The following is a 57,671-nucleotide window of genomic DNA, read 5'->3' as shown; positions in this document are numbered from 1 at the left end:
GTGTCGGCCCCCGAGGTGTCGCGGTCCGCGCGCGGCTGTGGACGCCCGGCCACGGTGTCGGCGCCGGTGGCTACGCTGGAGGGATGCCGCCGTCTTCCCCTGACCCGTACGAGGACGTGCCGTACCCCGACGAACCGTACGACGACCTGCCGCCCGACGAGCTCGACTGGGTCCCACCTGCCGACGGCTGGGAGCCTCCGCTCGACTGGGGTCAGGGACCGATGACGCCGGCTGCGACAGCCGGACGAATCCAGGCATCCGGAGCGGCGCCGTCGAAGTATCCGACGGCGATCGAGGCGCTGCGCACCGTCTTCGGGTACGACGCGTTCCGGGGCGATCAGGCTGCGATCGTCGAGCACGTCGTCGGCGGAGGCGATGCCGTCGTGCTCATGCCCACCGGCGGCGGGAAGTCGATCACCTACCAGGTGCCGGCGCTCGTGCGCGAGGGCACGGGGCTCGTGATCAGCCCGCTCATCGCGCTGATGCACGACCAGGTCGACGCGCTCCGCGCGAACGGCGTACGTGCGGCGTACCTCAACTCGACCCAGGCGCCCGACGAGCGCCGTGAGGTCGAGCGCGCGTACATCGCCGGCGAGCTCGACCTGATCTACGTCGCCCCCGAGCGGCTGTCATCGGCGCAGACCACGCAGCTGCTGCAGCGCGGGACGCTCAGCGTGATCGCCATCGACGAGGCGCACTGCGTGTCGCAGTGGGGTCATGACTTCCGGCCCGACTACCTCGCGCTCGGCGACCTCGCCGAGCGGTTCCCCGGAGTGCCGCGCATGGCTCTCACCGCCACGGCGACCCGCGCGACGCATCAGGAGCTCACCGAGCGCCTCGGGCTGGGGCGCGCCGAGCACTTCGTCGCGAGCTTCGATCGCCCGAACATCCAGTACCGCATCGTGCCGAAGGTCGAGGTGCGGCGGCAGCTCGTCGAGTTCATCAGGTCTCAGCCCGAGGGCGCCGCGGGCATCGTCTACGCCCTGAGTCGCAAGTCGGTCGAGCAGACGGCCGAGCATCTGGCATCCAAGGGATTCGACGCGCTGCCGTACCACGCCGGCCTTCCCGCCGAGGTGCGCGCGGCGAACCAGGCCCGGTTCCTGCGGGAAGACGGTGTGGTCATGGTCGCCACGATCGCCTTCGGCATGGGGATCGACAAGCCCGACGTGCGCTTCGTCGCGCACATAGACCTGCCGAAGTCCGTCGAGGGCTACTACCAGGAGACCGGCCGAGCCGGACGCGATGGCGAGCCGTCGGTCGCATGGATGGCGTACGGGCTGGGTGACGTCGTGCAGCAGCGCCGGCTCATCGACCAGAGTCCCGGCGATCGCACGTTCAAGATGCGGATGGGGCAGCACCTCGACGCCATGCTCGCGCTGTGCGAGACGGTCGCGTGCCGACGGCAGAACCTGCTGCGGTACTTCGGTCAGGACAGCGAGGCATGCGGCAACTGCGACACCTGCCTCGAGACGCCCGACACCTTCGACGGGCTCGTTCCCGCGCAGAAGCTGCTGTCGACGATCGTGCGCCTGAAGCGCGAGCGCAACCAGGCGTTCGGCGCCGGGCATCTGATCGACATCCTGCGGGGCGCGTCGAACGACCGCATCCGCAAGATGCGCCACGAGCAGATGGCGACGTACGGGATCGGAGCCGACCTGTCCGACCAGGACTGGCGCAGCGTCGTGCGGCAGCTGCTGGCGAGGGGCATCCTCGTCGCGCAGGGCGAGTACGGCACGCTCGCGCCGGGGGATGCCGCGGCCGGTGTGCTGCGCGGTGAGACCCCCGTGCCGCTGCGCAAGGACACCATCGGACGTGTCGGCGGTTCTGCCCGTGCGCGCAAGGCCCCGGCATCCGCCTCGCTGGATGCCGGCGACCGCGACCTCTTCGAGGCGCTGCGCGCCTGGCGGGCGGCGACCGCTCGCGAGCAGGGCGTGCCCGCGTACATCGTGTTCGGCGATGCGACGCTGCGGGCGCTGGCCGAGCAGCGCCCGACGACGGTGACCGGCCTCGGCGGCATCAGCGGGATCGGGGAGAAAAAGCGGGATGCGTACGGCACCGCCGTGCTCGAGGTGATCGCGGCGCACTGAGTCCGCCACCCCGGCGCGTCGCACCCGCACTCACCTGGCCGCGCGAACCCGCGCGGACGCCGCGCTCCCTCTGGCGCACGCGACGCGCCGGTGCACCCGCCTCGCGCATCTCCGGACGCCTCACGCGCCTCGCAACTCGAACTGCCAACCGAACCGGGGCACACCGGGGCGCACCCGATCCGGCCCGCCGATCCTCAGCCGGCGAACTCCTCCGCGTGTACCTGCACCGTCGTCGCACCCCGCAGCAGCTTCGACACCGGACAGCGCGCGTGCGCACGCGCCAGCAGATCCGCCGTCTCGTCCAGGGTCAGCCCCTCCGCCGACAGATACGTGTCGACGTGGAACTCATACCCGGGGCCATCGGAGGCGTCGTGCAGCTCGACCTCGATCCGCACCGCCGTGCGGCGCTCGCGCTTCACCAACGCCTGCGCCGTCGCGTTCAGGCACGTCGACCACGCCAGCGCCAGCAGCTGCTCCGGGTTCGAAGCATCCGGATCGGGATCCGAAGTCAGCGGCGACGCCACCGGCACCTCCATGCCGCCTGTCACGCGAGCCGTGCCCGTCCCGCCGTCGCCGTTGATCGCTTCCGTCCGGTACCTGAGGGTCATAGGGCAACTATAATTTGGATCACGTACAGAAAAGGCCGCTCGGCCTGCTCGGGCCCGACAGCCGGCCCGCCACCCACTCGAAAGACGCGATGGCCACCGACCTGCCTGCGATCGTGGAGTTCCGCCACGTCAGCAAACGCTTCCGACCCGACGCCGATGAACGTCCGGCGCTCGACGACGTGACGCTCAGCATCCGGACGGGCGAGATCTTCGGCGTGATCGGCGAGAGCGGCGCCGGCAAGTCGACCCTGCTCGAGCTGATCAACGGCCTCACCGGCCCGACCGAAGGCGACGTGCTCGTCCACGGCGCCCGGGTCTCCCGCCTCGACCGAGCCGCCCTGCGCGCCCTGCGCCGCGACATCGGCGTCGTCTTCCAGGGAGTCCACCTGCTCAGCAACAGCACCGTGCGCGACAACGTGCGCCTGCCGCTGCGTCTGGCGCAGCGCAACGGCACGCGCAGCGGCAAGCGCGGCGAGAAGAGCATGACGGCGGCGCAGCAGCGGGATGCCGTCGACGAGATCCTCTCGTTCGTCGGCCTGTCGCACCGCGCCGACCACTTCCCGGCCCAGCTCTCCGGCGGCGAGCGGCAGCGGGTGGGACTCGCCCGCGCCCTCGTCTCGAAGCCGCCGCTGCTGCTGTGCGACGAGCCCACCTCGTCGCTCGACGCCTCGACCACCGCCGACGTGCTGCGGGTGCTCGCCGACGCCCGCGACCAGCTCGGCACCACCATCGTGGTCATCACGCACGACCTCGACGTCGTCAAGGCGATCTGCGACCGCGCGGCGCTGCTCGAGAAGGGCCGCCTGCGCGAGCTCTTCGAGATCGACGCCGCAGGCCCCCGATCGCTGCCGAGCTACTACGAACAGGTCAAGCGGGAGCTGACGGCATGACGTGGCTCACCGACCTGCTCGCCGAATACGGCGCCGACATCGCCGAGTCGATGGCCGAGACCGGATACATGGTGCTCGTCTCGCTGCTCGCCGCCGTGCTCGTCGGCCTGCCGCTGGGCACCGTGGTGTACCTCACCGAACGCGGCGGCATCGCGGAGAATCGCGCCGTCAACACCATCGCCAACCTGTACATCAACATCGTCCGCTCGTTCCCGTTCCTGCTGCTCGTGGTGTTCCTCATCCCGTTCACCAGAGCCGTCATCGGCACGAGCTTCGGCACCCAGGCGGCGACCCTCCCGCTCTGCTTCGTCGCCGTCGCGATCTACGCCCGCCTCACCGAGCAGATCCTCCGTGAGATCCCCGCCGGCATCTCGAAGGTCGCCGTCGCGTCGGGCGCGACGGTGCCGCAGGCGGTGTTCCGGATGCTGCTTCCCGAGGCGCGCTCGGGCCTCGTCTACGCCCTGACCTCGGCCGCGATCAGCCTGCTGTCGTACTCCACCGTGCTGGGCGTGGTGGGCGGTGGCGGCATCGGCGACTTCGCCATGCGCTACGGCTACCAGGTCTACAACGACAACCTCATGTACCTCACGATCGTCATCATCATCGTCTGCGTGCTCGCCATCCAGGCCATCGGTCACCGCACCTCGGTGCGGCTGGACCACCGCTGAGCCTCACCCCGAACCCCCATCGAAACGGAAGACACCCATGAAGAAGTCACGCCTCGCGTTCGCCGCAGCCGGTCTCGGTCTCGCGCTCCTCGTCACCGCCTGTGCGCCTGCGGCGGACGAGAAGCCGGATGCCGGTGCCGGAGAGCCCACCGTGCTCAAGGTAGCCGCCGTACAGGCGCCGATGACCGACGTCGTGAAGGCCGCAGGAGAGGCCATCGAGGACGGCTACGAGGTCGAGCTCGTGGAGGTCGCGGACTACATCACCGCGAACACGATCCTGAACAGCGGCGACGTGTACGCGAACTTCTCGCAGCACATCCCCTACATGCAGACGTTCAACGAGGGCAACGACGCAGAGCTGGTCGGCGTGCAGCCGGTGTACAACTTCGTCATCGCGTTCTACTCCAAGACGCTCGACGACATCGCAGACCTGCCCGAGGGCGGCACCGTCGCCATCCCCGACGACCCGTCCAACACCGGCCGAGCGCTGAAGCTGCTCGCCGCGAACGACGTCATCACCCTCGACCCGGCGGTCGACCCGTACGCGGCGACCGTGAAGGACATCACCGAGAACCCGAAGAACCTCGAGTTCGTGCAGGTGCCCATCTCGTCGCTGAACGCCGCGTACGAAGAGGCCGACCTGGTTTTCCAGTGGCCCTCGCACATCAAGGCGCTCGGCCTCAACCCCGACGACGACGGCCTGATCACCGAACTCGACGACCGTTTCGCGCTGAATCTCGTCGTGCAGCAGAAGGATGCCGATTCCGCGGCGACCGAAGCGCTCGAGAAGGCGTTCACGAGCGACGAGGTGCGCACGGTCATCGAAGGCAACGGCACCATCAAGACCGCCTGGTGATTCGTGACGCTGCGTGACGGCCCGTGACGTCACGCAGCGTCATCCGGTTCTAGCGTTGACCCTCATGAGCCTCGACCAGAAGACCGCGACGACGGTGATCCGCACCCGGCGCGACGTGCACGCCCTGCTCGCCGAGAAGGGGTCGCAGGGTGCGAAGACGAAGGCGATCATCGTGCTCGCGCTGGGCGGCATCTTCATGGACGCCTACGACTTCTCCTCCCTCGCCTTCGGCATCACCGCGGTCAAGGAGGAGTTCGGGCTCGACCCGCTCATGACGGGATTCGTGAACGCCGCGATCATGGTCGGATCCGTGGTCGGCGCGATCTTCGGCGGCATGCTCGTCGACCGCTTCGGCCGGTACAAGCTGTTCATGGCCGACATGGCGTTCTTCGTCGTCGCGGCGATCGGCTGCGCGCTTGCGCCGAACGAGTGGGTGCTCATCTTCTTCCGCTTCCTGATGGGAATCGGCGTGGGCCTCGACCTGCCGGTGGCCATGGCGTTCCTCGCGGAGTTCTCGAAGCTGCGCGGCTCGGGCAGCCGCTCGCAGCGCGTCAACGCCTGGTCGCCGGCCTGGTACATCGCGACCGGCTTCGGCTACTTGCTCGTGCTGGCCGTGTTCCTCGTGCTGCCCGTCGCGCAGCACGACATCCTGTGGCGCGTGGTCGTCGGCTTCGGTGCCGTGCCGGCCATCATCGTGCTGCTCGTGCGGCGCAAGTACATGGCCGAGTCGCCGCAGTGGCTCGCCGACCAGGGAGACCTGCGTGGCGCGGTCGACGTGATGCGCTCGCACCACGGGCTCGACGTCGAACTGGCTCCGGATGCCGAGGACTCGCGCACCGCGGTCAGGGCGCGCACCGGTCATTGGCGGCAGTACGGCGAGCTGTTCGCCGCCCGCTACCGGCTCCGCACGATCGCGGCGCTGTGCGTCTCGGTGTTCTCGACCTTCGGCTACAACGCGGTCGCCTACGGCACGCCGCTGATCATCGCCCTGCTCTTCCAGCAGGGACCGCTGGTGACGATCCTCTCGGCCCTCGTCATCAACCTGGGCTTCGGCGCTGCCGGTGGCCTGCTCGGTGTCGGCCTGGTCAACCGTGTGGGTGCGCGGCGGATGACCATCATCGGCTTCGCCATCCAGGCCGCCTCGCTGCTCACCCTCGCGATCGTGGGGATCCCGACCGGAGCGCTCGTGATCATCTCGATCGCGATGCTCGCCGCCTTCGTCTTCGCCCAGGCCGGCGGCCCCGGGGCGAACCTGATGAGTTACGCGACCCTGTCGTACCCCACGCGTCTGCGCGGTGTCGGGGTCGGCTTCAACGAGGCGGTGAAGCGCGTGTTCTCGATCGTCTCGCTGGTGTTCTTCCCCGTGCTCGCCACGTCGCTGTCGACCGGGGTCTTCTGGATCGTCGCGCTCGCGCCGCTCGCGGGTCTCATCTCGCTGCTCATCATCCGGTGGGACCCGACCGGCAAGGATGTCGACGCCGAGGATCAGCTCTCCTGACCCCGCCCGAACCGCTTCTCGCTCCGGTATGAGTTTGTGCCGCCTGCATGCCGGTGTAGGCGGCACAAACTCATACCGGAGCGAATGGCGGGGGTGGTGGCGTTAGGGGCGGCTCGGGGATGCGGTGGGAGGGCGGGAGCGGCGGGGTGAAGTAGGTGGGGGATGCTGTGGGGTGGCGACAACGGGGCGCGACGCCTCCGCGGGACCGGATTGGAGGTGTTCCACACTCGGGTTCGCCATGAGTTGTCGCGGATCTACCATCGAGAGATCTCTGCTCCTTTCTGAGAGGAACCGCCATGGTCGACGCAGCCATCCGTCCCACCCCTGCCGCTGACGCCCCCACCGCGGCGCCGGCGCCCCACACGATCGACGTCGATCGAGTGAACGAGCTTCTTCTCGGCACCTGGGCCGAGACCCGCCGCGAGGCCCGCGAGATGATCAAGGACCCGGCCTTCTGGCGCGACGACAGCCTCGCCAAAGACGCGCACCGCGAGCGGGTGCTCTCGCAGCTGCACCTGCTCGTCGAGAACCGTGCCGTGCACCGCGCCTTTCCGAAGCGCTTCGGCGGCGAAGAGAACAACGGCGCCAACATCGCCGGATTCGAAGAGCTCGTCGCGGCCGACCCGAGCCTGCAGATCAAGTCGGGCGTGCAGTGGGGACTGTTCGGCTCGGCGATCCTGCAGCTCGGCACCGAGCAGCACCACGAGAAGTGGCTGCCCGGGGTGATGGACCTGTCGATCCCCGGCGCCTTCGCGATGACCGAGATCGGTCACGGCTCCGACGTCGCCGCGGTGGGCACCACCGCCACGTACGACCCCGAGACCGAGGAGTTCGTGATCAACACGCCGTTCCGCGCGGCGACCAAGGAGTACCTCGGCAACGCAGCCCTGCACGGCATCGCGGCGACGGTGTTCGCGCAGCTGATCACCAACGGCGTCAACCACGGCGTGCACTGCTTCTACGTGCCGCTGCGCGGAGACGACGGCAACGACCTGCCCGGCATCGGCCGCGAGGACGACGGGCTCAAGGGCGGGCTGAACGGCATCGACAACGGCCGCCTCAGCTTCGACCACGTGCGCATCCCGCGCACCAACCTCCTCAACCGCTACGGCGACGTCGCCGCGGACGGCACCTACTCGAGCGAGATCAGCAGCCCAGGCCGCCGCTTCTTCACCATGCTCGGCACGCTGGTGCAGGGGCGCGTCTCGCTCGACGGCGCAGCGTCGTGGGCATCCGCCCTCGGTCTGCACATCGCGATCACGTACGCCACCCAGCGCCGCCAGTTCGACGGCGCGAACGGCGAAGAGACCGTGCTGCTCGACTACGGCAAGCACCAGCGCCGGCTGCTGCCGCGCCTCGCCACCACGTACGCACAGATCTTCGCGCACGACGAGTTCCTGCAGAAGTTCGACGGCGTCTTCTCGGGCCGCACCGACACCCCCGAAGACCGCGAAGACCTCGAGACCCTGGCCGCCGCGCTCAAGCCGCTGTCGACCTGGCACGCGCTCGACACCCTGCAGGAGGCACGCGAGGCCTGCGGCGGCGCCGGGTTCATGTTCGAGAACCGTCTGGTCGGCCTGCGCGCCGACCTCGACATCTACGTCACCTTCGAAGGCGACAACAACATCCTGCTGCAGCTGGTCGGCAAGCGCCTGCTCACCGACTTCGCGAAGCAGTTCAAGGGCGCGGATGCCAGGAAGCTCGCCCGCTACGCCGTCGGTCAGACGGCCGGCAAGGTGTTCCACGGTGCGGGGCTGCGCGCCCTCGGCCAGGCCGTCGCCGACTTCGGCCAGGTCGCCCGCTCGGTCGAACTCGGCCTGCGCGAAGAGCAGCAGCACGAGCTGCTCACCGAGCGCGTGCAGCAGATGGTCGCCGACATCGCCGGGCGCCTGCGCGCCGCGGGCAAGGACAAGGTGCTCGGCGAGAAGCTGTTCAACGAGAACCAGGCCGAGCTGATCGAGGCCGCCCGTGCCCACGGCGAGCTGCTGCAGTGGGAGGCGTTCACCGACGCCATCCGCAGGATCGACGACGCCGGCACCCGGCAGGTGCTCACCTGGCTGCGCGACCTGTTCGGCCTGTCGCTGATCGAGAAGCACCTCGCCTGGCACATGATCAACGGCCGCTTGTCGACGCAGCGCGCCGCCGCGGTGTCGAGCTACATCGACCGCCTCTGCGCGCGCCTGCGTCCGCACGCCCTCGAGCTCGTGCAGGCCTTCGGTTACGAGCCCGAGCACGTGCGCGCCCAGATCGCGAGCGGCGTCGAGCAGCAGCGCCAGGACGAGGCCCGTGCGTACTACGCCGCGCTCGAGGCGTCCGGCGAGGCGCCCGTGTCGGAAAAGGCGCTCAAGCAGCGCACACGCTGAGCGTCGGCGCCCTCCTCCGCTGTCGAGGCCCCCTCTCCGTCACGCGACGGCGACGGGGCTTCGCCGGGCACGGGCACCGCGCAGGGGCGCCGACACAGGGTGTCTGACCCCGCCGGTATCGTGGCGCCATGGCATCCCTGCTCACCGCGGCCGACGGCCGCGACCGCTGCGCGTGGGTCGGTGACGACGCCGAGTACCGCCGCTACCACGACGAGGAGTGGGGCCGCCCGCTGCACGGCGACCGCGCGCTGTTCGAGAAGATGGCGCTGGAGGGCTTCCAGGCGGGGCTCAGCTGGATCACGATCCTGCGCAAGCGCCCGCGCTTCCGCGAGGTGTTCGCCGGGTTCGACCCCGCGCAGGTGGCGGCGTTCGGCGCCGACGACGTCGAACGGCTGATGACGGATGCCGGGATCATCCGCAACCGGGCGAAGATCGAGGCCACGATCACGAACGCCGCCCTCGTGCGCGACATGGCCGACGGGGAGCTGGATGCCCTGATGTGGTCGTTCGCGCCACAGGCATCCGGTCTCCGACCCCGCGACCTCGGAGAGGTGCCCGCGGTGACCGCGGAGTCGACGGCGCTCAGCACGGCGCTGCGCGCACGCGGCTTCCGCTTCGTGGGACCGACGACCATGTACGCCCTCATGCAGTCGGCGGGCATGGTCGACGATCATGTGGCGGGATGCTGGCGGGCGGCGTGATCATGGCCCGGACGCAGCCCCCGCCGTAGGCCGGGCGCGAGACGCGGCGGGGCTGCGCCCGGCCGATATACTCCTCGTCAGGGGGAACTTCCCGCGCGCGCAGACGACGCGCCCCGTGTGTTCAGTCGCCCCGGGACATCGTGAGGAGGACTCGTGGCGAAGCGCATGACGTCGCCGCCTCCCACGCTGGCCGGCTACAGCTACGTGCGACCGCTGGGTTCGGGCGGGTTCGCCGATGTCTTCCTCTACGAGCAGGACATGCCCCGTCGCGTCGCCGCGGTGAAGGTGCTGCTGGCCGACGCCGTGAACCCCGACGTGCTGCGTGCATTCAACGCCGAAGCCGACATCTCGGCGCGGCTCAGCGCGCACCCGTCGATCGTCACGATCTACCAGGCGTCGATCTCGGCCGACGGCCGGCCGTACTTCGCGATGGAGTACTGCCCCGACACGATGAGCGCCCGCTACCGGAAGGCGCCTCTGCCGCTCGCCGAGGTGCTCGACACCGGGGTGCGCATCGCGGGCGCGCTCGAGACCGTGCACCGCGCCGGATTGCTGCATCGCGACATCAAGCCGTCGAACGTGCTGATCAACTCGCTCGGCTCCCCGGTGCTGGCCGACTTCGGCATCGCGGCGGCGGTGGTGGATGCCGGTGAGAGCGACGTCTTCGCGATGTCGGTGCCGTGGAGTTCGCCCGAGGTGCTGCAGGAGCGCGTGACCGGATCGGTGCCCAGCGAGGTGTGGAGCCTCGCAGCGACCCTGTACACCCTGCTCGCGGGGCGCAGCCCGTTCGAGCGCCCCGACCGGGACGCGAACTCCCGCGATCAGCTGCGCCAGCGCATCATCCGCGCGCGCTACACGCCGATCCCCGTCGCGGGCATGCCGCCGATCATCGATCAGCTGCTCGCGACGGCCATGCACCGCGACCCGGCGCAGCGCTTCCCGTCGATGGCGGCGTTCGCCGACCGCCTGCGCTGGGCCCAGTACGAGCTCGGCATCGCCCCGACGGCTTTCGAGGCGGCATCGGCGGAGTGGGCTGCCGCGGCCCCCGTCAGCTTCGCGGATGCCGGTCACCGCGGCCCCGTGATCACCACCGTCGCTCCGGATTCCCGTCGGGCCGCTCGCGCAGAGAAGCAGCGCACGAGCCTCCGTGACCGCGACGACCTTCCTGCACCGTCCCGTGCGCACTCGCCGTGGGCGGCCGGGGTCATCGGTGCGCTGGTCGGCGCAGCCGCGATCACCGCGATCGGCGTCGTGGTCCTCAACCTGACCGGTGTCATCTGATGGCACTCGGCAAGGAGGGCCAGGCGCCCGCGCCCGCCCGCTCCCGGAGGCGCCTCATCGCGGGCATCGCCGGCGCTGTCGCCGTTCTGGTCGTCATCGTGCTCGCCGTCACCGCGCAGGGCTACCCGGCGCAGGAGGTGCCCCGGCTGGAGTCGTCGGTGTGGGTGCTGCGCGAAGCGGGCCAGTACGCGCGGGTCAACACCGAGCTCGCCGAGATCGACACCGTCCGGTCGGCGGACTCACCCGAGGCGGTGTGGCAGAGCGGGCAGTCGGCGGTGCTGTTCAGCCAGGGCAGCCGGCAGCGCTGGGACATCGACCCGGCGAGTCCCACGGATCTGCTCGCGGATGCCGCGGAGGACGGCGCTCCCTCGGCATCCGTCCCCACGCCGGCCGGCACGCGTCAGATCGTGTCAGCCGGATCCTTCGTCGCGTACCGCACCGACACCGGGCAGGTGGCGGTGTCGTCCCTCGAGCCCGGAGCCGCCACGGCCCTCGTCGACCCGTTCGCGGAGGCGGAGGTCGAGGAGGGTGAGGAGCGCCCGACGTATGTCGCCGACGCGATCGGCCTCTCGCCCGCAGGGCTGCTCGCGCTGTACTCGTCCGACGAGGGCGCCGTGCGCCTCTTCGACGTCGAGGAGCACCGTTTCGTCGGCGACGGCTCGACGCTCGCCGCGGCTCCAGACGGTGATGCCGACCTGGCCCTGACCGTCATCGGCGAGCGCTGGGCGCTGTTGCAGCGCGGTGAGGGCAGGCTCTGGGTCGCCGGCCGCGACGACGCCGTCGATCTCGATGTCGCCGACGACGCCGTTCTGCAGGGCGGCGCGGCCCGCGGGGACGACGTGCTGATCGCGGACTCGGACGGGCTCGTGTCGGTGGCGCTGCGCAGCGGCGAGGCCGAGCGCATCGCCGACGCCGCCGGGGTGCCCGCCGCGCCCGTCGTGGTCGGCTCGGCGCGATACGCGGGATGGGTGGACACCGGTTCGGCGACGCTGTGGTCATCCGACGGCGACGTCACCGCGCTGACCGTGCCGGACGAGGTGCTCGACTCGGTCGACATCCAGCCCGTCTTCCGCGCCAACGGCGACCGGGCGGTGCTCACCGAACTCGCGACCGGGCTCATCTGGACGGCCCCGGACGGGCGCCCGGTGCCGCTGGAGCAGTGGGATGTCGACGACGAGACGAAGGAGCAGGAAGGCCGGGTCGTCGTCGAGGACGTCGCCGAGCAGCTGCCTCCGATCGCCGTGGACGACGCCTTCGGTGTCAGGGCTGGTGAGCAGGTCGTGCTGCCCGTGCTGCTCAACGACCACGATCCGAACCGCAAGGACGTGCTCACGATCGACGCGTCGTCCGTCGAGGGCGGATTGACCGATCCCGCCTTCGGGCAGCTGTCGCTGGTGGGCAACGCGCAGTCGCTGGCTGTCGACGTGCGGGCGACGTCGGGCCAGACCACGTTCAGCTACACGGTGACCGACGGTGCATCCGTCTCGCAGCCGGCCACCGTGACGCTCACCGTGGTCGCAGACGACGCGAATTCGGCGCCGGTCTGGTGCGGTGTCGACGCGTGCCGGCAGGACTGGCCGTCTCCCGAGCTGCTGCCCGGCGGCAGCACGATCGTGCCGGTGCTGGCCGGATGGGTCGACCCCGAGGGCGACCCCCTGGTGCTCAGCGACGCGTACGAGGTCGACAGCGCGGCGCCGGTCATGGTCGTGCCGACCGCGGATGGGCGCGTCGCGATCCGCCACACCGATCCCAACGCGGCGGATGCCGTGATCCCCGTGACGGTCATCGTGGCCGACGCCCGCGGAGCGGCCACCGAGAAGACGCTCGAGGTGCGCGTGAACGGCAGCCCGGCGATGCGGGCCGCGCCGGTGGCGATCACGGCGCGCATCGGCGAGCCGCAGAGCGTGCGCATCGGCGATCATCTCACCGGCGGATCCGGATCGTACCGCCTCGTCGACGCCGTGCAGACCGCCGCGACCGCCGAGGGGATGACGGTGGTGCCGAACACGGCATCCGGCGTGGTCGAGGTGACGGTGCCGGAGGCCGGCGAGTACGTCGTCACCTACACCGCGCAGGACACGATGACCCAGGCCGAGCAGTCCGCGGTCATCCGGATCACCGCTGTCGACGGTGCCGCCCCGCTGACGATGGCGCCGTTGACCGCGTTCGTCCGCGCGGGGGAGGACACGACGGTCGATGTGCTGCGTGCCGTGCGGAACACGAACGGACGCGTGCTGATCCTCGCCGGCGCGATGAGCTCGACCCCGCAGCTGACGGCGAACGTCGTCGGCAACGAGCGGCTCCGCGTCAGCGGCACCACCTCCGACGGAGAGCCGGGCGTCATCGGCAGGGCCACGGTGACGGTGGCCGACGGGTCGGGGGCGGCGGTCGAGGGCACGGTGACGGTGTTCCTCACCCCGCCGTCGACCGTCACACGACCGATCGTGTTCCCCGATGCGGTCACCGTGCGCGCAGGCGCCCTCACCAGGATCGACGTCACCGGCAACGACGTGGCGCCGCGCGGAGAGCCGCTGATCGTGCGCTCCGATGTGGGCGGGTCCGGCCAGGACGGCGAACTGGTCTTCGCAGACGGCGGCGCCCTGCGCTATCTCGCACCGGCCACGCCCGGCACGTACCGGCTGACCTACGCCGTGTCGCTCGAGCGCAGTCCCGAGCTCTTCGACAGCGGAGCGGTGACGGTCACCGTCGTCCCCTCCGGCACCAACCGCGCACCCAGCCCGAAGGCGCTCATCGGACGCGTGCTGAGCGGGCAGACCGTCTCGCTCACCGTGCCGACGGACGGCGTGGATCCCGACGGCGACCGCGTGACCCTCGCCGCGGTGGAGCAGCCGGATCGCGGGCGCGGGACGGCCACGATCTCCGCCGCCGGTGATGCGATCGTCTACCGCGCCCCCGCCGGCGGGGTGGAGGGCGGTCAGGTGACGTTCCGGTACTCGGTTCGCGACTCGCAGGGCGAGACGGCCTCGGCCCGGATCCGCATCGGCGTGCTCGACGCGAGGGTGAGCGACGCCGCACCCGTCGCGTACAGCGATTACGTGCGCGTCGAGACCGGCTCCGCGACGCCGGTGGTGATCCACCCGGCGGCGAACGACTCCGATCCCGCGCAGGGGGAGCTCGAGATCGTCGACCTCGTGCCCAACGCCCCTGCCGTGCCGGGCAACCCGCTGTACGCGCGGCTCGACGCGCTCGTCGACCCGGACACGTCGCTCGAGGACGGACGGATCGTGCTGCGTGCGGGCGATGTGGCGGGCACGAACTCGTACTTCTACACGGTGCGCTCGAGCCGGACGGCGAGCACCGCGCAGGGACTGATCGTCGTCTCGGTCTCCGACGGCGCGGTCGTCGACCAGCCGGTGGTGTCCGACACGGTGCTCACCGCGCGCGATCGGGCCGAGCTGGCGTCGGGCGGCATCGACGTGCTCGGCGAGCGTGTGCAGTGGGCGTCGGGCGATGTGCGATCGCTGACGCTGAGCCTGTGGGGCGACACCGGCGGATACACGGTGAAGGGCAGCCGCATCATCGGACCGGCCCCCGAAGACGGCGCTCTCGTGCCGTTCCAGGTCACCGGCACGTCCCCCGCGGGGCGTGACGTCGTCGGATACGGATTCCTGCACATCCCCGCCTTCGACGACATGCGGGTGCAGCTGAAGCAGGGTGTGAAGCCGGTGACGGTCGACGAGGATGCGTCGACGACCTTCGATGTGCGCGAGATGCTCGATCTGCCGGCATCCGACGGGGTGCAGCTCGGCGAGGGGCCGTTCCTCGCCCAGCGCGGTGCCGCCACCTGCACCGCAGGCTCGGGCACCACAGCCGTGTACACGGCCGGCCGCGAGGCCCCGTGGTCGGACACCTGCCTCGTGCCCGTGCGTCTGGACGGACAGCGCACCTGGTCGTACGTCGACGTGCCGGTGGGCATCCGGCCGTCGGCGCCGCAGCTCGTGCTGTCGTCGATCGCGCACACCGTCGCCCCCGGCGCGACGACCGACATCGACCTGTACGCCGGCATGGCCTCCTGGGAGGGCGGACGCGAGGGCGACCGGTCGTCGCTGCAGTACCGCATCGCCTACTCGGGATCGTCGTTCATCGTCACCCAGAAGGGCGCGACGCTGAGCGTGGAGGCGCGGGCGGACGCCCGATCCGGCGCCGTCGAGCAGGTCGCCGTGACGGTTCCGTCCGACGGTGAGCCGACGGCCGTGCTGCGCCTCGTCGTCGGCGCCGCACCGCCGGACGCACCGCGCGGGGCGACCCTGACCCGTCAGTGCGTGGTCACGAGCGGCGGATGCTCGATCGACGTCGTCGACATCGCCGGCGAGTACGATCCGTTCGCCGGCAAGCCCGGCGCCGGGCTGCAGCTGGTGTCGCTGGGTGCCGGGGCGCGCTGCGACGTCGCCGCTCTCGCTGCGGTGAACGAACGAGCCATCGCCGTCAGCTGGCCGTCCGGCGGACAGGCTCCCGGCGGCCAGTGCACGGTGCCGTTCACGGTCGCGGATGCTCAGGGCCGTACCGGCGGAGGCACTCTGACGCTCGATCTGCAGGGCTTCCCCCAGCCGCCGGCCAGCCTCACGACGATCGGCTTCGGCCGATCCAGCGTCGAGCTGGAGGTCTCGCTCGGCCAGGCCGCGCGGGCGCATCCGGCACTGACCGGCGTGACGATCCTGCGCGACGGCTCACCGGCGGGTGCTGCCTGCCGGCCGGCGGGCAGCACCGTCCGCTGCACGGTGAATGGTCTGGTGAACGGTGTGCCGCATTCTTTCACCGCCGCCGCCGTGAACGCCGTGGGAACGTCGGCCGCGACCTCGGCGCACACCAGCTGGGCGTACGAGGCGCCGGTGATCTCGAAGGCCACCGCGACACCCGTGTACCGGCAGGGAGGCAACGATCGGGGCAGAGGGGTGGTCTCGCTGGCCATCACCGCCGCGAGCGACGCCCGCGCGTTCCGCGTGGCGGAGACCGGTGACGTGATCCCGCGCACCGGAGCCACCACCACCGCCGAGCTCACGCTGGCTCCGGGAGCGCAGACCATCACGCTCGTGCCGGTCAGCCAGTTCCAGCCGCCGACCGGCGGCGGCAACGAGGGGGCCGCCTACCCTGTCTCCGTCACGGTCGCCGGCGCACCGTACTTCGACCCCGCTCAGACCCAGGCCACCGCCGCCTCGAACACCGCGGTGAACGTGTCGGGCATCTCGCCGCAGGGCAACGGCAGCGACGAGCCGCTCGAGGTCGTCTACCTGGCGTGGCGATCGGGCGGGGCGACGTGCAGCGCCGACGATTCCGGTGGCCTGCGGGTCTCCGGAGCGGAGGTCACCTCGTCGTCGCCCTCGCTGCAGGGGCTCGAGGCGTACCAGGCGTACAGCGTGAAGGCCTGCGTGTCGAACGGCTACGGCGTCGCGGAGTCGACCACCGTGCGCGTGTTCACCTTCACCTTCGTCGCCGGCCCGGGCGGCGACACGACCTACCGGGTCGCCGAGACGCCGACCCGTCAGGGTGATCGGTACTCGTACCCGCTCGCCTCGGCACCCGCAATCGACGTCGAACCGGGATTCGTCGCCCAGTACCAGATGTACGGGTCGTGGCGTGACGAGTTCACGCTGAGCCCCGACGCGTCGCCCGGCCAGGTGCGCGCCCGCGCCTGTCACGCGACCGAGACCGAACGGTGCTCCGACCCGGTGAAGGTCACCGCCGCCACGGCGCCGACCATCGTCCAGGTCGACTTCGCGGCGTGCCTGTCACCCACCGACCCGTCCGACGCCGTCAGCGTCTCCGCTGCAGCGCGGGGCTCGTACCGGGTGGCGGCGGCCGAGGCGGCCGACGCGCCGGGCTCGTACGACGTCACGCTGTCGTGGAACGGCGCGTACGGGACCCTGTCTGCGATCACCCAGCGGATGACCGCATGCCCGTGACCTTCCGCGGTGCCCGCGTCGCCCGCCCCCTTCGAGAGGATGCTCCATGACCATCGCCCCCGAACAGGCCTCCTGGTTCGCCGAGACGTTCTCGCTCCTCGCCGAGAACGTCGAGCAGGCGATTCTCGGCAAGCGGCACGTGATCGAGCTCGTGCTCGCGACGGCGGTGACCGGAGGACACGTGCTGCTGGAGGACTTCCCGGGCACGGGGAAGACCGCGCTCGCGCGCTCGATCGGACAGACGATCACGGGCACGAGCACCCGGATCCAGTTCACGCCCGACCTCCTGCCGGGTGATGTGACCGGCATCACGGTGTACGACCAGAAAGCGGGCGAGTTCGAGTTCCACGCCGGTCCGGTGTTCGCCAACATCGTGCTCGCCGACGAGATCAACCGGGCGAGCCCGAAGACGCAGTCCGCCCTGCTCGAGGTGATGGAGGAGGGCACGGTCACGGTCGACGGCGTCAGCCGTGAGGTCGGCTCGCCGTTCCTCGTGCTGGCCACGCAGAACCCGATCGAGCAGGGCGGCACGTACCGGCTGCCCGAGGCGCAGCTCGACCGCTTCATGATCAAGACCTCGATCGGCTACCCCGACGACGCGGCCACCATGCGGATCCTGCAGGCGGCACCCGAGCCGCAGAAGAAGCTCGCACCGCTCGTCGGCACCGACACGCTGCTCACGATGGGCGAGATCGCCAGGGGCGTGTACGTGAACCCGCTCATCTCCGACTACATCATGCGCATCGTCGACGCGACCCGACGGGCATCCGAGGTGCGCCTGGGCGTCAGCGTGCGCGGCGCGCTCGCCCTGTCCCGGCTCGTGATGACGTGGGCCGCGAAGAACGGACGCACCTTCGTCACCCCCGATGACGTGCGCGAGCTCGCCGTGGTGGCCCTCGCCCACCGCCTGGTGCTCGAGCCCGAGGCGGAGTTCGACGGCGTCACCGCCATCGCGGTCATCGGCCAGATCCTGCTCGACGTCGATCCCCCGCGTGAGAACGGCACTGCGTGAGCTTCAGCACCGAATCGCGGATCACCAGGGCGGCGGCGCGCACGAGCACGTCGACCCGCACCTCGACCGTCACGCGATACTCCACGACGACGCAGCGCGGTGCTGTCCGCGGCGCGGTGTCCGGCGCTCGCAGGACCCTGCGCGCCCTCGGCCGCGCGGGCCGCGCCGTCGGTGCGTGGGTGCACGAGACCGTGACCGCGGCCGGGGCGCTCGTCGTGGTCGCGCTCGTGCTCGGCGTGGCCGCAGGACGGGCATTCGGCTGGGTGGAGGCGTGGGCGGTCGCCGCCGTCTCGCTCGCGCTGCTCGTGCTCTGCATCCCGTTCGTGCTCGGAGCGAACGATCACCGCATCGGGCTCGTGCTCGACCGGGACCGCGTGGTGGCCGGATCCGAGATCGCGGCGACTCTCGACGTGCGCAACGAGGGCGCGCGCCTGTCGCTGCCGGGCGTCGTCGACGTGCCCGTCGGCGACGGCCTGATCGAAGCGCACGTGCCCCTGCTGCGACCCGGTGCGCAGCACCGCGAAGAGCTGACGATCGGCGCGCACCGTCGCGGGGTGATCGACGTCGGCCCGATGACCATCACCCGCGCAGACCCGATCGGCCTGCTGCGCCGCGAGCTCAGCTGGCCAGAAGTGCAGCGCATCCACGTGCATCCGGTGACCGTCGCGATCCCCAGCACCGCGGCCGGGCTCATCCGCGACCTCGAGGGCACACCCAGCAGCACGCTCGTCGACGCGGACCTCTCGTTCCACGCCGTGCGCGAGTACGTGGTCGGCGACTCGCAGCGGCACGTGCACTGGAAGTCGACCGCCAAGACCGGCCGCCTGATGGTGCGGCAGTACGAGGAGTCGCGCCACGCGCGCATCGCCGTCCTGCTCGATCTCGCGGCCGACTCGTACGACGGCGACGACGAGTTCGAGAACACCGTCAGCGCCGCCGCGTCTCTCGCGCTGCAGGGCGTGTTCGAGGGCCGCGACGTGCTGTTCGCCGTCAGCGGGATCGTCTCCGAGCACGGCGCCACGACGACGCAGTCGATCAGAACGCTCTCGACCCTCACCCCCCGGGCGCTGCTCGACGGCACCTCGACGGTCGACCTCGCCGACGACGTGATGCGCCTCGAGGCCGTCACCGCCCTGACCGCCCAGGCGTACCCCGATCTCTCGATCGCCTTCCTGCTCACCGGATCGAGGATGCCGACAGGCCGGCTGCGGCATGCCGCCGTGCGGCTGCCCGCCGCGGTGGGGGCCGTCGCCGTGCGCAGCGAGCTGGGCGCGGAGCCCACGCTGCGCAACGCGCGCGAGCTCTCCGTGCTCACTCTCGGCGCACTGGGCGACCTGCCGAAGATGCTGGCGAGGGGAGCGCTGCGATGAGCAGGACGGATGCCGCCGCGCGGCCTCGCCGTCGGCCGCCGCGCTCGCGAGCGCTGACCCTGTGGGGTCTCGGCTACGTGCTCGTCGGCGTGGCCGTGACGGCGGCCGGCGCGTGGCCCGTGTACGAGTCGTCGCGGGCGATCGCCGTGGCCGCGGTGGGAGGCCTGGCCGGCATCGGGCTGGGCGTGCTCGTGCGCGCGCGTCGCCTCGGCCCCGTGCTCGGCGGCGTCGCGGTGGTGAGCAGCTACCTCGTGCTCGCCGTGCCCCTGGCCGTGCCCTCCGGGCTGAGGTCCGCTCCGGCGTTCCTCGCCGGACTGTGCGACGCGGTGCTCGGCGTCGTCGTCGGCTGGAAGCAGATCCTCACCCTCGCGCCGCCGCTCGGTGAGTACCAGGCGGTGCTCGTGCCCCTGCTGGTCGTCAGCCTGTTCGGCGCGTTCGTCGCGACCCTCCTGGCCCTGCACCCCGGCCGCCGCGCCGCGGCGGCGGTCGTCGTGGTCGCGGCGATGGGCGTGTTCGGCACAGCCTTCGGCGTCTCGGCGCCGAGCCCCGCCCTGATCCTGGGGCCGGTCACGATCCCGGCGCCTCGGGAGCTGACCCTCGGGGCCGTGCTCTTCATCGCATCCCTCGCCTGGCTGGTCGGACGATCCCGGCTGCAGCGGGCAGCGGCGCTGCGCGCCGTCGCCGCTCGTGGCGTGGCACGGCGCGGCACCCCGATCTGGCCCGCCGTGCGCCGGCGTCTGCTCGCCGGCTCTCTCGTGGTCGCCGCGCTCGCCGCGGGTGCGCTCGTGGCGCCCGCGGCGGCCGACTGGTCGGAACGCTCGGTGCTTCGCGATGCCGTGGACCCGATGGTCGTCGTGCGCGAGCAGCCGAGCCCGCTCGCGTCGTACCGGTCGTGGTTCGCCGGCGACCGTCTCGACGAGACGGTGCTGAGCATCGAGGGCGACGTGGGCGCCATCGATCGCATCCGGCTGGTCACGCTCGACCGGTACGACGGACAGGACTTCCACGTCTCACCCGACGCGCGCTTCAGTCGGCTGCCGCGCACGAGCGCGCCGGGGCAGGACCGCGCCGAGCTGACGATCACGATCGGCGACGCGTACCGCGGCATCTGGACCCCGGTGCCCGGCGAGCTCATCGTGGCCCCGACGTTCTCGGGGCCCCGTGCCGACGCGCTGGCCGACGGCTTCCACATCGACGACGGCGGCGACTCGGCCATCACGATCGCGGAGGCGCCGGAGGGCGGCAGAGGACTGGCGCCGGGGGATCGCTACACCGTGCTCGCAGCGGCTGCCGGCGGAGATCGCGACGACCTCTCGACGGCGCAGGGCGGGCCGTCGCTGCTGGATGCCGAGGCGTACTCCGAGCTCGTCGACTGGGCTCAGCTCCAGGAGCAGCCGCGCACCGGTGCAGGGTATCTCGAGCTGATCGATCGGCTCCGCTCGCGCGGCTACCTCAGCCACGCCCTGCTCGACGACGCGGCCGCGGCCGGCTGGATCGCTGCCCTGGGCTCGGAGGGCTACTCCTTCGCCGCCAGCTACGCCGGGCACTCCTCGGCCCGCGTCGAGGAGGTGTTCGCGGCACTGCGACGGCAGGAGGCGAAGGTGGGCTCGGACGCCCCGCCGGAGATGCTCGTCTCGGCGGTGGGCGACGACGAGCAGTTCGCTGCCGCCGCGGCTCTGCTGGCCCGGTACTGGGGCCTCGAGTCGCGGGTCGTCATGGGCGCGCGCCTCGGCACCACCGACGAGGTGCCCGGCATCGCCTCCTGCACCGAGACCTGCACCGGCGCCAGCATGAGCGCGTGGGTGGAGGTGCGCGCTCCGGGTGCCGAGTGGGTCGCTGTCGACGTGACGCCGCAGTTCGCGGTGCTGCCCAGTACCATCACCGAGGGCGAGCAGCTTCCCCAGCATCCGACTGTTCCCGAGCAGCCGCGCAGCGAAGCGCTGGACCCGCCCCAGGCGCAGAACGACGCGCAGGCCGATGCGGCTCCCCTCGACCAGAGAGATCCGCCGCTGCTCGGCGGGTTCCTGCCCGCGCTCCGCGCGATCGCGATCGGTCTGCTCGCGCTGCTGCTGCTCGCCCTGCCGCTGCTCACCCTGCTCGTCGCGAAGGTCGTGCGTCGGCGCGCTCGACGCACAGCCGGCGACGCCGAGATCCGTCTCGTCGGCGCCTGGGAGGATCTGGTCGACCTGTACGTCGACCACGGGGTGGCGATGCCGGGCGGCGGCACGCGCGTGCAGCGGGCGCAGTCGTCGGGGCGGCCGGCGGCCGAGGAGCTCGCCCGACTCGTCGACGCGGGGGTCTTCTCGCCGCATCCGCCCGCCGACACCGACGCCTCGGCCGCGTGGGCGATCGTCGACCGCGAGCGCTCGGACATCGGCCGCGGTGATCGACGGTGGCGGCGGCTTCGCACCCGTCTGCGGATGCGATCGCTCCTCGAGCGGATCCGCCCGCGCCGGACCCCGGCGCTTTCGATTCGCAGCCGCCTGCTCGATACGCTCACAGTGGCCGGCGCACGCCGGCAGGAGGAGGACGCATGAATGCGCTCGCAGATCCGCGGTCGTTCGAGACAGCGGCCGGGGGCGGGATGCCGGTGCCGACGCTCGTCGTGATCGCGGCCTATCTCATCGTGGGTCTGGGCGTGTACATCTGGTACGCCATCGCCCTCTCGAAGCTGTTCACCCGGCTCGGCGAGGAGGGCTGGAAGGGCTGGATCCCCGTCCTCAACGAGGCGACGATCCTCACCCTGGGTGGCAAGCCCGCCTGGAACGCCGTGCTGCTGTTCATCCCGATCGTGCAGCTGTACGGACTGTTCGTGAAGATCCTCGCGGTGCACCGCATCAATCAGCGATTCGACCGCGGGGCGGGCATGACCGTGCTGGCCGTGCTGCTGCCTCCGGCATGGGCGACCGTGCTCGTCGCCGGGCCGCCGCCCTACCCCGAGGGTGATCGGCTGGCGGGCATCCGGCCGGGCCCGCTTCGCAAGCCCGCGGATGCCGGACCGGTCGACTCGCACGGCTACCTGGCCCCGCCGATCCTGCCGCCAGGGCCGGTCGCGCCTCCCGCGCGCACAGAGCCGGGGGATCGGGGAACGGCGGCCGGCGTCGCCGCGATGCCCGCTCACGCGGCATCGGTCATTCCGCCCCTCGCACCTCCTCTCGAGCCTGCGCCTACGGCCGCTCCTCCGGCGTCCCCGGACTCCTCGGCTGCTCCGGCTGATCGCGCTGCTCGCCCGCAGGATCCCGAGCGCGGCAGCGGCTCGGCGGCTCTGATCGAGTCTGTGCCGTGGACCTCGGGACAGCCAGGGGTCACGGGCCCCCCTCCGCCTCCGCCCGCCACGGCGATGTCGCCGATCGAGTCCGCTCCCGCGGTGCCCGCCGCGTCGGCTCCCGCCGCACCGGCACCGCCTCCCGCTCCCGCGCGCCCGGCCGTGTCGGCCGCTCCGGCCGCGGTGGACACGACGGATTCGACTGACCTACCCGCTCCCGGGGACGCGGCAGCGTCCGTCGACGCCCCGCAGACGCGCGCGTCGGCGCGCCTCCTGCATCAGCCGACTGCGGAATCCGCCCGTGCCGCCCTTCCGGATGCCGAGGCTGCGCCTCTCGTGCACCCGGCACCCGCTGCCCCGGCCGCGCCAGGTGAGGATTCCACGGCAGCCTCCGACGCCGCGACGGCCGACACCGTCGACGCCCCGCCGGCTGTGCGGCGCGCCGGAGACGCCGACTCGCCGTTCGCGCCGCCGGCGGGTGCGGCTTCTCCTCCGGTCACCCGGGCCGACCTGGCAGCGCAGGTGCGCCCGGCGCCGCCGGCCGCGGCCGCCCCGCCGGCTGGCATCCCGGCACCCGCACCCACCGCAGACGAGGACGAGGAGTTCGACGCCACGGTCGTCGTCTCCCGTCGACGCGGGGCGCGACGCGTGCTCGTGCTCGACGACGGTCGACGCTTCGCGCTGTCGGCGACGAGCATCGTGATCGGCCGCAACCCCGAGGGCCAGCCGGGCGAGCAGCGACTGCCGATCCCCGACCGGACGCGCACGCTGTCGAAGACGCACGCGCGCCTCGTCGTCCAGGGCGACGAGTGGCGCCTCACCGACCTGCGCTCCACGAACGGCGTCGTCGTCGTGGCCGACGACGGTGCCGAGACGCTGCTCGATCCCGGGGAGAGCGTGATCGGCGCCGGGCGCTTCATCCTCGGTGAGGTCGGGATGCACGTGGCCGTGGAGTCCGGCGCGTGACGACGGGTGTCGTGCTCAACGTCGCCGCCCTCACCGACGTGGGTCTGAAGCGGGCGATCAACGAGGATGCGGTGCTCGCCGAGTCGCCGGTGTTCCTCGTGGCCGACGGGATGGGCGGGCACGAAGCCGGCGACAAGGCCAGCGCCGCGATCGTCGAGGCGTTCGCGCCGCTGGTCGGATCGCCCGTATCGACCGAGCTGATCGGTGCCGCCCTGGCCCGCGCGAACGAGACGGTATCGGCGATCTCGGCGCAGCACGCCCGCGGGGCGGGAAGCACGGTCGCGGCTGCGGCGCTGGTCGAACACGACGGCGCACCGCACTGGCTGGTCTTCAACGTCGGCGACTCCCGCGTGTACCGGCACCGCGGATCGACCCTCGACCAGCTGACCGTCGACCACTCCCTCGGGCAGGCGCTGGTGGATGCCGGCGAGCTGCGACCCGAGAACCTGGCCGACTTCTCCCAGCGCAACGTCATCACCCGAGCGGTCGGCGCCGCCGACAGCGTCGCGGACAGCTGGCTCGTGCCCGTGGTCGACGGCGAGCGGCTGCTGATCTGCTCGGACGGGCTCAGCGGCGAGATCAGCGACGAGAGCATCCGCGCGACGCTGACCATGTGCGGGCGGCCGGAGACGGCCGCCGAGGCGCTGGTGCGCCGCGCGAAGGAGGCCGGTGGTCGGGACAACATCTCGGTGATCGTGATCGATGTGGTCGCCGGCGGTGCGGCGGGAGCATCGGACGGTGCGACCGACAGCCGCATGTCGTCGGTGCCGCGCACCGACTCGATGCTCGAGAGCACCACCGTTCCCGTGCGCAGGCGACGCTGACATGGGCGCACACGACCCCGACGCGGCGGCCGCCGGCGAGCTGACCCGCCGCGCGCGCCGCGGGCGCGACGTCGATGCGCGGCCGGATGCGCCCGACGCGGGAGCGTCTGCGCTCTCGGACGACGATGCGGACGAGCGCACGGTCGTGATCCTCCGCGACGATGCGGACGAGCGCACGGTGGTCGTCGACCGGCGGCCCGGCCTGGGGGCGCAGGCCTTGCGCGCCGGATCCGAGGCATCCGACCTCGACCCGGCGGCCGCCGACACGATCGTCGTGCGGTCTCGGCCCGCCCCCACCGAGGACGACCCGTCGACGGCCGACACGATCGCCGCGTCGCCCCGACGCCGTCCGGGCGACGCGGCTCCCGCCATCTACAAGCCGCGTTCGGCTCCGGTCGCGCCGTCCAGGCCGCCGGCGGTGGTCGGCGCTAGGGCGCCGACGCGCGACACCGATGCCGTCCTGGCGTCCGTCGTCCGGCGGGATCGACGGTCGAGTGCGATCGCGGTGACCGCAGTCGGCGTCGCGTGCGTGGTCTCGATGGCCGGTCTCGTGGGCCTGGTCGTCGCGCTGCTGAGCTGACGGCTGAGGCCGCCGGATGGGTATCTCTCCCCATGGGGAGCGGATCACGCCGCGGTTAGGATGTTCCGGTATGCCCGCCACGCGGTGACGCGGGGCGGACCAGTTGTGAATCCGGGGGAAACGCATGAAGGCACTGTCGTGGGTGCGGTCTCGGCCGAAGGCCGCAGCATCCGTGGCCGGTGTGGTGATCGGCGCGGTGGCGCTGACGACCATGGCTGTGGCGTACGACGGGCTGCCCACGACGAAAGTCGATCTCAACGATGCCGGCGTCTGGCTCACCAAGTCGTCGAGTTTCCTCGTGGGGCACTTCAACCACGAATCCACGGTGCTCGACGGCGGAATGCGCGCCGCCAGCGAGGACTACGACATCCTGCAGGACGGCGGCACGGTGCTGGTGGCCGACGAGGGCGCCGGCACGCTCACCGCGGTCGACCCGGCGCGGATGGCGCTGAGCGACAGCGCGTCGGTGCCTGGCAGCGCCAAGGTCGCGCTCGGCGCCAAGACCGTCGCGATCCTCGACCAGAAATCCGGCGATCTGTGGGTGACCGCGGCGAAGGCGCTGTCGGGCTTCGACATCAAGGCGGCCGACCCGACCGCCGAGCTGGGCAAGGGCGCCGATGTGACAGTCGGGCGTGACGGCACCGTCTTCGCCCTGTCTGGTGAGCGCGGCGAGGTCGTCGAGGTCCCGGTCGACCCGGACGGGCTGCCCCAGGAGCCGACGTCCCAGTCGGTCGGCGAGATCGACGTCAGCAAGACGCCGAGCATCACCGCCGTGGGCTCGACGCCGGTCGTGCTCGACGCGGCGGCCGGCATCCTGACCACACCTGGCGGGTTCCGCACCGAGATCGATCAGGCCGCCGACGCCGTGCTGCAGCAGGCATCCGCGCAGTCCGACGCCGTCGCCCTCGCCACGCCCACCGCGCTTGTGCAGGTGCCGCTCGACGGCGGCGAGCCGGTCGAGACCCCGGCCGACGGCACCGGCACCCCGGCCGTCCCCGTGCAGCTGCGCGGCTGCACCTACGGTGCGTGGGCGATCTCGGCGACCTTCATCCGGGACTGCTCCGGCGATTCCCTGGATGTGAAGGAGACGATCCCCGGAGCGGAGGATGCCGGATCGCTGACGTTCCGCGTCAACCGCGACGTCATCGTGCTCAACGACATCGTCGGCGGCGCCGCGTGGCTGGCGAACAAGAGCCTGCAGCGCGTCGACGACTGGAGCGTGCTGGTGCCGCCGGAGGGCGACAGCGAAGACGACGAGAACACCTCCCAGGAGACGGTCGAGACCTCGCTCCCCGACCGCAAGGAGGAGAACACCCCTCCCACCGCGGAGGACGACCCCGATCTCGGTGTGCGTCCCGGCGGCACGACCCTGCTGCCCGTGCTCGACAACGACAACGACCCCGACGGCGATGTGCTCGTCGCCTCTCTCGTGGGCAAGCAGCCGTCGGTGGGCGAGGTGCGTCCGATCCTCAACGGCGCGGCCCTGCAGATCTCCGTCCCCGACGACGCGACGGGAACCGCGTCGTTCGAGTACGAGATCGAGGACGGCCGTGGCGGCAAGGACACCGCGATCGTCACGCTCTCGGTGCATGACGAGAAGACCAACGGCGCACCGCGGCCGAAGCGAGCCAGCAAGCTCGCCGTCGAAGTCGGCGGCACCGTCTCGTACAACGTGCTGCCCGACTGGAGCGACCCCGACGGCGATGATCTGTATCTGAGCGGCGTGGTGGCGGCCGACGGCGACGAGGTCGAGTTCACCACCGACGGCAAGATCACCTACCGCGCCGTGGCCAGCCTGCAGGGGCGCAAGGAGATCACCGTTCTGGTGTCGGATGCCATGGGCAAGGGCACCGAAGGCAGGATCCTGCTCGACGTCAAACCGGAGGGGTCGACGAACCCGGTCACCAATGCCGACCACGTGGTCACCCGCGTGGGGGAGTCGGTGACCGTGTCGCCGCTGGCGAACGACACGAGCTCGGGTCGGGAGCAGCTTCGCCTGGCCCGCGTCGAAGACACCCCGGGCGCCGAGATCGACCGCGACTACGCCAACCGCAAGTTCTCGTTCAAGGCGCAGGCGGCCGGCACCTACTACGTGCAGTATCTGGCCACGGCGGGCCCCAAGCCGGCGAAGGGCATCGTGCGGGTCGATGTGCTCGACAAGCAGCAGAGCGAGCTGCCGCCCGTGGCGGTGCGCGACGTCGCCATGCTCCCCAGCGGCAGCGAGGCGCTCGTGGGCGTGCTGGGCAACGACAGCGATCCAGCCGGCGGCGTGCTGGTCGTGCAGTCCGTCACCGTTCCGCCCAGCAGCGGACTGAACGTCTCGGTCCTCAATCACGAGACGCTGCGGATCAGCGATCAGGGCGGTCTCGAGGAGCCGGTGCGCGTCACCTACCGGATCTCGAACGGCAGCGGTTCGGCGGAGGCCGACGTGGTCGTCATCCCGATTCCCGCACCGACCAAGCTGCTCGCCCCGGTCGCCAAGGACGACGAGGCCGTCGTGCGCGCCGGTGACGTCGTGACGATCCCGGTGCTCGACAACGACGTCCACCCCAGCGGTGACAAGCTGCACGTCGCTCCCGACCTGGTCGAGCCGCTGGTCGAACCGGAAGACGGCGAGGCCTTCGTCTCCCAGGACACCGTGCGCTTCCGGGCGAGTGAGAATCCGGGCACGGTCTACATCACCTACGAAGCCGTGGACTCCCGAGGCCAGAAGGCCGGGGCGTACATCGCCGTGCAGGTGCTGCCGGTCGATGAGGACGGCACCAACGCGGCACCGCGCCCACGCGACCTGACGGCCCGCACCCTGGCGGGGTCGAAGATCAACATCCCGGTGCCGCTCGACGGGCTCGATGCCGACGGCGACTCGGTCGAGCTGATCGGCGTGGACAGCGCACCGCTCAAGGGCCGCATCGTCGAGCAGGGCGCGAACTATCTGACCTACGAGGCGTACGACGACGCGAAGGGCGTCGACACCCTGAGCTACCGTGTCCGCGATCGCCTCGGCGCGGAGGGTCGGGCGACCATCCGCGTGGGCATCGCTCCTCCGGAGGCGACCAACCAGGCGCCGTACGCGGTGAACGACTCGGTCGTGGTGCGTCCCGGCCGCTCCGTCGCCGTACCCGTCCTCGCGAACGACTCCGACCCCGAGGGCGATCAGATCGGTCTCGTCAAGTCGGGCTTGACGCTGCCCCCCGACGTGGAGGGCATGTCGGCGAAGATCTCCGGTGACCGGGTCGTCATCGTCGTGCCGGACAGGGCGCTGGAGACCTCGCTGCAGTACACGATCAGTGATGCGAAGGGCGCGCGCACGACCGCCGCGATCTTCGTGAAGGTCGATGAGGACGTCCCGCTGATGAACCCGATCGCGCGCGACGACCGCGTGCAGGTCGAGGACGTCGAGGAGGATCTGACCGTCGATCTCGACATCCTCCGCAACGACGAGGATCCCGACGGCACCATCGAAGGCGTCGACGTGACGCTGGAGGACGGCGCGCGGATGCTCGACGACGGCAAGGTCCGCGTGACCGTGGGCGAGCAGCGCCAGCTGATCCGCTACGTGATCACCGACCAGGACGAGCTCAGCTCGTCGGCGTTCATCTTCGTACCCGCGCTGAGTGAGCTGCGTCCGCGGCTGAAGTCGACCAAGCCGCTCGAGGTGAAGAGCGGCGAGACCAAGGAGATCCCGCTCGACAAGTACGTCGTCGTCGCGGGCGGCGGCACGGTGCGTCTGACCGAGGCCTCCAAGGTGAGCGCCTCGTTCACGAACGGCGACTCGCTGATCAAAGACACCACGACCCTGGTGTACACCTCGAAGGACCGCTTCTTCGGCGAGGACGCGCTGACGTTCGAGGTGACCGACGGAGAAGGGCCGGACGACCCGAGCGGGCGCAAGTCCACGCTGACGATCCCCATCACCGTGCTGCCGCCCGACAACCAGCCGCCGACGCTGGGCAGCGCCGAGATGCAGATCGCACCCGGCGAGAAGGCGACCGCGCTCGACCTGTCGGGCCTTGCGACGGATCCCGATCCGAAGGATGCGGGCAAGCTGCGCTTCTCGGTGACGTCGAAGCCGGGCAAGGGCATCGATGCGCGCATCGACGGCACCACGCTGTATGCCGAGACGGGGTCCGACACGCCCAAGGGCACGACGGCCACGGTCGGCATCAGCGTGACCGACGGCACCACCGAGCCCGTGCAGGGCACGGTGCAGGTGGCGGTGACGGCGTCGACCCGCTCGCTCGCCGTGGCGAGCCCCGACTCGGTCGACGAAGCCGACCAGGGCGAGACGATCACCGTGCCCGCGCTGGCCAACGACATCAACCCGTTCCAGGCCGAGGGCAAGGCGCTCAAGATCCTCTCGGCGACCGTCGAGAGCGGTGAGGGGCGAGCGAAGGTCGCCGGCGAGGGCGTCGAGATCACGTCGAGCAAGTCATTCGTCGGCGTGATGGTGGTGCGATACCGCGTTCAAGACGCCACCAAGGACCCCGACCGCGAAGTCGACGGCCGCATCACGGTGACCGTGCAGGGCATCCCCGACGCACCCGGACGGCCGACGGTGACGACGGTCGAGGACCGCACCGTCGTGCTCAACTGGTCGGCGCCCTCGAACAACGGCGCCGAGATCAGCGGGTACACCGTGAAGTCGGTCTCGGGCAACCCGTACACGAAGGCGTGCGCATCGACGACGTGCACGCTCGACGGGCTCACCAACAACGTCGAGTACACCTTCGCGGTGACCGCGACGAACCGCGTCGGCGAGGGCCCGGCGTCACCGGCATCCGACATCGCCCGTCCTGACACCCGCCCCGACACGCCCCTGCCGCCGAAGCTGAAGTTCGGCGACCGCGCGCTCGACGTGACGTGGACGACGCCGACGTCGAGCGGGTCGCCGGTGGAGTCGTACACCCTCGAGATCTCGCCCACCCCGCCTTCGGGGATGGGACAGAAGACCGGCGTCACCGGCACCTCCCTGCGCTGGGAGGGGCTCGAGAACGGCACGAGCTACAGCGTGCGCATCCAGGCGCACAACCGGGCGCCCGACCCCTCCGGCTGGAGCATCTACTCGGCGGCCGAGATCCCCGCCGGCCCGCCGGCGGCCGTCGCGGCGCCCAGCGTGAGCAGCGCTCCGTCGGTCGGCTCCGAGGCGCAGATGACCGTCAGCTGGGCCCAGCCCGACACGAACGGCGCCCCGATCGAGCAGTACGAGCTCGTGACCTACCGCGGTGGTGCCGAGGTGTCGCGGACGACGACGGGCACGGCAACGTCGCAGACCGTGCGGGTGCCCACGAGCACGGCCGATTACACGTACGCCGTGCGAGCGAAGAACAAGGCACCGCAGTGGGGCCAGCTGGGGCCGCAGTCGGCTCCGCAGCGCGCGTTCGGCCAGCCGGGTGCACCGTCGAGCGTCAGCGCGACGCCGAAGGACCGGGCGATCGCGGTCACCTTCACCATGACGGAGGCCGCCCGCAACGGCGCCTCCGAGGGGGAGATGCGCTACCAGTACCAGCTCAACTCGCAGGCGTGGCAGGCCTGGGACGGGCGCTCGAACATCCCCGCGAACAACGGCACCCCCTACACGGTGCGGGTGCGTGCCTACTCGGTGGTCGGCGGGCAGCAGTCCAACACCGGGCCGTCCACCGCGTCGAACTCCGTGACCCCGTTCGGGGCGCCGTTCGCGCCGACCGGATCCGCGAGAGCATCGGGTGACCGGTCGGTCGAGGTCACCTGGAACGCCGGGGGATCGGACAACGGCCGACCCATCACCACGTACATCAGCGTGGACGGCGGCGGCTGGCAGCAGGTCGCCACGAGCGGCAGCAGGATCGTCGGCAACACGTACAGCACGCAGCACACCATCAGGGTGCGAGCGACCGCGTCCGAGGGCGGCTCCGCGGAATCGCCCACCTACAGCGCGACCTCCGGTCCGAAGCCGGACACCACGCCGAAGGCATGGCTTTCTGCGGGCTCCGTGGTGCCCGGATGCACCGCGGTCGGCGGCGGGGCATGTCACTACTTCAAGGTGTCGACCAACCAGTACTTCAAGGGCGGCAGCTACAACATCGAGTGCCGTGTCAGCGGCAGGCTCCTCGGCAACAACGCCGGCTTCCCCGTCGACATCCCCTCCGGTGGCAGCAAGCAGCTGCAGTGCTACTCGGGATACTCCAACGACAAGCAGCTCGTCATCAAGGGCGGCAACCCGGGCAACGCCTACGGCACGTTCTACTGACGGACCAGAACCTCGCCCGCCCAGACCTCGACACGACGCACGAACAGAAGGACACCGACGCATGAGCATGACCCCCGAACAGGCTGCCTGGTTCCAAGGCACCTTCCACCGCCTCGTCGAGAACGTCGACAAGGCACTGCAGGGCAAGAGCGAGGTCGTCGGTCTCGTCATCGCCGCGATGCTCGCCGAAGGGCACGTGCTGCTCGAGGACGCGCCCGGCACCGGCAAGACCAGCCTCGCGAAGGCCCTGGCGGCCACGGTGCAGGGCACCAGCTCGCGCATCCAGTTCACGCCCGACCTGCTGCCGTCCGATGTCACCGGCGTGACGATCTACGACCAGCGTGAGCACCGCTTCGAGTTCCACAGGGGCCCGATCTTCGCGTCCATCGTGCTGGCCGACGAGATCAACCGCGCCTCGCCCAAGACCCAGTCGGCGCTGCTCGAGGTGATGGAGGAGTCCCGGGTCACCGTCGACGGCGTGACCCACGAGGCCGGGCGACCGTTCCTCGTCATCGCCACCCAGAACCCGATCGAGCAGGCCGGAACGTACAAGCTGCCCGAGGCTCAGCTCGACCGCTTCCTGATCAAGACGTCGATCGGATACCCCGACCTGGAGGTCGCCGAGCGGATCCTCGCCGGAGCCTCGCAGCGAAACCCGTCGGCCGGGCTGGCCGCGGTGATCACCACGAGTGCGGTGGCCGACATGGCCGACCTGGGCGCGAGCGTGCACGTCGAGCCTGCGGTGCTGCGCTACACGGCCGAGCTCGCCGAGGCGACCCGCGCCGATTCCGCCATCCGTCTGGGCGTGTCGGTGCGCGGTGCGATCGCGATGATCCGCATCGCGAAGGTGTGGGCCGCGGCGCACGGCCGGCACTACGTCCTGCCCGACGACATCAAGGCGCTCGCCCGTCCCGTCTGGCAGCACCGTCTGCTGCTCGACGCCGAGGCCGAGTTCGCGGGCACGACCGCCGAGAGCGTGATCGGCCGGGTGCTCGAGAACGTCGCAGCGCCGCAGGCCCGCGCCGCGGTCTGATGTCGCAGGCGACGGTGGCGGAGGGGAGGGCCTCCGCAGAGCAGCAGGCGGGCTGGCGCGATGTCGCCGCCGTGCTCGGCGGACGCGCGCTGGGGCACCTTGAGACGGCCGCACGCGTCGTGCGTCCGCTCGGATGGATGCTGATGGCACTCACCGTGCTGTTCTGGATCGTCGGTGCCGTGCAGGGCTGGCGCGAGCTCGTCGTCGCCGCCTGGGTGATGGCGTTCCTGCTCGTGATCTGCGCGCTCTTCCTCATCGGCCGCACGCAGTACGACGTGTCGCTCGACCTGGCTCGCACCCGGGTCGTGGTGGGGGAGCGCGCGATCGGCGCGTTGAAGCTCGAGAACCGCGGCACGCGAGCGATCCTCCCGTCGCGTGTGGTGCTGCCGGTCGGCGCCGGCCGGGGAGAGTTCTCGATCCAGCGCCTCGCCGCCGGTCAGAGCGCCGAGGAGCTGTTCGCCATCCCCACGCAGCGCCGCGGTGTTGTCGAAGTCGGGCCGGTGAGCGTCGTGCGCGGCGACCCCCTGGGGGTGTTCGAACGCGCCCACCGACGCGACGACCCCGTCGATCTGTTCGTGCATCCCCGCACCGTGCGGTTCGGCGGCCAGTCGCTCGGCTTCCTGCGTGATCTCGAGGGCCTTCCCGCCACGGATCTCTCGCGAGATGACGTGTCGTTCCACGCGCTGCTCGAGTACCAGCCGGGCGACGACCTGCGTCACGTGCACTGGCGCTCGACGGCGCGCACCGGCACCATGATGGTGCGTCAGTTCGAGGAGACGCGCCGGTCGCACTTCGTGATCGGTCTGTCCCGCTCGCGCGGCGACTACCGCGACGACGACGAGTTCGAGCTCGGCATCTCGATCGCCGGCTCCATCGGGCTGCGCGCGCTGCAGGACTCGCAGCGCGTCGACGTGCGCGTGCAGGGCCGCGAACTGGCATCCGGCACCGGCAAGCAGCTGCTCGACTCGCTCTCGGCCGTCGAGCAGTCCAAGGCACGTGAGGGTGGTATCGCCGAGCTGGCCGGCGTGGTCTCGGCCACGATGCCGCTGGCCAGCGTCGTCGTGCTCGTGTGCGGGGATGCCGTCGACGTCGAGGATCTGCGCCGAGCCTGCGCTCGGCTGCCGTTCGGTGCGCGTGCGCTCGCCGTCGTCGCCCGCTCGGGGCTCGACCGACCCGAGCTGCGCCGCATCGGCGAAGCGGATGTCGTGACCGTCGGCGCCCTCGACCAGCTCCCCGCCGCACTGCAGAGGGTTCTCGCATGACCGCTCCGATGACCACCTCGTCCCGCCTGCGCCGCGGCTGGATTCTCGACCTCGTCGCCGTCGGGATGCTGCTGATCGCCGCGCTCATCGGCTTCTGGACCACGTTCGCCGGGCCGAGCTTCCTGCTCGCCGCCGTCGGAGGGGTCGTCCTCGGGCTCGCCGTCGCCGCCGTGTGCGCATGGCGCGGGTGGGGAATCCTGATCATCACCGGCGCGACCGTCGCGGTCTACTTCGTCTTCGGCGGTGCGCTCGCGCTGCCGCACACGGCGCTGCTCGGCGTGATCCCCACGATCGACACCCTGGTCGGGCTGGCGACGGGAGTGATCACGTCGTGGAAGCAGCTGCTGACCACCGTGGCGCCGGTCTCGGCCGCAGACGGCCACCTGCTCGTGCCCTTCCTGATCGGCCTCGTGGCGAGCGTGGTCGCGGCGTCGCTCGCGCTGCGGCTGCGTCATCTCGCCTGGTCGCTGCTGCCGATCGTCGCCGCGCTGTTCCTGGTGATCGCGCTGGGCGTGCCGACAGCGGCCTTCCCGCTCGTGCAGGGGATCGCGATCGCGGCGGTCGCCGCCGGCTGGCTGTCGCTGCGCTCCTGGTGGGCGCCGCAGTCGTCGGCGGTCAACGTCAGCGAGGCGGACCCGGCTCGCGCGAGGCACATGCGCACCCGCAGGCTCGTCGGCGGTCTTGCGGTCGTCGCGGTCGCAGCCGGCGCCGGTGCCGGAGTGAATGCGATCGCCGCGGATTCCGCACCGCGGCACGTGTTCCGCGACGCGATCATCCCCCCGTTCAACATCCGCGACTACGCGAGCCCGATGCAGGGCTTCCGCAAGACGGTCCGAGACCAGAAGACCAAGACGCTGTTCACGGTGACCGGGCTGCCGGAAGACGCACGCGTGCGTCTGGCGGCGATGGACGGCTGGGACGGCGTGGTCTACAACGTGACCGACGGCGGCCCCGGATCATCCAGCGCCTTCCTTCCCCTGCGCAGCGACATGGCGACCGGTGTCGAGGGCGTGCCCGCGCGGCTGCGTTTCGAGATCGCCGACTACTCCGGGGTGTGGCTGCCGGGCACCACGGTCGTCGACGACGTCACGTTCGACGGCCCGCGTGCGGATGAGCTGCGCCGCAGTGCGTACAGCAACACCGCGACCGACACGACGGTCGTCACCGCAGGCCTGAAGAAGGGCGACGCGTACACCGTCGACGCGATCATCGCGCCGAAGGTCGGCGACGAGCAGCTCAAAGACGCGCCGTTCGCGAACATCAAGCAGAAGGTCTCGTCGTACTCGCCCGAGGACCTCTCGGCGACGGCGGCCGACATCGTGACCGACGCCGAGACGCCCATCGAGCAGGCCAGGGCCCTCGAGACGTATTTCGCCGAGGGCGGGTTCTTCAGTCACGGTCTCGAGGGCGAGGTGCTCTCGCGCGCAGGACACACCGCCGAGCGGATCAGCACTCTGCTCGGGGGAGATCAGATGATCGGCGACGACGAGCAGTACGCCGTCGCCATGGCGCTGGCCGCGCAGGAGGTCGGGATGCCGGTGCGCGTCGTGATGGGCTACTACCCGGATGCCGGGCGCAGGAACGAGCCGGTCTTCGCCGCGACCGGTGACGACGTGCACGCCTGGGTCGAGATCGCGTTCGAGGGCTTCGGATGGATCCCGTTCGACCCCACGCCTCCCGAGGACAAGGTCCCACAGGACCAGAACACGAAGCCGCGCGTCGATCCCAAGCCGCAGGTGCTGCAGCCGCCGCCCCCGCCGCAGGAGCCGGTGGATCTGCCGCCGACGGTGCCCGACGACCGCAAGGCGGAGGACGAGAGCCTGAACGTGCTCGGCATCATCGGCCTGATCCTCGCGATCGCGGGGATCTCGCTCGGCGTGCTGCTGCTGCTCGCATCGCCATTCATCGTGATCGGTGCGTGGAAGGCGGCGAGACGCCGCGCCCGCCGCAACGCGCAGCGCCATTCCGACCGGATCAGCGGCGGCTGGGACGAGCTGACCGATCGCGCGATCGATCACGGTGCGCGCATCCCCCCGGGCGGCACCCGTGTCGAAGAGGCCGGTGTGGTGGCATCCGTCCTCCCTCTGCCCGCGGCCACGACGCTGGCCGAGCGCGCGGACGGCCAGGTCTTCGGGCCGGGCGAGCCGACCGCCGAGGAGGTCGAGGCGTTCTGGCGCGAGGTCGACGAGGCGGTGAACGGCATGCGCAGCGCGACCACCTTCTGGGGGCGGATGAAGGCGCGGCTCAGCGTGCGCTCGCTGACCGGGAACGGCAGTGTGAGCGAACGCGTCCAGGAGCTCAGGGACGCCGCGGCCGCCCGCGTGCGCCGTGAACCTGGCAACATCGACAAGAACAGCCCGACGGCCGAGAGCGAGACCCCATGACGATGATTCCCCCCGGCGACGTCGCGCCGATCTCGCGACGGGTCATCGCCTACATCATCGATGCGCTGATCGCCGCCGTGCTGCCGATGCTCGCCCTGGTCATCACGGTGACCATGACGGTCGGCGCGCTGCGAGACCCCGAGTCGGCCGCCGGCGCGATGGTCTCCGTGGCGGTGGTGTCGGGCGTGTTCGGCCTGCTGATCCTCGCCTGGTTCGTGATCTACACGCTCATGCAGACCGGACGCGGGTCGATCGGCATGCGCGCGCAGCGCATCCGGCTCGTCCGCGCGGCCGACCTCGCGCCCGTGACCTTCTGGCGTGCGCTCCTGCGCAACGTCGTCTTCGCCGTGACGGGTGCGTTCGTGGTCGGGATGTTCTCGCCGCTCTTCGACGGATCCGGCCGCTATCAGGGCTGGCATGACAAGGTCGGCGGGGCCGTGATGCTGGATGCTGCGGCCGTGCCCGCACGCGACGCCGCGGCCGACGCCTCGACGGCCACCGCGCTCCCCTCGCCGCCGAGGCCACCGGCGGCCGACGCACGCGCCGGTGTCGCGACACCCCCCGCGCCCGCGGCGCCGAGCGCTGCGCCGCGTCCGGATGCCGTCGACGAGACGGTCGTGCCGACCAGGACCTCCCCGGCGGCTGCGGCGGATGAGGCACCCGACCAGACGGTCGCGGCTCCGCGTCCCGGCGCCGATGTGCCGGGCGACCCGCTGATCTCGTTCGTCCCCGGGGTGACGCAGCACGGCGGGTCCGCGACGTCTGCAGCCCCGGCGGTTCCGCCCCAGGCTCCGACGATCTCCACCCCGGCCGCGCCCCCTGCCCCAGCTGCGCAGGCCGCTCCGGCCACCGCCCACGCCGACGACGACGTCGAGTCGACGCGGATCAGCATCCCGGGTCACCGCCTCGTGTTCACCTGGGACGACGGGCAGCGCGTGACGGTGGCCGGGCGCACCGTGTTCGGGCGCAACCCCGAGCAGGAGCCGGGCGCGGTGGTCATCTCCGTGCGCGACGAGACCCTGTCGCTGTCGAAGACGCACTTCGAGGCGGCCTCCGCGCCGTCCGGCGGCTGGATCATGGACCGGCAGTCGACCAACGGCACCGTGGTCGTGCGCGAAGGCGTGCGCATCGCATGCCCGCCAGGACAGCGTGTGCCGCTGCGCCTGGGCGACGCCGTCGAGATCGGCGACCGCATCCTCACGATCGGCGGCTTCGCATGACCGCGCCCGTGCTCGTCTACTCCGGCGCGGCGACCCACACCGGGCGGCGCCGCGCGCTCAACGAGGACGCGCAGCTGGCATCCGCACCGGTCTTCATCGTCGCCGACGGGATGGGCGGTCACGAGGCGGGAGAGCGCGCGAGCGCCGCGGTCGTCGACGAGTTCGCGACCCTCGTGGGCCGTGAGGCGCTCAGCCTCGACGACGTCCGCCAGACGCTGGCCAGGGCACGCGAGGTCGTCGAGCACCTCGCGACGTCCGGCGAGTCGCGTGCGGGCACCACCCTCAGCGGCGTCGTCATCTCGTCGGTAGACGGGCTGGGCTACTGGCTCGCGGTCAACATCGGCGACTCGCGCACGTACCGGCTCGCCGACGGCGAGATGGAGCGCATCACGGTCGACCACTCGGTGATCCAGGAGCTCCTGGACTCGGGTGAGCTGAGTCCCGAAGACGCACCGCACGACTCCCGGCGCAACATCATCACGCGTGCGATCGGCGCCGGCAGCACGGGCGACGCCGACTTCTGGCTGTTCCCCGCCGAGCAGGGCGACCGGATGCTCATCTGCACCGACGGCCTGACATCCGAGATCGGCGAAGCGCGCATCCGTGAGGTGCTGCAGAGCGAACCCGATCCGCAGCGTGCGGCCGCGCAGCTCACCGCCGAGGCGGTGCAAGCGGGCGGCCGCGACAACGTCACCGTCGTGGTCGTGGATGCCGTCTCGGTCGCCTCACGGCCGGGAACCATCGTGCTCTCGGACGTCGACGACGACACCAGACCGCGGGAATCGTTGAATGGAGGGGTTCGATGAACCAGTTCGCGTACCGACCCGGCAGCTGGCAGGTGATCGCGGAGCAGCACGGAATGATCGCCGTTCCGGGCGACACTCCGGTCGAGAGGGTCGCCGCCCTGTCCGGGCTCATGCACGACGGCGCACCCCAGCTGACCGAGGTCATCGACGTCCTCACGGGTGGCAGGATCGCGTCGCTCGGCTCGTTCGTCGTCGCCCTGCTCGGGGACGGCTTCGCGCGTCTCGCCGTGCGCGGCGACGTCACGGTGACCGTGGCCGGCACGGAGGGCGACGAGGTCGTCTCCGGGGCCGAGATCAGCACCTGGACCGAGCGGTACATCACCGACCCGCGTTCCTTCCTCGTGTCGCTCGAGGACGGCCAGTCGACCACGTCGCTCGTCGTGCGCTCCGGCACGGTGCTGGCGGCGTCGGTCGCGTTCCCCGGCGACGACCTGCCCGCAGCGGAGGGGCGTGCCGGCGTGCAGACGGCAGCGGCAGCGCCGGCCGAGGTGAGTGCTCCGGTCGTCACGCCGCCGGCGGATGCGGAACCCGTCGAGGCGACGCCGGCCGACAGCGTGACGCCGCCGGCTGACGCGGCGGCTGACCCCGCAGAAGCACCGGATGCGCAGCCTGATCTCGCACCGGCTGATCTCGCGCCGGCGGCCGAGGCCGACGCGACGGCAGGGGAGGCGGACGTCCGAGACCCGGAGCACGCCGATCCAGTGCAGACCGAGGCGATGCCCGTGACTGCCGCACCGGATGCTCCCGCCGTCGACGCAGGATTCCCGACCCTCGTCCCCGCCGAGTACACCTTCGCGCCCGCGCCGCCGTCTTCTCCAGACGACGACGTCCTCGACGCCACCGTGCATTCCGTGCCGCGGGGCCCCGCCGCCGCCCCCGATGCGCCCGCGGGCGACCACGACGGTTCAACCATCTCTCTCGCCGAACTGCGGCGCATGCGCGAGGCCGGCGAGGCGCCAGGGCAGGCCGCACGAACCGCCGGGCCCGACACGCCGACCGAGGTGCTGCCGGCCGTGGAGAACTCGGCCGTCGCCCACGGGGCCGCCCGCCTGTCGACCGGTCAGGTGGTCACGCTCGATCGCGTCGTGATCATCGGACGGCGCCCTCGCGCCACACGCGCGAGCGGCGACAGCCTGCCGCATCTCGTGGCTGTCGACAGCCCACAGCAGGACATCTCGCGCAGCCACCTCGAGATCCGCCCCGAGGGCGATTCCGTCGTGGTCATCGATCTGCACACCACGAACGGCTCGACGCTGCTGCGCCCCGGTGCCGACCCCGTGCGCCTGCACCCCGGCGAGCACACGCTCGTGCTCAGCGGAGACGTCGTCGACCTCGGCGACGGGGTCACCGTCACCTTCGAGGGACTCACATGAATCGCACGCCGTCGCCTCCGCCGCAGCTGCCCGGCTTCACGTACCTGCAGCCGCTGGGAGCGGGCGGGTTCGCCGACGTCTTCCTGTACGAGCAGGAGATGCCGCGCCGCAAGGTGGCGGTCAAGGTGCTGCTCGCCGATCGCATCACCACGGGGGCGGCCCAGGAGTTCACCGACGAGGCGAACGTCATGGCCATGCTGTCGACCCACCCGGCGATCGTCACGATCTACCAGGCGGGGGTCGCCGGTGACGGCCGGCCGTACCTCGTGATGGAGTACTGCCCGCGACCGAACCTGCAGGCGCGTGCGCGTCGCGAGCCGTTCTCGGTCGCCGAAGCGCTGCGCGTCGGCATCCAGGTCGCCGGAGCCGTCGAGACCGCGCACCGGGCCGGGGTGCTGCATCGCGACATCAAGCCGGCGAACATCCTCGTCACCGAGTACAACCGGCCCGCGCTCACCGACTTCGGGATCGCGTCGACCGCCGGCGCCGTCACCGAGGCTGCGGGCATGTCGATCCCGTGGTCGCCGCCGGAGTCGTTCGCCGAGCCGCCGCGCAGCGGACCGCGCACCGACGTGTACGCGCTCGGCGCCACGGTGTACACGCTGCTCGCCGGCCGCTCGCCGTTCGAGCGTCCGGGCGAGCGCAACACGAGCGCCGACCTCATCGAGCGCATCGAGCGGATGGCTCTTCCCGTGCTCGCGCGCGCCGATTCGCCGGGCAGCCTGCAGGCGACCCTTGCGCGCTCGATGGCGAAGAACCCCGACGATCGCTATCCGAGCGCGGTGGCCTTCGCGCGGGCGCTGCAGAAGGTGCAGATCGAACTCGCGCACTCCGTCACCCCCATCGACATCGTCGACGAGCATCCCTCCGCCGACGAGATGCGCGACGATGACGACGGCCTCACCCGCGTGCGGGAGGTGCAGTCGATCAGCCCGGACAGCCCCGCGGCGACCCGCCCGTCGGCGGCGACTGAGCCGCGGCTCGCCGGCGGAGGCATGATCGGGGTGCCCCGATTCGACACCCCCGCGCCGCAGGAGTCCGCAGAGCACACCGTGCGGAGGACATCGGCACCTGCGGCACCCGCACCGCCCATGGACGATGACGAGCCCACCCTGCTGCGGCCGCCGACCGTCCTCTCGCCCAGTGCGCCCGGCACGCCGAGTGCCGCGAGCATCCCCCCTCAGGCGCCCGCGGACACGGCAGCGGCGGCGTCCGCCGCAGAGAAGCTCCCCACGGGCCGGCATCGCGTGGCACCGTGGCTGTGGGCCGCGGCGGTCGCCCTCGTCGTCGTGATCGGCGGCGGCATCTGGCTGGGCGGCAGCCTCAGCACGGCGGCGCGGTCCACGGCTGCGCCGGTCGATGGCGAGGAACCCGCCCCGCAGGACGTCATCTCGGGCATCGTCCCCCCGGTCGACGATGTCACCGGCACCCGCAGCGGCGACACGGTGACCTTCACGTGGAGCAACCCCAGCCCGGAAGAGGGCGACTCGTACATCTGGGCCGAGGTGACGCTCGACGGCACCCTCCAGGCGCAGACCACGGAGAAGACGACCGTGACCCTCGACGGGCCGCACCCCGGCCGCACGTGCATCGACGTCAGCCTGGTCCGTGCTGATGGCCGGTCCGCGCAGGAAGTGAGAGGGTGCGTCGGATGACCGCTGTCACCGTGGAGTTCGCAGGAGAATACTTCCCCGTCGACACCTCGACGTCGTTCACCGTGGGCAGGGAGGGCGATCTCGAACTCGACGACAACCTCTTCCTGCACCGTCACTTCCTCGAGATCGCGCACGACGACGGTCTGTGGTGGCTCACGAACATCGGCAGCCGCCTCTCGGCGACCGTGACGGACTCGGCCGGCGGCGTGCAGGCCTGGCTGGCACCCGGCGCCCGTCTGCCGCTGGTGTTCGAGCGGACGACGATCGTCTTCACCGCCGGACCGACCACCTACGAGATGACCGTGCACTCCGCCGAGCCGCCGTTCCGCGCGGTGCGCCGCGAGGCCGAGGGCGACGGCGTCTCGACGATCGGCGCGGTGCCGCTGACCGAGAGTCAGAAGCTGCTCATCCTCGCCCTCGCCGAGCCGCAGCTGCGCCGCGACGGAACCGGGATGAGCGAGATCCCCAGCTCGGCCAAGGCGGCGCAGCGCCTGGGCTGGACGGTCACGCGCTTCAATCGCAAGCTCGACAACGTGTGCGACAAGCTCGACCGGATCGGTGTGCCCGGCATGCGCGGCGGTCAGCGCAGCTTCGCCACGAACCGGCGCGCGCGGCTCGTGGAGCACGCGATCGCCTCACGACTGGTGACGCGAGAGGACCTCGCCATGCTGGACGCGCCCCAGAGCGAACCCGAAGGAGAGCTGGATTGATCTGGGAGATCGACGACGGCGAGAAGCAGATCGAGGGCCTCGACGCCACCGGGCACCCCGACCCCGGATACGCTGCATCCCTCGGCCTGCTGCCCGCGCCTTTCGGGCGTCGGACGATGGCGACCCTGGCGGAGCTGCTCGTGCTCGCGCTGTTCGCCCTGCCGGCGATGCTGGTGGCGACGCCGGCGCTCGCCGAGATCCTCAGCGGGGCCGGTGATGCGGGCGCGATGCTGGCCGACGGGGCACTGGTGTGGCCGATCGTCACCCTCGCCGTCGGCAACGTGCTCGCCACCGTGTTCATCGTGGTGCAGCTCGTGCTGCTCGGGCGGAAGGGAGTGACGGCGGGCAAGGCCGTCTTCGGCCTGCGTACGGTCAACGTCCGCACCCTGGAACGCCCCGGCTTCTGGCGCGGCGCGGTCGTGCGCTACCTGGTGCTGTCGCTGTCGTTCCTGCTTCCGCTGCTCGGGCCGCTGCTCGTGGTGGCGCTGTCGCCCTTCTTCGACTCCGAACGCCGCGGCCGCAGCTGGCTCGACCAGGCGGGTGCGACGTGGATGGTCGACGTGCGCCGCGGGCTCAACCCGTACGACGTGAAGCGCATGCGCATCGCCCGCAAGTCGGTGCGGATCACCGAGCACGCGAGCGGGCCCGCGCTTCCCTCCCTTGCCACCCCGGTCGAGCGAGACGCTCCAGCCCAGTACACCCCGTCGGGACGGCTGTCGGGCGGCGTGATCGGCGCCCACCGCAGGATGTCGCCGCCCCAGCCCGGCGCGCCCGGCGCGCCCGTCGCGCCGTCCGCGCCGACAGCCACGCCCGTCGCGCCGGCAGCCGCGACGCCGTTCGCGCCCGCCGTCGCGCCGACCGGAATGGTGGATGCCGTGCCGCCGCCCCTCGTGGCCGGCCAGCTGCTCGACTCCTTCGCCCCGAGTCCTGCGGCGCCGACGCCGCCGAGCGCGGCCGGCTCCGATGAGCCGGCACCGAGTCCCGCGGCGGCTGCGCCCGCGGCATCCGCAGCCGGCGGGGTTCCCGCGGTGCGCGCGGTGCTGCGTCTCGACGACGGAAGCCGCGTCGAGGTGCGCGGTGCCACGCTGCTCGGCCGCGCCCCGGCTCCGGTCGCGGGGGAGGGTGCCATGCAGCTCGTCGCCGTGGCGGACGACACCCGATCCGTGTCGAAGACCCATCTCGCGATCCTCCCGTCTCGACGAGGAGTCCTCGTCGTCGACCGAGGATCCACGAACGGCAGCGCCGTCGTCCGCGACGGCTCCGACCTGACCCTGACCCCCGGCGATCCGGTGCCCGTGCAGGCCGGCGACGTGGTCCGCTTCGGCGACCGCACGCTGACCATCGAGCGGGCTTGACAGTCGACAACCAGGAGAACCGATGAGAATCAAGCTGACGCTGCGGCGCCCGGGTGTCCCCCTGACCGACATCGTCGTCATGGCGGACTCGACGGCCACGGTCGCCGACGTCGCCGGGCAGATCGCCGGCACCGACCCGCAGCGCTCGGTCGTGGCATCCAGCGGCGACGTGCTCAGCCTCTCGGTCGCCCCGCCCACCAGCGACGAGCTCATCACCCTCAACCCCGACCTGCTGATCGGCGACGCGCCGGTCGGCTCGGGGTTCCTCGCCGAGGTCGTCAACCTCGGCCCCAACCGCGCCGCCACGGCGATGCTGTCCAGCCGCGCGGCGGCACTGCTGACGGTCGTCTCGGGGCCGGCCGCCGGGCAGGAGTTCCCGCTGCCGGTGGGACACTTCTTCATCGGCCGCGACACCTCCAACGACGTGGTGCTCACCGACCCGCTCGTCTCGAAGCGACACGCGCGCATCGAGGTGGCATCGACCTTCGTCGAGATCGTCGACCTGAACTCCGCCAACGGCATCCTCGTCGACGGCGGGCTCGTGCAGCGGCTGAGAGTCATCCCGGGCCAGAAGTTCACGCTCGGCGACTGCGAGCTGGTCGTGCACCTGGTCAGCGACTACGACGGCTCGGCAGCCGCCGACCCCGTGCTCGAGCGCGGCGGAGCACTGCTGTTCAACCGCAGCCCGCGCGTCGAGGAGCGCTACACCGGGGCCGACCTCGACGAGCCGCGGTACCCGAAGGACCAGGTGCAGCGGCTGTTCCCGTGGCCGATGCTGATCGCCCCGATCCTGCTCGGCGCGGCGATGTTCTTCATCTTCGACAACCCGCGTTCGCTGCTGATCATGGTCATGTCGCCGATGATGATGTTCGGCAACTACATCTCGCAGAAGACCCACATCGGTCAGCGACTGCGCAAAGAGGTGGAATCGTTCGAGGAGCAGTTCGAACGCCTCGAGGAGAAGCTCTACCACGCCCAGCCGCGCGAGCGCGAGGTGCGCCAGGCGGAGGTGCCGGCCGTGGCGATCGTCTTCGACGAGTCGATGCGCCTGGGCCCCATGCTGTGGACCCGGCGCCCCGAGCACTGGAACTTCCTCGCCGTTCGCCTCGGCACCTGCGAAGACGAATCGCGCACCAAAGTCAAGCGCGCCGAGGTGCCCGAGGCGCTGGTCGAGTACGTCGAACGCGTCGACCGGCTCGAAGACCGCTACCGGATGATCAGCGACGTGCCGATCCTCGAGTCGCTGCAGAGCGTCGGCTCGATCGGCGTCGCGGGCCCCACCTCGTCGGCCAGCGACGCGCTGCGAGGCCTCGCCGTGCAGCTGTTCGGCATGCACTCGCCCAACGAGCTCGTCACCGTGGCGATCACCGAGCCGGGCTGGGCGAACGAGCTCGACTGGCTGAAGTGGCTGCCGCACACCTCGAGTGAGCGCAACCCGTTCAAGGACGTGCCGCTGGCCGACTCGGCATCGACGGGAGCCGCGCTGCTGAACGGGCTGGAAGAGCTCGTCATGCGCCGGGCGAAGGCGGCATCCGCTCCCCGCCCTCCCTACGGCGACGACTGGGACCCGACCCTCTTCGGCACCGACGTGAAGCGCGCTGCAGAGGAGGCGAGCTTCCCCGGCCAGACCGCCGTGCTCGTCATCATCACCGACGACGCACCCGTCGACCGCGCCCGGCTCACCCAGATCCTCGAACGAGGTGCCGACGTCGGTGTCTACGGGCTCTTCGTCGCGCCCGTCGTCGAGGCGCTGCCGGCCGCATGCCGCAGCTTCATCGACGTCACCGGCGGACTCGAGAACGCGCGCGTCGGCACGGTCCGCAACGGCGTCTCGTACACCGGCGTGCAGGTCGAGGGCGTGTCGCACGCGTACATGACCATGTTCGCGAAGCGCCTCGCTCCCGTCGTCGATTCGAGCACGGTCGTCGAGGACTCCTCCGACATCCCGAACTCGGTGATGTTCCTCTCGCTGGTCGGCGGCGAGGTGGCATCCGACCCGACCGCGGTCATCGACCGCTGGCGGCAGAACAACACGATCATCGACCGCTCCGGCACCCCGCAGTCGCGGCTGAAGAAGGCCGGCAACCTGCGCGCGATCATCGGGCAGTCGCAGACGGATGCCATGACCCTCGACCTGCGCACGCAGGGTCCGCACGCCCTCGTGGGCGGCACCACGGGCGCGGGGAAGAGCGAGTTCCTGCAGGCGTGGGTGCTCGGCATGGCCGCAGCGCACAGTCCCGACCGCGTCACCTTCCTGTTCGTCGACTACAAGGGCGGATCGGCGTTCGCCGACTGCGTCGACCTGCCGCACACGGTCGGCCTGGTCACAGACCTCAGCCCGCACCTCGTGCGCCGGGCGCTCACCAGCCTGCGCGCCGAGCTGCACCATCGCGAGCACCTCTTCAACCGCAAGAAGGCCAAGGACCTGCTCGAGCTCGAGAAGCGCCGCGATCCCGACACCCCGCCCGCGCTCGTGCTCGTGATCGACGAGTTCGCCGCGCTCGCCGGCGAGGTGCCCGAGTTCGTGGACGGCGTGGTCGACATCGCCCAGCGCGGCCGCTCGCTCGGCATCCACCTGATCATGGCCACGCAGCGGCCCGCCGGTGTGATCAAGGACAACCTGCGCGCCAACACGAACCTGCGCGTGGCTCTGCGGATGGCCGACGAGTCCGACTCGAAGGACGTCGTGGACGACCCGATCGCGGCATCCTTCCCGCCGTCGATCCCCGGTCGCGGCATCGCCAAGACCGGACCGGGGCGTCTCGTGCCCTTCCAGTCGGCGTACGCCGGCGGGTGGACCACCGACGAGGCGCAGGTCGCCGAGGTGAAGATCGCCGAGCTGCGTTTCGGTTCGACCCAGCTCTGGGAAGCCGAGCAGGCTCCGGAGTCCGACTCGCACGATGAGGACCTCGGTCCCACCGACCAGAAGCGCATCGTCGCGACGCTGGTGAAGGCGTCCGCGCAGGCGGGCATCCCGGCGCCGCGCCGACCCTGGCTCGACGACCTCGAGCGGGCCGTCGACCTGCGCGACCTGCCGCTGCGCGGCGACGGAGAGATCCTGCTCGGCAAGATGGACGTGCCCGCGCGGCAGCTGCAGGAGCCGACCTACTTCGTGCCCGACAGGGACGGCTCGCTGCTCGTGTACGGCACGAGCGGGTCGGGCAAGTCGACCGTGCTGCGCACCCTGGCCATCGCGGCCGGCCACGACCCGAAGAGCAGCGTCGAGGTGTACGGCCTCGACTTCGGCTCGGGGTCGCTGCGCAGCCTCGAGGTGCTGCCGCACGTCGGGTCGATCATCGCCGGCGACGACGCCGAGCGCGTGCAGCGCATCCTGCGCTCGCTCGCCCGGGTGCTCGACGACCGCGGCAAGCGGTTCAGCGCGGCGAACGCCGCCAGCCTCACCGAGTACCGCGAGATCACCGGCCGCGACGAGTCGCGCATCCTCTTCCTGATCGACGGGTTCCCGCAGTTCCGCTCCGAGTGGGAGTCGACCACCGCCCGGATGCCGTTCTACCAGACGTTCATGCGCATCCTCGGCGAGGGCCGCCCGCTGGGCGTGCACGTGGTCGCCACCGCCGATCGCTCGGGCTCGGTGCCCACGGCCGTGAGCGCGAACGTGTCGCGACGGGTGGTGCTGCGCCTGGCCGACGAGTCGGCGTACGCGATGCTGAACGCGCCCAAGGACGTGCTCGACGAGCGCTCCGCCCCGGGCCGCGCCATCATGGACGGACTGGAGACCCAGATCGCCACGCTGGGCGGCACGCCCAACGTCGCCGAGCAGACCAAGCTGCTCGAGAAGCTCGCGGCCGAGCTGCGTGCGGCCGGAGCGCGCGAGGTCGCCGAGATCGGCGCGCTGCCGACCCGGCTCTCGGTGCGCGATCTGCCCGAACGCCTGGGCGAGTTCCCTGTGCTCGGCGTCGCCGAGGACACCCTGTCGGCGCGCGACTTCGACCCCGTCGGCACGTTCGTGGTGGCGGGGCCGCCGCTGGCCGGCAAGACCAACGCGCTGAAGGCGATGATCACCTCGATGCGCCGGTTCGATCCGGAGGTCAGGCTGTTCCACTTCGGCGGACGCCGCTCGCAGCTGAAGGAGTACGCCGACTGGACCCGCAGCGCGGTGACACCCGACGACGCGAAGGAGCTGGCGAAGGAGATCACCGAGCTCATCGCGGACGACACCCTCCCGCTGCGCGTGATGATCGTGGTCGAAGACGTGCCGCAGTTCGCAGACAGCCCCGCCGAGCGTGAGATGAAGGCGCTGTTCCAGGCTGTCAACCGCAGCGACCACTTCCTCATCGGCGACGCCGACGTGACGCAGGTCACGAGCGGATTCGGCTTCATCGGCGACTTCAAGGCCGGCCGCAAGGGTGTCATCCTCAAGCCTGACTCGTTCGACGGCGACGCGGTGTTCAAGGTGCCTTTCCCCAAGGTCAAGCGCACCGACTTCCCCGAGGGTCGCGGCATCTTCGTGCAGGCCGGTCGCCAGGTCACGGTGCAGCTGCCGCTGGTCGAGGGGGATGCGCTGGCGTGAGAGAGCGGACCTTCGCGATGCGCCGTGCAAGCGCGGCCGCAGGCCGCAGGCCGCAGTGCGGCTGGTGTCGACGCCGTCCTGACGATGGGGAGTTGTCCCCATGGCTCGGTGGTGCGCGCATCTTGTAGCTTGGTGATGTCGGGCCGGGGTGGTCCGGACTCAACGATTTACCGGAGGTGTTGACGATGGCCGATTTCGGTGCGTCTTATGCGGAGATGGAGCAGGTGGCGTCGTCGCTGTCGCAGGCTCGTGATGACATTCAGGGTCAGCTGGACACCCTGAAGGGGCAGGTGGACACGCTGCTGGGTGAGGACTTCAAGACGCAGCACGCGTCGGGCAAGTTCGGTGAGGGCTACGGTGAGCTGACCACGGGTCTGAAGACCGCGGTGGACGGCATCAACGACATGTCGGAGTCGCTGCTGGGCATGATGCGCGCGATCCAGGATCTGGATCAGCAGCTCGCCGGCGGCTGAGTCCGCACACCAGAACCAGTACAGACTCGACGTCGAGGGCCGGCTGACTAGGCCGGTCCTCGCCTTCGATGGGGGAATCCGATGGACATCATGCTCGACCGTGCTCGCCTCCGCGAGGCGCTGACAGGCCTCAACGCCGCCATCACCGCCTTCGACGAGGCGGCGGCGATCAACAACGATCTCGAGGAGGCGGTCGATCGCCCCGACGACCGCTCGTCACTGCGCGACAAGGTCGGCGACTTCGAGTCGGCATGGAACCGCAAGCGCGACAAGTTGAACGAGAATCTCGGCTCGATCCGCGACCAGCTCACGTCGATCGTCGACAACTGGGACCAGTGGGACACCGAGACCGCTGCCGAGCTCGAGAGCGCCGGCTCTGAGCAGACCACCAGCGCCCGGATCGCGAGGATCCAGTGATGCGATCTCCGAACACCGACGTCGAACTGCGCCAGCTCGCCGGATCCGCCTCACAGATCTGGAGCAGAGGCGACAACTGGGTCACGCTCGGCACACAGATGAATGAGACGGCGGGTGAGCTCACCGCGATCGGCGATTCCTCGGTGCACAAGAGCAAGGGCACCGACAAGCTCGCGGAGATGGCTTCCGAGACCGCGGTGGACCTGTCGGCCGCGGCAGTGCGGTACACGGACACCGGCAAGGCGCTGCGCATCTACGCCGAAGCGCTCGAAGCGGCCCAGAGCTGGCTGCGCGCGAACGAGGACGACGTCCGCGACGCGGAGAACGCGTATCAGAACGCTCAGAGCTCGCACGAAGACGCCGTCGGTCGGCAGCGATCGCTCGAGCGCGTGATGCCTTGGGAGGACGATCCCGAACAGAGTGAGGTGGACGCGGCCGCCGGAGACGTCAGCGCTGCCGCCGCGACCCTCGGATCGGCCGAGCGGCATCGGGATGCGATGTGGACCGCATTCGACGACACCTTCGAGACATGGTCGGACGCATACGACGATGCCGTCGAGTCCATCGAGAAGGCCTACGAGACAGCCGGCAACAATGACGGCTTCTGGGAGTCCGTGGATGCCGTCCTGGACGTCCTCGCCGTGGTCCTGCTCGTCCTGTCGGTCATCGCGCTGGTGATCGGGGCTCCGCTGACCGGACTGCTCGGCGGGATCATCCTCGCCCTCTCCGCCGCCGTGCTGGCCCTCAACGTGCTCAAGTTCGCGTTCGGGAGGGCATCCCTGGGGGATGTGGCACTGGCCGCCGTCGGTCTTCTTCCGTTCGGCATCGGGAAGGTGCTCTCCCGCGGGCTTCCGACGCTCGGCTCGGCGATGAGCGCCGGCCGAGGTGCGGTCGTCACCGCTATCCGCAGCGGCCTGCCCTCGGTGGTGACCCGCCTGTCGATTCCGCTGACGCCGTTCCGGATCCCCATCTTCCACCCGCTTCGTGCGATCGGAAACGCGTTCACATGGCTGCGCGCGCCGGCGGTGGCGCGAGCGGGCCTGCCCGCTCCGAGCATGTTCGTCAACCCGCTCCGGGCCATCCCCATGGGCGGCACCGAGGCGGTGCAGGTGCAGACGTTCCTGCAGAGCATGCGCACCTCGCAGTGGGCGACCAACCCGGGGGTGCAGCAGACCATATCCGGCATCTCGCGCTCGCTGCCTGGACTGCCGACGCAGATCCTCAACACCGGTCTGTGGACCGGCTTCACCGCGAACGACATCGCTCAGCTCGCGGGCTGGTCGCCTGAGATCCCCGTGCTCTCCGGTGTGCGGGTAGGCTGACGCGCGTGCAGGCACTTCCCCATGAGACTGTTCGACGCGCCCGGCTTCGCACGACGGTGGTGCTGATCGCGCTCGTGCAGCCGGTGCTGCTGATCCTCTTCCTCATCGCATCGCTGATCTGGACCGGTGGACAGGTCCTGCGCGACCAGTCCGCGCCCTATGACCAGATCCTTCTGTTCCCCGTCGTTCCGGTTCCGGGCTGGCTGCTTCTCGTACTGGCCGGGCTGCTCGCCATCGGCTCCGCCGTGTACTGCGTCGGCACCGAGATGCTCGACGCGCGCAGCGTCGTCGGCCTGCTCGGTCCCGTGCTGGCATCCTGCGTCACCGCGCTGTTCTTCTTCGCGGCTCAGACGGTTGAGGATGACCCGAACCTCCTCGTCGCCCTCATCGTCGACGTCGTGGCGCTGATCCCTCTGGCGATCACCGCGATCCGCTACGTCCCCGAGTACGAGCGCAGACGCCAGGCGGACACGCTCCCCGAGGGATACGTGTGAGCGCGCCGCAGCCCACGCAGGACGATCCCCGGGGCTACTCGATCCTGATGCCGAGCGGGTGGAGCCGCTACCGAGTGGATGCCGACGGCAAGGCCGCATTCCAGGCCAAGGCCGTCGCCCGGATGAAGGCGATCGGCCGTCCCGATCTCGACGTGCAGATGCGGCTGCTGATCTCGGAGCAGTGGAAGCAGCTCGAGCGTACGAAGGCATTCGCCGTGTACCTGCCCGACCAGGAGACGAACGAGTGGCGGCCGCCGATCTCGATCGCCGCGCGCAAGGTGGCGGGCTCGGTCGGAACCGACTTCGAGACCGAGGTGCGCAACCGGTTCGGCGTCGTCCCCGAGAAGGTCTCCACCCCGCTCAGCGAGATCCTCCGGTGGCGCAGCTCGCACAGCGGATCCGGTGAGCTCGCGGAGGTCCGCACCGTCACTCTCGGCTACGCATTCCCTGCACCCGTTCCGCAGGCGCGGCTGGGTCTGGTCTTCATCGCCGTGCTGCCTCACCCCGATGACGTCGAACCCGATGTGATCGAGGGCAGCGTCGAGCTCGTCGACACCATCATGGAGACCTTCCGATGGCGATGAACGCGCTCTCCATCGAGGCGCTCGAATCGTGGCTGCCCGTCCCGCTCGCCTTCCCGGAAGGTCCCTGGCCGGACGTCGAGGAGTGGGCTGCTCAGATCGGGGACGTGCTGCCAGACGACGGCGGCCGGGCTTCCTTCGCAGCGGCGCTGCGGGAACTGCAGGCGGTTGCGCCACCGCTCCCCGGCGCCCAGGCGCGGCTGCTGTGGCTGGGAGATCTGGCTCGACCGCATGTCGCGCACGTGTACGTGAGCCCAGGAGCGTCGGAGGTGGATGACCTCGTCGCCCTCGCTGACGCAGGGCTGGGGCTTCTCGTGCAGACGGTCAGCCGAACAGAGGTCGAAGGCTATGACCGCTCGGTCCTGGCGGTGCTCATCGGCGACGAGCAGGATCCGGTCGTCTGCGGCCGATTCCTCGGCGACCAGGCCGGGATGATGGTCGTCGTGGACCTGCTGACCCATGAGCCCGGCGTGCTCGCCCTCGCGCTCGACGATCTGCGCGACCTCTTCGCCGCAGTGCGGCTGGTGTCGACACCGTCCTGACGATGGGGAGTTGTCCCCATGGCTCGGTGGTGCGGGCATCTTGTAGCTTGGGGGTGTCGGGCCGGGGTGGTCCGGTTCGGATGATTTTCGGAGGTGTTGACGATGGCCGATTTCGGTGCGTCTTATGCGGAGATGGAGCAGGTGGCGTCGTCGCTGTCGCAGGCTCGTGATGACATTCAGGGTCAGCTGGACACCCTGAAGGGGCAGGTGGACACGCTGCTGGGTGAGGACTTCAAGACGCAGCACGCGTCGGGCAAGTTCGGTGAGGGCTACGGTGAGCTGACCACGGGTCTGAAGACCGCGGTGGACGGCATCAACGACATGTCGGAGTCGCTGCTGGGCATGATGCGCGCGATCCAGGATCTGGATCAGCAGCTCGCCGGCGGCTGAGTCCGCGCACGCAGTCCCGAGGGGCCGACCGATGATCGGTCGGCCCCTGTTCTGTTCCACCAGGGGTCGACACGACGGGAGGGGTCGCAATGGCCGACGGGATCTGGGTCCGCTACACCGAGCTGAGCGAGGTCAACGACCAGCTGAAGTCGATCGTGCAGGAGCTGACCGACGCGGCATCGCGCACCGCCGCGGTCCAGGAGGCGATCGGGTCGCCCTACGGCAAGACCAAGCTGGGTCGCCGGGTGCACGACTTCGAGAGCCGCTGGGACGACAAGCGCACCGAGCTCAGCACCGACATCGACAAGGTGCAGAAGCATGTGCAGGGCGTGCTCGACGGACTGCGGGACTGGGATGTCGAGACCGCTTCCCAGATGGAGATCGATGTGACCGGCGCGCAGAGCGAGGCGCGCCCGGCCGCACACGCCCCCGCGTCGGCGCGGTGACGGGAGACGGACATGCTTTCACCCAAGGGACGCCAGGTCGTCGCACTCGAGGGCGAGTCAGGCGCGATCCGGGCGCGCGGAACCGAGATCACGACGCTGGGCGAGCAGATGCAGACCAGCGCCGCGTTCCTGCGGCGATTGGCCGACCAGGCATCGGGGATGAAGGGCAAGGCCGTCGAGAAGCTGCAGGAGATCGTCGGCGACACCCACATCGAACTGGGTCGCGCCGCCGCCCTCTACCCGCCGACCGGCCCCATCCTCGTCGAGTACGCCGACGCGCTCGGCGAATACCAGCCGCGCATCCTCGTGCGCGTGCGCACGTGCGAAGAGGCACGAGCCGCATATGACGCGGCTCCCGGATACCTCGACCGGCCCTTCTGGGCGGAGCCTGCTCCGTGGCGCAGCGACGACGAGAAGCAGAGCATGGGCGAGCAGAACGACACCGAGGACCGCGAGAAGCAGCGGCTGCACGACGAGTACCAGAGCGCCCTGAAGGACTTCGACACCGACGTCGACTCGTGGGAGGAGGTCTTCGACAGCACCGCCGACCGGATCGAAGACGCCTTCGACGGCAAGATCGAGGACAGCCGCTGGGACAACATCGACGGCGGCGTCGCCGTGTTCGTCCAGGTGCTGCAGGTGGCGGGCACCGTGCTCGCCGTCGCCGCCATCGTCATCGGGGGCCCCGTGATCGCCGCGATCAGCGCCGCGGTCGCGGTTGCGACCCTGGCGGCGGTCGCCTACCAGTTCTTCCGCGACGATGCGAGCGGGACGGACCTCGCACTCGCGATCGTCGGCGTGATCCCGTTCGGCAGCGCGGGAAAGCTCTTCCAGGGCCGAAGCGGCGTGCTCAGCTTCGCCGGCGACACCTTCGCCGCCTTCAAGCCCGCCACGTGGAGCGCCGCCGGAGCGCAGCTGCGCAGCGTCACCATGGCGGGGCGGTTCGCGGGCGGCGGCATGAGCGGGCTCGTGCAGAGCGGGCGCACGTTCTGGCAGCTGAACAACCCGGCCGGCGTCGGCGACGTGTTCAGCCGCTTCCTGCTCGGCAAGGACACCACGAAGCTCACCGGGATGGTCGAGACCATGACGGCGGGCTCGCAGGGCTGGGCGCGTTCGACCACCGTGCCGGCCGCGTGGGAGTTCACGCACATGATGATCGCCGGGCCGATCAAGATGACCGACAAGATCGCGAACTGGACCGGGCACGGCGATCAGGCGATCAGCAAGCGCGTGCCATGGCTGGGAGCAGTGCTGTGATCTCGTTCCCCTCCGGGTGGGCGCCCGGCACCTGGCGAATCACCGGCACCTCGCTGGACGCCGGCTGGCTCGCCCTGCCTGCGTTCGAGACCTCCGCCGAGGCCGCGGCATGGGTGGGCGAGAACACCGCGCTGCTGCAGACGGCATGGGCCCAGCACTGGTCCCCGGATGCCGAGCCGCTCGTTCGCGAGATCCTGCGCGCCGGGCTCGCGCACCGTCGCAGCGACGACGCGCTCGCCTTCCAGGTGTGGCCGGCGCAGCATCCGGTCTGCGTCTTCGTGCACGTCGTGATGGCGCGAGGCGACGGCGAGCCGCCAGGACCCGGTGACGGCATCCTGTTCGAGTCCGAGGGGCTGGGACCGGGCGTGCTCGTGCCACGAGCCGAGCGGATCGGCGACGCCGACGCGCTCGGCTACGACATCGTCTTCGCGTTCGACGACGACGTCGTGGTGATCGTGTCGGTCGAACCCACCTTCGCGGACCTGCTGGGCATCGTCTCGCCGTCGATCCAGGCGTTCACGGCATCGCTGCAGCTCGTGGGCCCCGACGAGCGCACCCGCCGGGCGCGCGCACCGCGCCTGCTGGAGGCGCAGCACGCCGACACCTGGGTTGATAGCCTGACCGCATCATGACGCTCACTCACCCGGACGCACGATCCTGGGCCCGCGCGCGCTCGGCCGCCGAGGAGCCGCGGCTCGGGATGCTGGAGGCGGTGGCCTTTCAAGAGCATCCCGACCTTGTGGCGACGTTCGGCAGCGACGGCGCGGCGGTCGCCGAGATCCTCACCCGGCGCACGCCGAGCCCGGCACAGCGCGGCTCCACTGCGGTGCTGGCGGTGCTGGCGATCATCGGCGTGATCGCTCCTGTCGCCGGCATGGCGGTGCTGGGCGCCGAGTCGTATCTCATCGACCGGGTGCCGGCGGCGACCTCGGTTCCCGTGGCCGCTGCCGCGTTCACCGTCGGGGCGGTCATGCTGCTCGTCACCGGACTGCTGTGGCTGCGCAGCGGCGCCCGCTGGTCGGGCCTGGTGTGCGGCATCGCGGTCGTCAGCGCCATCGCCGCCGGCTTCGCCTCGGCCAGCATGCCGACCGTGGCCGCGCGCGACGGCTACCGGCTCGATCAGGTCATGCTCATACCTGTCTGGGGCGCTCTCGCGCTCGGCGCGCTGCTCGCCGTGGTCGTGCTGCTGCGCTTCCGGGTTCGCTCCGCTGAGGCGGCCCCCGAGTCGACCCGACCCGTGACCATCACAGACCGCGAACGCGCGGCGCGGGCAGTCGCTGCGCTGCCCGCAGACCAGCGCAGCTCCATCCAGCATGACCGCGACACCGCCCTGCAGATCCTGCGCGAGCGCGGTTTTCTCGACGACGCCGCGCTGGAGCAGGCGCTGGCCGCGCCGTTGGGCACCCTGTTCACGCTCGACCCGATCCGAAGGAGCACGCCGTGACCGACGTCCCACACGGCTCCGCGACGCGCGTGGGCCTGCGCGAGCTGCTCGGCGGCAAACCCGACCCCGACTTCTCTCTCGTGCTGCCGCCCGGCTGGGTGCGTCGCGGCGTCGACGAGGACGAGCAGGAGCGGATGCTGGCGAAGATCCGCACGCGCACGATGCAGGCGCACCGCCCCGACCTCCTCGCCCGCCTGCGGGTGATGGTGGACCAGGCGTTCACCCAGATGCGCAAGGTGTCGACCTTGGCGATGTTCACGCCGGCGGACGAGGCGCCCGAGAGTGCATATCTCCCGGCATCGCTCACCGCGAGCGTCCAGCACGCCGAGGCCGGCCAGACGCTCGACTCGTACGTGCGGGCGGCCATCCTCGCCGACGGCGCCACGCCCCTGCTCGGGGACAAGCGCATCATGCGCATGGAACGGGAGACGACCGACATGCTCGACGGCGAGCAGCTGCGCGTCACCACCGTCGCCTATCTCACTCCGGTTCCCGGCAGCGGACGTCGACGCGCGCTGCTGATGACCCTCGTCCTGCTGCGCGGAGCGGATGTACCCGCCGACGACCCACCGCTGCTGCAGATGAAGGCACTGTTCGACCTGTGCGTGTCCACCCTCACCTGGATTCCGGCGGAGTGATCAGGACCTGGCGTCGGCGCTGAGCTCGGGCGACGTCAGACGGGCGGCGTCTCGGCGTCTGCGAGATGCCGGGCGTGATGCCCGAGCACCTTCACCATGATGCCGCGCCGGCGCAGGTCGGAGATCGTGCGCGACTCCTCATCGCGGTCGCGACCCAGAGCGTGCACATTCGCCACGACGAGCACGTCACCCGGGCGCAGCGTCTCGATCAGCCGTGCCAGGCGGTCGCCCCAGCTCTCCAGGATCTCCGGGGCGGGGTGGCGGAAGCCCTCGATGGGCACGCCGAACCGGGTGAGGTCATCGCGCTGCTGAGTCACCGACGGCATTCCGTCGCGCGCGACGACGAGCCCCACCAGGCGTGTTCCCTCCGGTCGGGCCGACCACCATCCGTGATCATCGTCCGCCAGGCACTTCGGGCAGTTCGCGGCGGCGTGCGGCAGATGCAGCGGACTGGTCAGCGCAATCTCCGCCTCGCCACCCGTCGGGTTCATCGCATCGGTCATCGCCGCACCTCCGGCATCCATTCTGCCCGAGACCGGCATCGGCCGCGTCCGCACTCCGGGAGGCGGAGCGGGCGCTCAGATGAGGCCGAGCGAGCGCACCGTCTCGCGCTCGTCGACGAGCTCGGCCACCGATGCGTCGATGCGAGCCCGGGCCCAGCCATCCAGCTCCAGGCCCTCGACGATCTGCCACGCTCCGCCGGACGAACGCACCGGGAACGACGAGATCAGTCCCTCCGGCACACCGTACTCGCCACGTGAGACGACGCCCGCGCTGGTCCAGTCGTCGCTGCCGTGCACCCAGTCGCGCACGTGATCGATGGTCGCGCTCGCCGCGGACGCCACCGACGACGACCCGCGCACCTCGATGATCTCGGCGCCGCGCTTCGCCACCCGGGGGATGAACGTCTGCTCCTGCCACGCGCGCACGTCTCCCACAGCCGCCTCGAGACGTTCGGCGACCGGCGCGCCGTCGATCGTCGCGTGCGAGATGTCGGGGAACTGCGTGGCCGAATGATTGCCCCAGATCGGCACGCGGCGCACCAGGGTGACCGGTGCGCCGAGCGTCTGCGCGAGCTGCGCGCGGGCGCGATTCTCGTCGAGGCGCGTGAGCGCCGTGAACCGTTCGGCGGGAACGCCGTCGGCCGACGAGGAGGCGATCAGCGCGTTCGTGTTGGCGGGATTGCCGACGACCGTGACACGGATGTCGGATGCCGCGGCCGCTGCGATCGCGCGGCCCTGCGGGCCGAAGATACCTCCGTTGGCGGCGAGCAGGTCGCCGCGTTCCATGCCGGGTCCGCGCGGACGCGCGCCGACGAGCAGCGCGAGGTTCGCGCCGTCGAACCCGACCTCGGCGTCGTCCGTCACCTCCACGTCGTCGAGCAGCTCGAACGCGCCGTCCTGCAGCTCGAGCGCCGCGCCCTCCGCCGCGCGCAGCCCCTGGGGGATCTCGAGCAGCCGCAGCCTGACGTGCTCGTCCGGTCCGAGCATGTCTCCCGCCGCGATGCGGAAGAGAAGGGCGTAGCCGATCTGTCCGCCGGCACCTGTGATCGTGATCGTCGTCGCCATGACCCGAGCATAGGCCTCGCTTCGTGCGCAGATGACCGCCGGGGGCCGCTTCGTCAAGCCCTCGTCGTCGGACGTCGCGGAGCGCTACCTTTTCAGCATGACTTTCAATCCGGATGCCGACATCTCGGGCAACACCACTCGCCGTCGTGGGCGGGGTGCCGCGATCGCCGGTGGTGGAGCAGGTGTTCTCGGTCTCGTCGCGCTCGTCGTGGCCATGCTCGGCGGTCCCGATCTCACGGGCCTGGTCGGCGGGGCGCCCGGCGGCGGGAACGAACCCGCCTCGAGCGGTGAGGCGCTGTCCGAGTGCGACACCGGGCAGGACGCGAACACGAACGACGACTGCCGCATGGCGGGCGCGCAGGTGCTTCTCGACGACTACTGGCAGCAGCACGTCGACGGCTACCAGCCGCCGACGATGACCGTGGTCGACGGCGCGACCTCCACCCAGTGCGGCACCGCCTCGAACGCCGTCGGGCCGTTCTACTGCCCGCCCGAGCAGGGCGTCTACATCGACCCGACGTTCTTCCAGCTCATGCGGGATCAGTTCGGCGCGTCCGCCGGCGAGCTCTCCCAGCTGTACATCGTCGGACACGAGTGGGGCCACCACATCCAGAACATCACCGGCACGATGGAGAAGTATCCGAACAACGGCAC

At 71.0% G+C, this 57,671-nt stretch carries 42 protein-coding genes (1 of these 42 only partly in view); 39 read left to right on the top strand and 3 right to left on the bottom strand.

Annotation, left to right across the window (positions count from 1 at the left end):
* Window positions 1-83 precede the first annotated feature (83 nt).
* Window positions 84-2,087, top strand: coding sequence for a DNA helicase RecQ (gene recQ / locus H9633_RS04425; protein WP_191712225.1), 2,004 nt, complete (start codon window positions 84-86; stop codon window positions 2,085-2,087).
* 194 nt (window positions 2,088-2,281) lie between these two features.
* Here recQ and H9633_RS04420 read toward each other — a convergent pair whose 3' ends face one another.
* Window positions 2,282-2,695 carry an OsmC family protein gene (locus H9633_RS04420; RefSeq protein ID WP_191712224.1) on the bottom strand — a complete coding sequence of 138 codons (414 nt, stop codon included), beginning with the start codon at window positions 2,693-2,695 and terminating at the stop codon, window positions 2,282-2,284.
* A gap of 89 nt (window positions 2,696-2,784) precedes the next feature.
* Here H9633_RS04420 and H9633_RS04415 point away from each other — a divergent pair, with 89 nt between their 5' ends.
* The 37 genes from H9633_RS04415 to H9633_RS04235 all read left to right on the top strand — a co-directional run bounded on the left by H9633_RS04415 (window position 2,785) and on the right by H9633_RS04235 (window position 55,449).
* Window positions 2,785-3,585, top strand: coding sequence for a methionine ABC transporter ATP-binding protein (locus tag H9633_RS04415; RefSeq protein ID WP_191712223.1), 801 nt, complete (start codon window positions 2,785-2,787; stop codon window positions 3,583-3,585).
* The gene (locus tag H9633_RS04410; protein WP_071644926.1) at window positions 3,582-4,253 is read left to right on the top strand and encodes a methionine ABC transporter permease; all 672 of its coding nucleotides are present in this window, start codon (window positions 3,582-3,584) and stop codon (window positions 4,251-4,253) included. The genes H9633_RS04415 and H9633_RS04410 overlap by 4 nt, the downstream gene beginning before the upstream one ends.
* Window positions 4,254-4,290: 37 nt before the next feature.
* Window positions 4,291-5,109: a MetQ/NlpA family ABC transporter substrate-binding protein gene (locus tag H9633_RS04405; protein ID WP_191712222.1), complete on the top strand. Its 819-nt coding sequence runs from the start codon at window positions 4,291-4,293 to the stop codon at window positions 5,107-5,109.
* A 64-nt stretch (window positions 5,110-5,173) separates the two neighbouring features.
* Window positions 5,174-6,607, top strand: coding sequence for an MFS transporter (locus H9633_RS04400; RefSeq protein WP_191712221.1), 1,434 nt, complete (start codon window positions 5,174-5,176; stop codon window positions 6,605-6,607).
* Window positions 6,608-6,903: 296 nt separating this feature from the next.
* Window positions 6,904-8,970 (top strand): acyl-CoA dehydrogenase family protein, encoded by a 2,067-nt coding sequence (locus H9633_RS04395; RefSeq protein ID WP_191712220.1) that lies wholly within the window; start codon window positions 6,904-6,906, stop codon window positions 8,968-8,970.
* A gap of 128 nt (window positions 8,971-9,098) precedes the next feature.
* A complete protein-coding gene (locus tag H9633_RS04390; protein WP_191712219.1) occupies window positions 9,099-9,671 on the top strand; it encodes a DNA-3-methyladenine glycosylase I in 573 nt (190 codons plus the stop codon).
* A gap of 153 nt (window positions 9,672-9,824) precedes the next feature.
* Window positions 9,825-10,952: a serine/threonine-protein kinase gene (locus H9633_RS04385; protein ID WP_318247190.1), complete on the top strand. Its 1,128-nt coding sequence runs from the start codon at window positions 9,825-9,827 to the stop codon at window positions 10,950-10,952.
* Window positions 10,952-16,873, top strand: coding sequence for an Ig-like domain-containing protein (locus tag H9633_RS04380; RefSeq protein WP_191712218.1), 5,922 nt, complete (start codon window positions 10,952-10,954; stop codon window positions 16,871-16,873). Before H9633_RS04385 ends, H9633_RS04380 begins: the two co-directional genes overlap by 1 nt.
* A 46-nt stretch (window positions 16,874-16,919) precedes the next feature.
* Entirely contained in the window at window positions 16,920-17,885 is a 966-nt protein-coding gene (locus H9633_RS04375; protein WP_191712217.1) for an AAA family ATPase, read from the top strand.
* Window positions 17,882-19,255, top strand: coding sequence for a DUF58 domain-containing protein (locus tag H9633_RS13235; RefSeq protein WP_191712216.1), 1,374 nt, complete (start codon window positions 17,882-17,884; stop codon window positions 19,253-19,255). The genes H9633_RS04375 and H9633_RS13235 overlap by 4 nt, the downstream gene beginning before the upstream one ends.
* Window positions 19,252-21,792: a transglutaminase domain-containing protein gene (locus H9633_RS04365; RefSeq protein ID WP_191712215.1), complete on the top strand. Its 2,541-nt coding sequence runs from the start codon at window positions 19,252-19,254 to the stop codon at window positions 21,790-21,792. Before H9633_RS13235 ends, H9633_RS04365 begins: the two co-directional genes overlap by 4 nt.
* Window positions 21,789-23,486, top strand: a complete 1,698-nt coding sequence (locus H9633_RS04360; protein ID WP_191712214.1) for a DUF5684 domain-containing protein — start codon at window positions 21,789-21,791, stop codon at window positions 23,484-23,486. The genes H9633_RS04365 and H9633_RS04360 overlap by 4 nt, the downstream gene beginning before the upstream one ends.
* A complete protein-coding gene (locus tag H9633_RS04355) occupies window positions 23,483-24,310 on the top strand; it encodes a PP2C family protein-serine/threonine phosphatase (protein ID WP_191712213.1) in 828 nt (275 codons plus the stop codon). The genes H9633_RS04360 and H9633_RS04355 overlap by 4 nt, the downstream gene beginning before the upstream one ends.
* 1 nt (window position 24,311) lies before the next feature.
* Window positions 24,312-24,890 (top strand): hypothetical protein, encoded by a 579-nt coding sequence (locus H9633_RS04350; RefSeq protein WP_191712212.1) that lies wholly within the window; start codon window positions 24,312-24,314, stop codon window positions 24,888-24,890.
* 124 nt (window positions 24,891-25,014) lie between these two features.
* Complete coding sequence (locus tag H9633_RS04345; RefSeq protein ID WP_191712211.1) at window positions 25,015-31,116, top strand: Ig-like domain-containing protein; 6,102 nt, start codon at window positions 25,015-25,017, stop codon at window positions 31,114-31,116.
* Window positions 31,117-31,177: 61 nt separating this feature from the next.
* Window positions 31,178-32,149 carry an AAA family ATPase gene (locus H9633_RS04340; protein ID WP_071644914.1) on the top strand — a complete coding sequence of 324 codons (972 nt, stop codon included), beginning with the start codon at window positions 31,178-31,180 and terminating at the stop codon, window positions 32,147-32,149.
* Window positions 32,149-33,411, top strand: coding sequence for a DUF58 domain-containing protein (locus H9633_RS04335; RefSeq protein WP_191712210.1), 1,263 nt, complete (start codon window positions 32,149-32,151; stop codon window positions 33,409-33,411). Before H9633_RS04340 ends, H9633_RS04335 begins: the two co-directional genes overlap by 1 nt.
* Window positions 33,408-35,795 (top strand): transglutaminase domain-containing protein, encoded by a 2,388-nt coding sequence (locus H9633_RS04330; protein ID WP_191712209.1) that lies wholly within the window; start codon window positions 33,408-33,410, stop codon window positions 35,793-35,795. The genes H9633_RS04335 and H9633_RS04330 overlap by 4 nt, the downstream gene beginning before the upstream one ends.
* A complete protein-coding gene (locus tag H9633_RS04325; RefSeq protein WP_191712208.1) occupies window positions 35,792-37,015 on the top strand; it encodes an RDD family protein in 1,224 nt (407 codons plus the stop codon). The genes H9633_RS04330 and H9633_RS04325 overlap by 4 nt, the downstream gene beginning before the upstream one ends.
* The gene (locus H9633_RS04320) at window positions 37,012-37,821 is read left to right on the top strand and encodes a PP2C family protein-serine/threonine phosphatase (protein WP_191712207.1); all 810 of its coding nucleotides are present in this window, start codon (window positions 37,012-37,014) and stop codon (window positions 37,819-37,821) included. Before H9633_RS04325 ends, H9633_RS04320 begins: the two co-directional genes overlap by 4 nt.
* Window positions 37,818-39,194 carry an FHA domain-containing protein gene (locus H9633_RS04315; RefSeq protein ID WP_191712206.1) on the top strand — a complete coding sequence of 459 codons (1,377 nt, stop codon included), beginning with the start codon at window positions 37,818-37,820 and terminating at the stop codon, window positions 39,192-39,194. Before H9633_RS04320 ends, H9633_RS04315 begins: the two co-directional genes overlap by 4 nt.
* Window positions 39,191-40,849 carry a serine/threonine-protein kinase gene (locus H9633_RS04310; RefSeq protein WP_191712205.1) on the top strand — a complete coding sequence of 553 codons (1,659 nt, stop codon included), beginning with the start codon at window positions 39,191-39,193 and terminating at the stop codon, window positions 40,847-40,849. The genes H9633_RS04315 and H9633_RS04310 overlap by 4 nt, the downstream gene beginning before the upstream one ends.
* On the top strand, window positions 40,846-41,559 hold the full coding sequence (locus tag H9633_RS04305; RefSeq protein ID WP_071644907.1) for an FHA domain-containing protein: 714 nt from the start codon (window positions 40,846-40,848) through the stop codon (window positions 41,557-41,559). The genes H9633_RS04310 and H9633_RS04305 overlap by 4 nt, the downstream gene beginning before the upstream one ends.
* Entirely contained in the window at window positions 41,556-42,914 is a 1,359-nt protein-coding gene (locus H9633_RS13125; protein ID WP_191712204.1) for an RDD family protein, read from the top strand. Before H9633_RS04305 ends, H9633_RS13125 begins: the two co-directional genes overlap by 4 nt.
* A 22-nt stretch (window positions 42,915-42,936) precedes the next feature.
* Entirely contained in the window at window positions 42,937-47,445 is a 4,509-nt protein-coding gene (locus H9633_RS04295; protein ID WP_191712203.1) for an FtsK/SpoIIIE domain-containing protein, read from the top strand.
* Window positions 47,446-47,630: 185 nt separating this feature from the next.
* A complete protein-coding gene (locus H9633_RS04290) occupies window positions 47,631-47,918 on the top strand; it encodes a WXG100 family type VII secretion target (RefSeq protein ID WP_083428829.1) in 288 nt (95 codons plus the stop codon).
* An 81-nt stretch (window positions 47,919-47,999) separates the two neighbouring features.
* Window positions 48,000-48,335, top strand: a complete 336-nt coding sequence (locus H9633_RS04285; protein ID WP_071644904.1) for a hypothetical protein — start codon at window positions 48,000-48,002, stop codon at window positions 48,333-48,335.
* The gene (locus tag H9633_RS04280; protein WP_071644903.1) at window positions 48,335-49,657 is read left to right on the top strand and encodes a hypothetical protein; all 1,323 of its coding nucleotides are present in this window, start codon (window positions 48,335-48,337) and stop codon (window positions 49,655-49,657) included. Before H9633_RS04285 ends, H9633_RS04280 begins: the two co-directional genes overlap by 1 nt.
* Before the next feature lie 5 nt (window positions 49,658-49,662).
* Window positions 49,663-50,151: a hypothetical protein gene (locus tag H9633_RS04275; protein WP_191712202.1), complete on the top strand. Its 489-nt coding sequence runs from the start codon at window positions 49,663-49,665 to the stop codon at window positions 50,149-50,151.
* Window positions 50,148-50,735 carry a hypothetical protein gene (locus H9633_RS04270; protein WP_071644901.1) on the top strand — a complete coding sequence of 196 codons (588 nt, stop codon included), beginning with the start codon at window positions 50,148-50,150 and terminating at the stop codon, window positions 50,733-50,735. The genes H9633_RS04275 and H9633_RS04270 overlap by 4 nt, the downstream gene beginning before the upstream one ends.
* Window positions 50,726-51,274, top strand: coding sequence for a hypothetical protein (locus H9633_RS04265; RefSeq protein WP_071644900.1), 549 nt, complete (start codon window positions 50,726-50,728; stop codon window positions 51,272-51,274). Before H9633_RS04270 ends, H9633_RS04265 begins: the two co-directional genes overlap by 10 nt.
* 102 nt (window positions 51,275-51,376) lie before the next feature.
* On the top strand, window positions 51,377-51,664 hold the full coding sequence (locus H9633_RS04260) for a WXG100 family type VII secretion target (RefSeq protein WP_083428829.1): 288 nt from the start codon (window positions 51,377-51,379) through the stop codon (window positions 51,662-51,664).
* Between the two features lie 89 nt (window positions 51,665-51,753).
* Window positions 51,754-52,110: a hypothetical protein gene (locus H9633_RS04255; protein ID WP_071644899.1), complete on the top strand. Its 357-nt coding sequence runs from the start codon at window positions 51,754-51,756 to the stop codon at window positions 52,108-52,110.
* A gap of 12 nt (window positions 52,111-52,122) precedes the next feature.
* A complete protein-coding gene (locus tag H9633_RS04250) occupies window positions 52,123-53,367 on the top strand; it encodes a hypothetical protein (RefSeq protein WP_191712200.1) in 1,245 nt (414 codons plus the stop codon).
* On the top strand, window positions 53,364-53,999 hold the full coding sequence (locus H9633_RS04245) for a hypothetical protein (protein ID WP_191712199.1): 636 nt from the start codon (window positions 53,364-53,366) through the stop codon (window positions 53,997-53,999). Before H9633_RS04250 ends, H9633_RS04245 begins: the two co-directional genes overlap by 4 nt.
* Window positions 53,996-54,811 (top strand): hypothetical protein, encoded by an 816-nt coding sequence (locus tag H9633_RS04240; RefSeq protein ID WP_191712198.1) that lies wholly within the window; start codon window positions 53,996-53,998, stop codon window positions 54,809-54,811. The genes H9633_RS04245 and H9633_RS04240 overlap by 4 nt, the downstream gene beginning before the upstream one ends.
* Window positions 54,808-55,449 carry a hypothetical protein gene (locus H9633_RS04235; RefSeq protein WP_071644895.1) on the top strand — a complete coding sequence of 214 codons (642 nt, stop codon included), beginning with the start codon at window positions 54,808-54,810 and terminating at the stop codon, window positions 55,447-55,449. Before H9633_RS04240 ends, H9633_RS04235 begins: the two co-directional genes overlap by 4 nt.
* A gap of 35 nt (window positions 55,450-55,484) precedes the next feature.
* On the opposite strand, the gene H9633_RS04230 is transcribed toward H9633_RS04235, so the two are convergent.
* Window positions 55,485-55,952, bottom strand: coding sequence for a recombinase family protein (locus tag H9633_RS04230; RefSeq protein ID WP_071644894.1), 468 nt, complete (start codon window positions 55,950-55,952; stop codon window positions 55,485-55,487).
* 75 nt (window positions 55,953-56,027) lie between these two features.
* Window positions 56,028-57,017: a malate dehydrogenase gene (locus H9633_RS04225; protein ID WP_191712197.1), complete on the bottom strand. Its 990-nt coding sequence runs from the start codon at window positions 57,015-57,017 to the stop codon at window positions 56,028-56,030.
* 97 nt (window positions 57,018-57,114) lie between these two features.
* Between H9633_RS04225 and ypfJ the strand changes: the two genes are divergently transcribed.
* Window positions 57,115-57,671 carry the 5' portion of a KPN_02809 family neutral zinc metallopeptidase gene (gene ypfJ / locus H9633_RS04220; protein ID WP_191712196.1) on the top strand. 319 nt of this gene lie beyond the right edge of the window, so the window shows 557 of its 876 coding nt (coding positions 1-557); the start codon lies at window positions 57,115-57,117; its stop codon lies beyond the right edge, outside the window.

The organism is Microbacterium commune, from assembly GCF_014836945.1.
GTDB lineage: Bacteria > Actinomycetota > Actinomycetes > Actinomycetales > Microbacteriaceae > Microbacterium > Microbacterium commune.
The sequence above is the reverse complement of the archived record's forward strand: the minus strand, read 5'-3'. Positions and strand labels throughout refer to the sequence as shown.

Bases quoted from the DNA above. Each gene is read 5' to 3' on its own strand.
- recQ (WP_191712225.1), top strand. From the start codon at position 84: ATGCCGCCGTCTTCCCCTGACCCGTACGAGGACGTGCCGTACCCCGAC.
- H9633_RS04420 (WP_191712224.1), bottom strand. From the start codon at position 2,695: ATGACCCTCAGGTACCGGACGGAAGCGATCAACGGCGACGGCGGGACG.
- H9633_RS04415 (WP_191712223.1), top strand. From the start codon at position 2,785: ATGGCCACCGACCTGCCTGCGATCGTGGAGTTCCGCCACGTCAGCAAA.
- H9633_RS04410 (WP_071644926.1), top strand. From the start codon at position 3,582: ATGACGTGGCTCACCGACCTGCTCGCCGAATACGGCGCCGACATCGCC.
- H9633_RS04405 (WP_191712222.1), top strand. From the start codon at position 4,291: ATGAAGAAGTCACGCCTCGCGTTCGCCGCAGCCGGTCTCGGTCTCGCG.
- H9633_RS04400 (WP_191712221.1), top strand. From the start codon at position 5,174: ATGAGCCTCGACCAGAAGACCGCGACGACGGTGATCCGCACCCGGCGC.
- H9633_RS04395 (WP_191712220.1), top strand. From the start codon at position 6,904: ATGGTCGACGCAGCCATCCGTCCCACCCCTGCCGCTGACGCCCCCACC.
- H9633_RS04390 (WP_191712219.1), top strand. From the start codon at position 9,099: ATGGCATCCCTGCTCACCGCGGCCGACGGCCGCGACCGCTGCGCGTGG.
- H9633_RS04380 (WP_191712218.1), top strand. From the start codon at position 10,952: ATGGCACTCGGCAAGGAGGGCCAGGCGCCCGCGCCCGCCCGCTCCCGG.
- H9633_RS04375 (WP_191712217.1), top strand. From the start codon at position 16,920: ATGACCATCGCCCCCGAACAGGCCTCCTGGTTCGCCGAGACGTTCTCG.
- H9633_RS04365 (WP_191712215.1), top strand. From the start codon at position 19,252: ATGAGCAGGACGGATGCCGCCGCGCGGCCTCGCCGTCGGCCGCCGCGC.
- H9633_RS04360 (WP_191712214.1), top strand. From the start codon at position 21,789: ATGAATGCGCTCGCAGATCCGCGGTCGTTCGAGACAGCGGCCGGGGGC.
- H9633_RS04350 (WP_191712212.1), top strand. From the start codon at position 24,312: ATGGGCGCACACGACCCCGACGCGGCGGCCGCCGGCGAGCTGACCCGC.
- H9633_RS04345 (WP_191712211.1), top strand. From the start codon at position 25,015: ATGAAGGCACTGTCGTGGGTGCGGTCTCGGCCGAAGGCCGCAGCATCC.
- H9633_RS04340 (WP_071644914.1), top strand. From the start codon at position 31,178: ATGAGCATGACCCCCGAACAGGCTGCCTGGTTCCAAGGCACCTTCCAC.
- H9633_RS04335 (WP_191712210.1), top strand. From the start codon at position 32,149: ATGTCGCAGGCGACGGTGGCGGAGGGGAGGGCCTCCGCAGAGCAGCAG.
- H9633_RS04330 (WP_191712209.1), top strand. From the start codon at position 33,408: ATGACCGCTCCGATGACCACCTCGTCCCGCCTGCGCCGCGGCTGGATT.
- H9633_RS04325 (WP_191712208.1), top strand. From the start codon at position 35,792: ATGACGATGATTCCCCCCGGCGACGTCGCGCCGATCTCGCGACGGGTC.
- H9633_RS04320 (WP_191712207.1), top strand. From the start codon at position 37,012: ATGACCGCGCCCGTGCTCGTCTACTCCGGCGCGGCGACCCACACCGGG.
- H9633_RS04315 (WP_191712206.1), top strand. From the start codon at position 37,818: ATGAACCAGTTCGCGTACCGACCCGGCAGCTGGCAGGTGATCGCGGAG.
- H9633_RS04310 (WP_191712205.1), top strand. From the start codon at position 39,191: ATGAATCGCACGCCGTCGCCTCCGCCGCAGCTGCCCGGCTTCACGTAC.
- H9633_RS04305 (WP_071644907.1), top strand. From the start codon at position 40,846: ATGACCGCTGTCACCGTGGAGTTCGCAGGAGAATACTTCCCCGTCGAC.
- H9633_RS04295 (WP_191712203.1), top strand. From the start codon at position 42,937: ATGAGAATCAAGCTGACGCTGCGGCGCCCGGGTGTCCCCCTGACCGAC.
- H9633_RS04290 (WP_083428829.1), top strand. From the start codon at position 47,631: ATGGCCGATTTCGGTGCGTCTTATGCGGAGATGGAGCAGGTGGCGTCG.
- H9633_RS04285 (WP_071644904.1), top strand. From the start codon at position 48,000: ATGGACATCATGCTCGACCGTGCTCGCCTCCGCGAGGCGCTGACAGGC.
- H9633_RS04280 (WP_071644903.1), top strand. From the start codon at position 48,335: ATGCGATCTCCGAACACCGACGTCGAACTGCGCCAGCTCGCCGGATCC.
- H9633_RS04265 (WP_071644900.1), top strand. From the start codon at position 50,726: ATGGCGATGAACGCGCTCTCCATCGAGGCGCTCGAATCGTGGCTGCCC.
- H9633_RS04260 (WP_083428829.1), top strand. From the start codon at position 51,377: ATGGCCGATTTCGGTGCGTCTTATGCGGAGATGGAGCAGGTGGCGTCG.
- H9633_RS04255 (WP_071644899.1), top strand. From the start codon at position 51,754: ATGGCCGACGGGATCTGGGTCCGCTACACCGAGCTGAGCGAGGTCAAC.
- H9633_RS04250 (WP_191712200.1), top strand. From the start codon at position 52,123: ATGCTTTCACCCAAGGGACGCCAGGTCGTCGCACTCGAGGGCGAGTCA.
- H9633_RS04240 (WP_191712198.1), top strand. From the start codon at position 53,996: ATGACGCTCACTCACCCGGACGCACGATCCTGGGCCCGCGCGCGCTCG.
- H9633_RS04230 (WP_071644894.1), bottom strand. From the start codon at position 55,952: ATGACCGATGCGATGAACCCGACGGGTGGCGAGGCGGAGATTGCGCTG.
- H9633_RS04225 (WP_191712197.1), bottom strand. From the start codon at position 57,017: ATGGCGACGACGATCACGATCACAGGTGCCGGCGGACAGATCGGCTAC.